The organism is Caballeronia novacaledonica, from assembly GCF_900258035.1.
Classification (GTDB): domain Bacteria; phylum Pseudomonadota; class Gammaproteobacteria; order Burkholderiales; family Burkholderiaceae; genus Caballeronia; species Caballeronia novacaledonica.
Genome location: NZ_OGTP01000019.1, coordinates 1 through 54462, shown reverse-complemented (window position 1 = coordinate 54462; position 54462 = coordinate 1). Strand labels below are relative to the sequence as shown.

The window sequence follows — 54462 nt, the reverse complement described above, 5'->3', positions numbered from 1 at the left end:
CCATATCTTCATGCTCATCATCTGTACCGTCATTTTCCTTGGCGTGTTCGGGGTGATGTTCTATTCGCTGATCGTCCATCGCAAGTCGAAGGGTTTCAAGCCGGCCAATTTCCACGAAAGCACCACCGTCGAAATCATCTGGACGATCGTGCCGTTCGTCATCGTCATTCTGATGGCGCTGCCGGCAACGAAGGCTGTCGTCGCCATGAAGGACACGTCCAACGCCGATCTCACCGTCAAGGTCACCGGCTATCAATGGAAGTGGGGCTACGACTACGTGAAGGGTCCGGGCGAGGGCATCAATTTCCTCTCGACGCTCTCCACGCCGCGCAGCGAAACGAACGGCCAGAAGCCCATCTCCACGCTCTATCTCCAGGAAGTCGACAACCCGCTCGTGGTGCCGGTCGACAAGAAGATCCGCATCATCACCACGGCGAACGACGTCGTGCACTCTTGGTACGTCCCGGCGTTCGGCGTGAAGCAGGACGCGATTCCGGGCTTCGTGCGCGACACCTGGTTCAAGGCCGAGAAGGTGGGCACGTACCGCGGCTTCTGTACCGAACTGTGCGGCAAGGAGCACGCGTACATGCCGGTGGTGGTCGAAGTGCTGTCGGCCGACGACTACGCGAAGTGGGTCGACGCGCAAAAGAAGAAGATGGCCGCGGGCCAGGACGATCCCCTCAAGACCTACACGAAGGACGAGTTGATGGCGCGCGGCCAGCAGGTGTACACGTCGAACTGCGCGGTCTGCCACCAGCCGACCGGCAAGGGCGCGGGCCAGTTCCCGGCGCTCGACGGCTCGAAGATCGCGAACGGCTCGATCGCCGACCATCTGAACATCGTGCTGCACGGCAAGGGCGCGATGCCGCCGTGGCAGGGCGTGCTGAACGACGTCGAGATCGCATCGGTCGTCACGTTCGAACGTAATAGTTGGGGCAACCACACCGGCGACCTCCTGCAGCCGAAGCAAGTCATCGACGCCAAGGCGGGCAAGATGCCCGCAGGCGGCGGCAATGCGGCGGCGGCATCGGCGCCTGAAGCGGCGAGCGCCGCGCCGGCTGCGGCGGAAGCGAGCGCGCCGGCCGCATCGTCGGGCGCGGAAGCGACGCAAGCTGCCGGGCTGCCCGCGAGCATCTACTTCGAGACGGGCAAGGACACGCTGCCCGCCGACGCAAAGAACGCGGTGGATGCCGCGGCGGCCTACGCAAAGGCGCATCCGGACGCGAAGATCGCGCTGTCCGGCTTCACCGATGCGACCGGCAGCGCCGATCTGAACGCCGATCTCGCCAAGCGCCGCGCGCAAGCCGTGCGCGACGCGCTGAAGGCGGCGGGCGTGCCGGAAGACCGTATCGTGTTGAAGAAACCGGAAACCATCACCGGCGGCGCCGATAACAAGGAAGCCCGTCGCGTGGAAATCAGTCCGGCTGCTTGACGTGCCGAGCGTGCCGCTTTCCTTCGCCTGATCGCAACGGAAAGCCACGCGTCATTGCCAAGTGCCCCGAGTATTCGCTTTAGGAGATGATTGTCATGTCTAGCATCGGACACGATGTAGGCGCAGGTCACGACCACGCGCACGACCATGCGCACGAGACGCCGCATAGCTGGCGCCGGTGGCTCTTCGCTACCAACCACAAGGACATCGGTACGCTGTACCTGTTGTTCTCCTTCATCATGTTCCTCTCGGGGGGCGTGATGGCGCTCGGCATCCGTGCCGAGCTGTTCGAGCCGGGCCTGCAGATCATGCGCCCCGAGTTCTTCAATCAGCTGACCACCATGCACGGCCTCATCATGGTGTTCGGCGCGATCATGCCGGCGTTCGTCGGTTTCGCGAACTGGATGGTGCCGCTGCAGATCGGCGCATCGGACATGGCGTTCGCGCGGATGAACAACTTCAGCTTCTGGCTGCTGCCGGCCGCCGCCGTGCTGCTCGTCGGCTCGTTCTTCGTGCCGGGCGGCGCCACCGCCGCGGGCTGGACGCTCTACGCGCCGCTTTCCACGCAGATGGGCCCGGGCATGGACTTCGCGATTTTCGCGGTCCACATCATGGGTGCGTCGTCGATCATGGGCGGCATCAACATCGTCGTGACGATTCTGAACATGCGCGCGCCCGGCATGACGCTCATGAAGATGCCGATGTTCGCGTGGACGTGGCTCATCACCGCGTACCTGCTGATCGCCGTGATGCCGGTTCTGGCGGGCGCGATCACGATGGTGCTGTTCGACCGTCACTTCGGCACGTCGTTCTTCAACGCGGCGGGCGGCGGCGATCCGGTCATGTACCAGCACATCTTCTGGTTCTTCGGTCACCCCGAGGTGTACATCATGATCTTGCCGGCGTTCGGGATCGTGTCGCAGGTGATTCCGGCGTTCTCGCGCAAGCCGCTGTTCGGCTATAGCTCGATGGTGTACGCAACGGCATCGATCGCGATTCTGTCGTTCATGGTGTGGGCGCACCACATGTTCGCGACCGGCATGCCGGTGACGGGCCAGCTCTTCTTCATGTACGCGACCATGCTGATCGCGGTTCCGACGGGCGTGAAGGTGTTTAACTGGGTGGCGACGATGTGGCGCGGCGCGCTCTCCTTCGAAACCCCGATGCTCTTCGCGATCGGCTTCCTGTTCGTGTTCACGATGGGCGGCTTCACGGGCCTGATCCTGTCGATGGCGCCGCTCGACATCCAGATGCACGGCACGTATTACGTGGTGGCGCACTTCCACTACGTGCTGGTGGCGGGTTCGCTCTTCGCGCTGTTCTCGGGCTGGTACTACTGGTCGCCGAAGTGGACCGGCTGGATGTACAACGAAATGCGCGGAAAGATCCACTTCTGGGCGTCGATGATCTTCTTCAACATCACGTTCTTCCCGATGCACTTCCTGGGTCTCGCCGGCATGCCGCGTCGCTATGCGGATTACCCGGCGCAGTTCACGGACTTCAACCAGGTCGCGACCATCGGCGCATTCGGCTTCGGCCTCGCGCAGGTGTACTTCCTGTTCGCGGTCGCGCTGCCGACGTATCGCGGCGGCGGCGAGTTGGAGAAAGCGGGCGACAAGCCGTGGGATGGCGCGGAAGGCCTCGAATGGACTGTGCCGAGCCCGGCGCCGTTCCATACGTTCGAGCATCCGCCGACGGTCGAATAAATCGTTTGTCCGGTTCGCGGGGCTTCACTGAGAGGCCCCGCGAACGGAAAGTCAGGAAAGCATGGCCCCGAATCCACAAAAAAGACGCACGCCCGAGGAAATTCGCGCGGGCAACAAGCGGCTCGGAATCATCATGATGTTGATTGCCGCCGTCTTCTTTCTGGGTATCGTCGTCAGGCAATACCTGTTGTCGCGAGGGTAGGAAAGCAACGTGTCCACTCAGCAGGAAAATTCGCATGTCGACCGTTCCTTCAACCGGTCGATGCTGGTGAAGCTCTTCGTCGTGGCCGCGCTGATGTTCGGCTTCGGCTTCGCGCTCGTGCCGATGTACCGCGCGATCTGCCAGATCACCGGCATCAACAACCTCGTGCAGAAGGACGTGGGCGCGCGCGAGGCGAAGAATACGCAGGTCGACATGACGCGCACGATCTCGATCGAGTTCGACGCGAACGCGCGCGGCCCGCTGCGGTTCAAGCCCGAGCAGAACGCGCTGGACATTCACCCCGGCGAAGTGATGACGGTAATGTACGAAGTGACCAACGAGCAGAGTCGCACGGTGAACGCGCAGGCGATCCCGAGCTACGCGCCGAAGCAGGCCACCGAGTTTTTCAAGAAGATCGAATGCTTCTGTTTCACGCAGCAGACGCTCGCGCCGAACGAGACCAAGCGCATGCCGGTCGTGTTCGTCGTCGATCCGAAGCTGCCGAAGGACGTGAAGACGATCACGCTGTCGTACACGTTCTTCGAGCTGAACGCGCCGAAGTCGGTCGCGAAAGGTTCATGACGCCATGAGCGCGGACACGCCGAACAAGGGCGGCTTCCTCAAGCTCGTAAAGGCCGTGTTCTGGTCGTTCTTCGGCGTGCGCCGCCGGGCCGATCTCGAAAGCGATGCGGCGCAGTTGAATCCGCTGCATCTGATCGCGGCGGGCGTCATCGGGGCGGTGCTGTTCATCGTCGTGCTGTTGCTGATTGTGCGCGCGGTAGTGGGATAGACGGAAACCGCCGGGCAGCCGAGCCGGCGGCAAAAGAAAATTCAAGCAACTGGATCGAAGTGGAGAATCAACAATGAGCGGTCAAAACGAGAGCCCGTACTATTTCGTGCCGCATCCGTCGCGGCATCCGGTGATGGCTGCAACTGGCCTGCTGATTATGCTGGCCTCGCTGGCGTCGTGGGTGAACGGCCATAGCTTCGGGCCGGTCGGCACGTTCATCGGCCTGCTGTTCGTGTTGTTCGTGCTGTGGCACTGGTTCGGCGACGCGATCTCCGAATCCGAAGGCGGCATGTACGGCAAGCGCGTCGATGTGTCGTACCGCTGGAGCATGAGCTGGTTCATCTTTTCCGAAGTGATGTTCTTCGCGGCGTTCTTCGGCGCGCTGTTCTATGCGCGCCAAATCGCGATGCATCAGCTCGGCAGCCTCGACTACAAGCTCATTTGGCCCGACTTCACCGCCGTGTGGCCGAACAACGGCCCCGCCGCGCTCGTGCCGCATTTCCGCGCGATGGTGCCGTGGCCGCTGCCGACCATCAACACGGCGCTGCTGCTGTCTTCCGGCGCGACGCTGACCGTGGCGCACCACGCGCTGCGCGAAGATCATCGCAAGAAGGCGATCATCTGGCTCGGCGCGACCGTGCTGCTCGGCATGATCTTCCTGTTCTGCCAGGGCTACGAGTATTTCCACGCCTACAACGAACTGAACCTGACGCTCAATTCCGGCGTGTATGGCTCGACGTTCTTCCTGCTGACCGGCTTCCACGGTTTCCACGTGTTCCTCGGCGGCACGATGCTCGCGGTGGTGACGGTCCGGCTGATTCGCGGCCACTTCACGGCGGAGCACCACTTCGCGTTCGAAGGCGCGGCGTGGTACTGGCACTTCGTCGACGTCGTGTGGCTGGGTCTGTACGTCGTCGTCTACTGGCTGTAAGTGGAATATCGAAGCGGGCGCGCGCTGTGCGCCGTCCGCGACACAAGGCCGGCGGCGACGCCGGTCCGAGAGCAAAGAAGCAGTGATCAACACGCCGCCCTCGATGTCTCAAGGGGCGGCGTTGTCGTTTCGAGGGGCGCGAAGTTATGCCGCGGCGCGACAATACGTCTCGTAGGGCCGTGCCGGCGCGGTGGGTTATCGTCCGATGGGAATGCCCGACGACTGGATCCAGCCCATCCAGTGCGCGAACAGGATGAAGAGGAAAAGCGAGATCGAGAGTCCGACGCGCGCCGCGAGCGACCAGACCATGCGCTTCGTCCTGCCGCGGTCGGTCATCATGAAGTAGAGCGCCGAGCCCAGGCTGCCGATGATAAGGATGAATGCAATAGCAACGATGATGTGCATGAAACCAGCCAGCGTTTTTGCTCAGGAACTACAGCGAGCAGTATGAATTTGGATCATCTCATTATCTCACTCGACGGATTGCGCCGTGCAGCGCCCGACCGCATGCCGGCGGTAAGGCTCGCAGCATGAAGATCCGTTTCTGGCCCACGCTGCTGATTCTGATCGTCGTTGCGGTGACCGTGCGGCTCGGTTTCTGGCAGCGCGATCGGGCGCATCAGAAAGAAGCGCTCAACGCGCAGATCGTCGCGTTCGAGAACGCGCCTGCGCGGGCAGTCGGCGTCGAGCCGATGCCGCTCAAGTCGATCGAATTTCATCGCGTGGAGGCGCGCGGCGAGTTCATGCCGGAGCGCGTGGTGTATCTGGACAATCGTCCGTATAACGACCAGCCGGGCTTTTATGTCGTGATGCCGCTTAAACTCGAGGGCGGCGGCTATGTGCTCGTCAATCGCGGATGGCTGCCGCGCAACCTGGCGGACCGCACGGGCATCGAGCCGTATGAAACGCCGAAGGGCGTGGTCGACGTGCAGGGCATCGCGCGCGCGAACGCGTCGCAGGCGTTCGAGCTGGGCAGCGGCGGATCGGCTGCGCACAAGGAAATTCGCCAGAACCTGGACATCAGGTCATACGCGGCCGAAACGGGGCTCGCGTTCCAGCCGTTCGTGATCCAGCAGACGAACGATACCGGCGACAAACTCGTGCGCGACTGGCCCGCGCCGACGCTCGGCGTCGAGCGCAATTACGGCTACATGTTCCAGTGGTGGGGCATGGCGGCTGCGGCTATCGCGTTCGGCCTGTATGCCGCGCGCCGCGCCGCGAAGAAGGGCGATCAACCCGAAGATCGCGACGACGAAGCCGAGAACCACGCCTGAAACACCCATCGAACCGACACATTCAATACCGATGCAATCACAACGCTCCACTGCCGCCGCGCAGCAACGAACCGCGAAGAAAGGCTCCTGGATCAGCGGCCGCTGGATGCTCCTGCTGCTCGCGCTGGTCTGCGCGGCGCCGGTGATCGCGTCGTATCTGATGTACTACGTTTTCAAGCCGGCGGGCGGCACGTCGAGTTACGGCGCGCTGATCGACCCGCAGCGTCCGATTCCGGCGCAACTCGTCGTCACCGACGAAAAAGGGCAAAGCGTGCCGTTCAAGTCGCTCGAAGGCAAATGGCTGATGATCACGGTCAACGGCAGCAACTGCGACGAGCAATGCGCGACGCGCCTCTATTTCATGCGCCAGGTGCGCGCGCTGCAATCGGGCGAGCGCGACCGCGTGGTGAACGTTTGGCTGCGCACCGATGACAAACCGGTCTCCGACGTCATCAAGACCGCCTATCCGCAACCGGACACGCGCATGCTCGTCGCGGACGAAAAGGCGATCGCGGCGTGGCTGCCGGTCGACGGCGGCACGAAACTCACGGATCACATTTTTCTCGTCGATCCGAATGGCAATCTGATGATGCGCTTCCCGAAGAACCCCGACCCGAAGAAGATCAACGCGGATCTGGCGAAGCTTCTCAAGTGGTCGCGTATCGGCTAAAACGCGGGCTGAAGGTAAGAAAGCATGTTTTTATTGCAACTGGGTCTGATCGGCATCTGCATTGCGCTGCTGCCGCTTTCGTATCTCTGGGTGAAGGCTGATGACAACAAGTTCAGGAAACTCGTCTGGCTGACGACGTTCCTGACGCTCGACCTCATCATGTTCGGCGGCTTCACGCGCCTCACCGATTCCGGCCTCGGTTGTCCCGACTGGCCCGGCTGTTACGGCACATCGTCGCCGTTCATCGCGCATGCGCAGATTTCCGCCGCGTATCAGGCGCTGCCGACCGGCCCCGTCAGCATGGTGAAGGCGTGGATCGAGATGCTGCACCGTTACTTCGCGATGGCGATCGGCGTGCTGATCATCGCGCAGGTGATCATCGCGTGGACGGCGCGCATCAGGAAACGTCCGTTGCACGTATCGCCGTGGTGGCCGACCGGCATTCTGCTGCTCATCCTGCTGCAAGGCGCGTTCGGCGCGTGGACGGTCACGCTCAAGCTGCAACCGGTGATCGTCACGACGCACTTGCTGCTCGGCCTCGCGCTGCTCGGCGTGCTCGGATGGCTCGCGGCGCGCATGACGCCGATTCCGTCGCTCGATTCGGCCGCCGCGCGCTGGATGCCCGCCGCGGTTTTCGGGCTGCTGCTGCTCGTCGTGCAGATCGCGCTCGGCGGCTGGGTCAGCACGAACTACGCGGTGCTGGCGTGCACGGACTTCCCGCTGTGCAACGGGCAATGGATTCCGCCGATGAACTTCGAGCATGGCTTTCATCTGTGGCGCGCGCTCGGCATGACCGGCGACGGCGACGTGATCTCGCAGGACGCGCTCGTCGCGATTCACTGGACGCATCGAACGTTCGCGGTCGTGGTCGTGCTTTATCTGCTCTGGCTTGCATCGAGACTGCGACGTTTCGAATCTCTGCGAAAGCCCGCGAACGGCGTATTGTTGATGATCCTCGTCCAGTTCCTCACGGGCATGTCGAACATCGTGCTGCAATGGCCGTTGCCGGTCGCGGTGGCGCACAATGGCGGGGCCGCGATCCTGTTGCTGCTACTCGTTATGCTAAACTTTCGAATCTCTTCCAGCCGTCCCGGCCGCGCCGCAGTTCCCGCGCGCGACGTCGTTTCAGCGTGACTCCACATCATGGATAGCACGACACTCAATTCCCCACTCGGCAGCCGCGCTTCGCAATATCTCGCGCTGACAAAGCCGCGCGTCACGCAGCTTGCCGTGTTTTGCGCCGTTATCGGCATGTTCCTGTCCACGCCCGGCATGGTGCCATGGGACAAGCTGATCGGCGGCGCTGTCGGCATCTGGTTGCTGGCCGGCGCGGCATTTGCAATCAATTGTCTCGTCGAGCAAAAAGTCGATGCGAAGATGCGCCGCACCGCGTGGCGTCCTTCGGCGCGCGGGCAGATCACGCCAACACAAATTCTCACGTTCTCCGCGTTGCTCGGCGGAATCGGCATGTGGACGCTCTACACGTTCACGAATCCGCTCACGATGTGGCTCACCATCGCCACGTTCGTCGGCTATGCGGTCATCTACACGCTGCTGCTCAAGCCTTATACGCCGCAGAACATCGTGATCGGCGGGGCGTCCGGCGCAATGCCGCCCGCGCTCGGCTGGGCCGCGGTGACGGGCACGGTGCCCGGCGACGCGTGGATTCTCGTGCTGATCATCTTCGTCTGGACGCCGCCGCATTTCTGGGCGCTCGCGCTGTATCGCCGCAAGGACTACGAGAACGCCGGCCTGCCGATGCTTCCCGTCACGCACGGCGAGAAATACACGCTGCTCAACATCTTCCTGTACACGCTCGTGCTGTTCGCAGTGACGCTGATGCCCTACATCTCCGGCATGAGCGGCGTCGTGTATCTCGCGAGCGCGATTGCGCTCGGCGCGGGTTTCATCGGCTATGCGTGGAAGATGTATCGCGATTATTCGGACATGCTCGCGCGCAAGACTTTCCGCTATTCGATCGTGTATCTGTCGCTGCTGTTCGGTGCGCTGCTCGTCGATCATTACGTGCGCACGGTGATCGGCGCATGATGATCGTTCTTCGTCGTGCATTCGCGCTGCTGATTTTCGCGGCGCTGCTCTCGGCGTGCGAGAAAGCGCCGGATTTCAAGAATCTCGATATCACCGGCAACAAGCAATTCGGCAGCGATTTCTCCCTGCCCGACACGCACGGCAAGACGCGCACGCTCGCCGATTTCAAAGGCAAGGCGGTCGTGTTGTTCTTCGGCTATACGCATTGCCCGGACGTGTGCCCGACAACGCTCGCCGAACTCTCGCAAGCGATGCAACAGCTCGGCGACAAGTCGAAAGACGTCCAGGTGCTGATGGTCACCGTCGATCCGGCGCGCGACACGCCTGATCTGCTCGGCCAATATGTGTCGGCGTTCAACGCGTCGTATGTCGGTTTGCGTCCGGCGAACGATGCGCAGCTCGCGCAGGTCGCGAAGGACTTTCGCGTGTACTACGCGAAGTCGCAAGGCAAGACGCCCGGCGACTACACCATGGATCACACCGCCGCGAGCTACGTGTTCGACAAGGACGGCAAGCTGCGTCTCTTCGCGCGCGACGGGCAAGGCGTCGAGCCGTGGGTTCACGACCTGAAGCTGTTGATCGATTGATTGCAAAGTGGCCCGCGCGGGCCACTTTTATTTTCAGCTGTCCGAAGACGGTTCGGGCAGGTTCAAGCCGGGCGCGAGCCGCGTCGCCTTGAATTCAGTGACCTCGTAATGCGCGAGTCCCTGCTGCGCGAACGGATCTTCCGCGATGATTGCATCGAGCCGATCGCGTTCGATTCCCGACGCCAGAATGATGCCGCCTTCGCGCGGCACCTTCGGCCCTGCGATCACGAAATTGCCCGCCGCGAAATGGCGTTCGAGATACGCGCGATGGGCGTCGAGGGCATCGTCGATTTCGGCGAGCGCGCCGGTGTATCGCAGATTGATGACGTACATGATGATGTTGCCTCCGGCGCGAAAGTTCGTGACGTTTCGTGGCGATTCTATCCGTACCCCGCCGAGCGTGATATTCACATGCGCATTCTGTATTTCACGTCGCACCGATGCTGTGCGAACATCCGTCACCCGGTTTGAATCGCTCGCCGGGGCGAATCACGCAACCCAGCAAGAACGCATCATCGAAACAGGAACACCATGCAGCGCAGAAATTTGCTCAAAGCCATTACCGCCGTCGCGGCGTCCGCCGCGTTGTTCACGAGCCTCGCCGCTCACGCCGATGACAAGGTCATCAAGGTTGGCACCATCGGCGGTCCAGACGCGCAGATCTGGCAAGTCGTGCAGAAGGTCGCGAAACGCGAAGGGCTCAACGTGAAGGTGATCGAGTTCAACGATTACGTTCAGCCGAACGCGGCGCTCGACGCCGGCGATCTCGACGCGAACAGCTTCCAGCATCAGCCGTATCTCGACAGCCAGATCAAGCAGCGCGGCTACAAGATCGTGAACGCGGGCCTCACGTATATCTCGCCGCTCGGCGTTTATTCGAAGAAGCTGAAGTCGCTGAAGGATTTGCCGCAAGGCGCGAAGGTCGCGGTGCCGAATGATCCGTCGAACGAGAATCGCGCGCTTTTGCTGTTGCAATCGCAAGGCGTGATCAAGCTGAAGGCGGGCGCCGGCACGAACGGCAACAACGCGACGGCGCTCGACGTGGCGGAGAATCCGAAGAAGATCAAGCTCGTGGAACTCGATGCCGCGCAACTGCCGCGCACGCTCGCCGACGTCGATGCCGCCGCGATCAACACCAACTTCGCGCTCGCGGCGGGTTTGCAGCCGACGAAGGACGCGATGACGCTCGAGGACGTGCATAGCCCGTACGCGAACCTGATTGCCGTGCGCGCGAAGGACAAGGACCAGCCCTGGGTGAAGAAGCTGGTCGCGGCCTATCAGTCCGACGACGTGCGCCAGTTCCTCAAGAGCGAGTTCAAAGGCTCGGTCGTGCCTTCGTTCTGAGAACGATTGCGCACGGCTATGCGACGGCGTCCCACGGGACGCCGTTTTCACTTGCGCGTCAAGTCAGTCGACGAAGATGGGCTGTAAATCCCGCTGCCACACGATGCCCCTGGATTCGTCACGAACGGGCGCGAAGCCAGTTCGCGTGAACAGCGCGCTAAGATCTTCGTGCGGTTCGTCCAGGCGGCAAATCAACTGATCGTAGCGCGCGCCGTGCGCGAAGTTCGTGCAGGCTGCGACAAGCTGCTCGCCCAGTCCGCGCCGCCGCGCACCCGGCTCGACGAACAGAAGTTCGATACGCGCCTGCTTTTCGGAGTCCGCAGTAAGCAACGCCGCACCGACGCGCGTGGCACGGTCCTGTTCCGCCACCCAGCAGGCGATGCGCGGCGTGCTCGTCTGCATCTCGGCGAGAAAGTGCGCCACCGTCTTCGCTGTGCGCGCTTCGCTGAAGAGCCTCGGCCGTTCGCCCGAATAAAGGTGAGCCTGACGTTCGATCATCCAGCCGAAGTCTCCGGCGCGCGGCACGCGCAGCCGTGTTTCTCCTTCGCCGGACGCCGGCGAGAGCAGCCGTTCGACGTCCGCCATCGCGGTGCATAGCTGTTCGATCTCGGCGGAAGTGAGTTGCTTCAGCAGCGTGGCGGCTTCGCCCGACACGTGCAGGTCGATCTCGTCGACCTGGGCCTTCGCCTCGTCCGTGATGCGCAGCAGGTGCGCGCGGCCATCCAGCTCGTTCTTGCGCCGCACGACGAGGCCGAGCTTCTGGAAGTTGTTGAGCAGCCTGCTCAGATATCCCGTATCCAGCCCGAGATTGCGCGACAAGTCGGCGGCAGTGGTGGCTCGCGCTTGCGCCAGCTCATGCAAGATGCGTACTTCGGTCAGGGAAAAGCTGCTCTTATGCAGCCGTTCGTGGAGCGCGCTCGTATGGCGTGCGTAGAAACGGTTGAAGCGGCGCACCGCTTCGACGGCCCTGCTCGGATCGATACTGTCCATCGCGTCAATCTCTCATTGATATTGTTGGAATTAATTGCGAATCCGAACTAAGACGCGCATTGTGCCAAAGATGAACGGTCGTGCGAATACGAAAATGCCCGAAAAGTGAGTTGTCGGGGAATTAGCGAACCGGTTCGGCCGGTGAAGCGACCATTGGGGTAAGTCCCGATGCCACGTCCGTTGTCATGAAGCATGCGAAATTCATATTAACCCATTGATTTTTAGGCAAGTTTGACGATTGCCAAGAGCCGGCGGTTTAGCGTTGACTGGTATTATGTTGGTTATATAATGGGCTCCAATTCAGCACGTCAGAGCGCTCGATGGAACATCGCTGGCAGGATTTGACGCCGGACTCGCAGGGCGACACGCCACTTTATCTACAGTTGGCTTCTCGTCTTGCCAAGGCGATCCACGCGGGCAACTGGGCGGCCGGCGAAGCGTTGCCCTCGGAGCGCACGTTGTCCGAAGGTGTCGGCGTATCGCGGATCACGGCAAGAAAGGCGATTGCGCTGCTCGTCGAGCAAGGCTTGATCCGGCGCGTGCGCGGGGCGGGCAGTTTCATCACGCCGCGCGTCGAAGACCCGCTTTCGCGACTCACCGGTTTCACCCGAAAGATGGAACAGCGCGGCTTCACGCCGGACTCGATCTGGCTGGATCGCGGACTGCGCGCAGCGAATCGCGACGAAACCGTGCGTCTGGGTTTGTCGCCGGGCGCGGCTGTTGCGAGCCTCAGGCGGCTGCGGCGCGCGGACGGCATCGTGATGGCGGTCGAGCATTCGACCTTGCCTGTCGCGGTGGTGCCGGACCCGCTCGCGATCGGCGCGTCGCTGTATCGATATCTGGAGGAGCGCGGGTTGTCGGTGGTGCGCGCGTTGCAGCATTTCCGGGCGGTGAACGCGGGCGCGGAAATCGCGCGGCTGATGGGCCTCGCGCCGCGCGCCGCTTTGCTCGTGATCACGCGCATCGGCTATTCGGCGGATCAGCGCGCGATCGAATTGACGGACACCTACTGCCGCGACGACTACTACGACTTCGTCGCTGAACTGCATCGATAAGCGTCGGCACAGACGCGCAAGACCCGAGACGCACCGAGAAAGCAAACAAGAGAACGAGAGGACCCAAGGAAGCCGTTCGCTTCTTTCATGACGAAAGCCTGCTCGCAGCATGGCGCGGACGGCACTGAACCTCATTCATGCATCGCGTACTTCCAGAGAACTTCATGCTGAAAGGAAACATACTCACGACCGACGGCTGGATCCACGGTTCGGTCCGCTTCGAAAACGGCCGCGTGACGGCGCTCGAAGGCCATATCGCCGATCCCCTCGCCAACGACGCGCCGTACATCCTGCCCGGCTTCATCGATCTGCACGTGCATGGCGGCGGCGGGCGCGACATCATGGAAGGCGGCGATGCGGCGGATACCGTCGCGCGCCAGCACGCGCAGCACGGCACGACGAGCCTGCTCGCCACCACGATGACCGCGCCGCGCGACGAACTCATGGAAGTCGTCGCCGGTCTCGGCGAACAGGCGAGACATCGCGCAGCGGGCGGCGCGCGCATGCTGGGCGTGCATCTGGAAGGCCCGTACATCAATCCGGGCAAGCTCGGCGCGCAGCCGGACGCCGCCGCGGTCGCGGTGCGCGACGAAGTGCTCAAGTATCTCGAACTCGCGCCGATCCGCGTCGTCACGATCGCGCCGGAAATCTCCGGCCATCTGGACATCATTTCCGAACTGGCCGCGCGCGGCGTGCGCGTGCAGCTCGGCCATTCGCTCGGCACGTACGACGACGCCGTCAACGCGCTCAAGCACGGCGCGCGCGGCTTCACGCATTTGTTCAACGCGATGTCGCCGCTGCATCACCGCGATCCCGGCATGGTCGGCGCGGCGCTCGCGCATGCCGAATACGCCGAGCTCATTCCCGATCTGCTGCACGTGCATCCGGGCGCCATCCGCGCCGCGATGCGCGCGATCCCGCGTCTCTATGTCGTGACCGACAGCACGTCGGCGGCCGGCATGCCCGACGGCGAATACCGTCTCGGCAGCCAGCATGTCACCAAATGCATGGGCGGCGTGCGTCTCGCGGACGGCACGCTCGCCGGCAGCACCCTGACCATGGATCAGGCGCTGCGCAATCTCGTCTCGCTGGGCATTCCGCTCGCGGACGTCTCGAATCGCCTGTCGCGTTTCCCCGCCGACTATCTCGGACTCGAAGACCGCGGCCGCATCGCGCGCGGCGCATGGGCCGATCTCGTCGTGCTCGACCGGAAACACGCGCTGACAGCCACGTACGTCGAAGGAGAATCAATTGTCGAATATGCTTAATGAGGCGCTGGAGTCCGCCGACGTCGTCGCGGCCCAGCTCGCCGATACCTCGCGTATCGAAGCGCTCGCGGAGAAGCTCAAGGAGCAGCCGCGCAATGTCGCGCTGACGGTCGCGCGCGGCAGCTCCGATCACGCCGCCAGTTACTTCGCAAGCCTGACGATGAGCCGCATCGGCATTCCGGTCGCATCGCTGCCGATGTCGGTCGCGACCTTGCAGCAGGCGCCGTTGCGCGTTTCCGGACAACTCGCCGTCGCGTTTTCGCAATCGGGCAAGAGCCCCGATCTCGTCGGCACGATGCAGGCGCTGCGCGACGCGGGCGCATTCACCGTCGCGGCGGTCAATGTCGCCGGTTCGCCGCTCGAAAGCGCGTGCGAATATTTCCTGCCGCTCCTCGCCGGGCCCGAGCTTTCGGTCGCGGCGACCAAGAGCTATATCGCGATGCTGTCGCTGTCGGCGATCGTCATCGCGCATGTTCAGCGCGACGTCGAATTGCTGAAAGCGCTCGATTCCTTGCCCGAGAAGCTGCGCGCCGCGGGCAAGCTCGACTGGACGCGCGCCGTCACCGAGCTGAAGGACGTCGATCGCATGATCGTGATCGGCCGTGGCCTCGGCCTCGCGATCGCGCAGGAAGCCGCGCTCAAGCTGAAGGAAACCTCGGGCATCCAGGCCGAAGCGTTTTCCAGCGCGGAAGTGCGCCACGGCCCGATGGAAATCATCGACAAGGACTATCCGCTGCTCGTGTTCGCGCCGCGCGGGCCGGAGCAGGCGGGTCTCATCCAGCTTGCCGCCGATATGCGCGCTCGCGGCGCGCGCGTGCTGCTCGCCGCGCCGGAAGATGTCGCGGATGCGGAGTTGCCGCTCGTCGCGACCGATCACCCGGCGCTCGACCCGATCGCCGCGATCCTTTCCTTCTATGTGATGGCCGCGGGTCTGGCCGCCGCGCGCGGGCGCAATCCCGACGCGCCGCGCCACCTGAACAAGGTCACCGAAACCCATTGAGTGAGATAGCCGATGCGCCGTGCCGAGGAGTCACTGTTGAACCATTCCATCGATAACCCGAACGACGTCGTGCTGCTCGCGCCGTTCACCGGCCCCGTCGTGCCGCTCGCCGACGTGCCGGACCCCGTGTTCGCCGAGGGCATGTTCGGCGACGGCATCGGCATCGATCCGCTCGATAACGTGCTCGTTTCGCCCTGCGACGGCACGATCACGCATCTCGCGCGCACGCATCACGCGGTGACGCTGCGCACGAAAGAGGGCGCGGAGATTCTCGTGCATATCGGCATCGACACGGTCGAGCTGGGCGGCAAGGGTTTCACGCCCAAGGTCGAGCAGGGCGCGACGGTGCGCGCGGGCGACGCGCTCATCGAGTTCGATGCGGATTTCGTCGCGCAGCACGCGCCGAGCCTCGTCTCGGTGATCGCGGTCGCGAACGGCGATGCCTTCGACGTCACCGACCGCGCCGGCCGCGGCGTGCTGACGGCGGGCTCGCGCCTGCTGGTATTGCGCGCGAAGCAAGGCGAGAAAGCCGAGACGGCGCGCACGGGCGCCAACGTGCTGGAAGAGGCGCGTCGCAGCGTGACGCTCGCGCACGCGGGCGGTCTCCACGCCCGTCCGGCGGCGCGTGCACGCGAAGCGGCGCGCGGTTTCGACGCGAAGGTCGAAGTGCGCTACGAAGGCAGAAAGGCGCCGGTGGAAAGCGTGGTCGGCCTGCTCGGTCTCGGTGCGGGCGAGGGCGCGACCATCGAACTCGTCGCTATTGGCGGGCAGGCGCAGCAGGCTGTCGAAGCGGTCGCCACCGAATTGCTGCGTGCGGCGCAAGGCGAAGTCGAAGAAACGCCCGCGCGCGTGAAGTCGCCCGTGCCGGTTGCCGCGGCGATCCGATCGGGCGAGCCGCTGCCGCCGAACACGCTCGCCGGCGTGTGCGCGGCGCCGGGCATCGCGGTCGGCAAGCTCGTGCGCTGGGACGATCAGGAAATCGTGCCGCCCGAACAAGCGAGCGGCTCGTCGGCGGCGGAAAGCCGTGCGCTCGACAAAGCCATCGCTCAGGTCGATGCCGAACTCGGCGAAACCGTGCGCACCGCGTCGCAGCGCGGCGCGGTCGGCGAAGCGGGCATTTTCGCGGTGCATCGCGTGTTGCTCGAAGATCCGACGCTCGTCGATGCCGCGCGCGATCTGATCAGCCTCGGCAAGAGCGCGGGCTTCGCGTGGCGCGAGGCGATCCGCGCGCAGATCGCGCTGCTCTCGAACGTGCAGGACGAACTGCTCGCCGAGCGCGCCGCCGATCTGCGGGATATCGAAAAGCGCGTGCTGCGCGCGCTCGGTCTGAACAGCACGGCGGCGCGCGAGCTGCCCGAAGAAACCGTGCTCGCGGCCACGGAATTCACGCCGTCCGATTTGTCTTCGATCGACCGCAGGCGCGTCAGCGCGCTCGTGATGGCGCGTGGCGGCGCGACCTCGCACGCGGCGATCATCGCGCGGCAGATCGGCATTCCGGCGCTCGTCGCCATCGGCGATGCGCTGCACGCGATTCCGGAAGGCACGCAAGTGGTCGTGGATGCATCGGCGGGACGCATCGAGCATGCGCCGACCGCGCTCGACGTCGAACGCGCCCGCAATGAGCGCGAGCGGCTCGCGGGCGTGCGCGAGGCGAATCGCAAGCTGTCGCAGCAAGCGGCATCGACGAAAGACGGCCGTCAGATCGAAGTCGCCGCGAATATCGCGACGCTCGACGACGCGAAGGCCGCCGTCGAAAACGGCGCGGATGCGGTCGGCCTGTTGCGCACCGAACTGCTGTTCATTCATCGCCAGTCGGCGCCGACGGTCGCGGAGCACGCGGAAAGCTATCAGGGCATCGTCGATGCGCTGCAGGGCCGCACCGCGATCATCCGCACGCTCGACGTCGGCGCGGACAAGGAAGTCGACTACCTGACGCTGCCGCCCGAAGAAAATCCGGCGCTCGGTCTGCGCGGCATCCGCCTCGCGCAAGTGCGCCCCGACCTGCTCGACGACCAGTTGCGCGGCCTGCTCACGGTGAAGCCGCTCGGCGCGGTGCGCATCCTTCTGCCGATGGTGACGGACGCCGGCGAGCTGCAGCGCCTGCGTGCGCGCATCGACGAACTGGCGCGCGAAGCCGGCCGCACCGAGCCGATCGAAGTGGGCGTGATGATCGAAGTGCCGTCGGCGGCGCTGCTTGCGGATCAACTCGCGAAGCACGCGGATTTCCTCTCGATCGGCACCAACGATCTCACGCAATACACGCTCGCAATGGACCGCTGCCAGCCCGATCTCGCCGCGCAATCCGACGGCCTGCATCCGGCGGTGCTGCGCCTCGTCAAGGCGGCGGTGCAGGGCGCGGAAAAGCACGGCAAATGGGTCGGCGTGTGCGGCGCGCTCGGCGGCGATCCGGTCGCGGCGCCTTTGCTCGTCGGCCTCGGCGTGACCGAGTTGTCGGTCGATCCGGTGTCCGTGCCCGGCATCAAGGCGCGCGTGCGCAATCTCGATTACCAACTGTGCCGCCAGCGCGCCGAGGACTGTCTCGCGCTCGAATCGGCGCAGGCAGTAAGAGCGGCAAGCCGCGAAATCTGGCCGCAGGACTAATCGTCCGTCCCGTGGCGAGATTCGCGGATTCATTTTCGAAATCCCCCAAGCAGTAACGACAAGACTTATATTTTTGGAGAACCCGATGGACGCCAACCCGTTTGCAAAGATGCAGCGACTAGGTCGCGCGCTGATGCTGCCGATCGCCGTGTTACCGGTGGCCGGCCTGCTTCTGCGTCTCGGCCAGCCCGATGTCTTCGACATCAAGATGATCGCCGACGCCGGCGATGCGATTTTCACCAACCTGCCGCTTCTGTTCGCGATCGGCGTGGCGGTGGGCTTCGCGAAGGACAACAACGGCACGGCGGGTCTCGCCGGCGCGATCGGCTACCTCATCGAAGTGGCCGTGATGAAGGACATCAACGAAAAGCTCAACATGGGCGTGCTGTCGGGGATCATCGCCGGTGTGGTGGCGGGCTACCTGTACAACCGGTACAAGGACATCAAGCTGCCCGAGTATCTGGCGTTCTTCGGCGGCAAGCGTTTCGTGCCGATCGTCACAGGCGTCGCGTGTCTGATACTCGGCATCGTGTTCGGCTACGTGTGGCAGCCGGTGCAGGCGGCGATCGACACCGCGGGCAACTGGCTGACGACGGCCGGCGCGCTCGGCACCTTCGTGTTCGGCGTGTTGAACCGGATCCTGCTCGTGACGGGTCTTCACCACATCATCAACTCGCTCGCGTGGTTCGTGTTCGGCTCGTACACGCCGGCCGGCGGCGGCGCGGTGGTGCACGGCGACCTGCATCGCTTCTTCGCGGGCGACCCGACCGCGGGCGGCTTCATGACCGGCTTCTTCCCGATCATGATGTTCGGCCTTCCGGCCGCGTGTCTCGCGATGTTCCATGAAGCGCCGAAGGAGCGCCGCGCGATCGTCGGCGGCCTGCTGTTCTCGATGGCCCTGACCGCGTTCCTGACGGGCGTGACCGAGCCGATCGAGTACAGCTTCATGTTCCTCGCGCCGGTTCTCTACGCGATCCACGCGGTGCTGACGGGCCTGTCGCTCGCGATCTGCTCGGCGCTCGGCATCCATCTGGGCTTCACGTTCTCGGCGGGCGCGATCGACTATGTGCTGAACTACGGCCTGTCGCAGCGCGGCTGGATGGCGCTCGTGATCGGCGTCGTCTACTTCGTCATCTATTACGGTCTGTTCCGCTTCTTCATCCGCAAGTTCAACATGGCGACGCCGGGCCGCGAGCCGGCCACGACCGATGCGCAAACCGATGTCGATACCACGGTCGCAGGCGGTCTGATTCCGCCGGTTCCGGGCGCGGCAGTGGCGGCATCGAACACGCGCGCTGCAAAGTACATCGCGGCGCTCGGCGGCGCGTCCAACCTGACGCTCGTCGATGCCTGCACGACGCGTCTGCGTCTGTCGGTGGTGGATTCGGAGAAGGTGTCGGAACCGCAGTTGAAGACCATCGGCGCGCGCGGCGTGCTCAAGCGCGGCGCGACCAACGTGCAGGTGATCATCGGACCGGAAGCGGATCTGATCGCCGATGAAATCCGCAGCGAGCTCGAACATTCATCGACGCGCGGCGCGACGCCCGCATCGTCGACGCCGGCGCAACCGGTCGCGGCGGCGAGCGCCGATCAGACGCCCGGCCCGCTCGATCCGGACCCGTTCCGCTGGCTCGCGGTGTTCGGCGGCGCGACCAACGTCGCATCGCTCGACGCGGTCGCCCAGACGCGCCTGCGCGTGGTCGTGCGCGATCCGTCGTCGGTGGATCGTCAGCGTTTGTCGTCGCTGGACGTGGCGTGGGTGTCGGCCGATACGTTCCACATCGTCGTGGGCGCGGCGGCCCCGCGTTATGCGGCGCAACTGTCCACGCGTTTGACGGGCAATGGCGGCGGCACGGCGCCGATGCCGGCATAAGCGAGCTTGAAAGCAGACGGCACCTTCGGGTGCCGTTTGTTTTTTCAGCGCAAGACCAAAGAAAAAGCCCGCCGTCTCATCGACGGCGGGCTTTGCAATTTCTGCTACGACGCGCTCAGGCGTTACGCGAATTCGTGCAGCGCCGAGCGCATCTTCTTCATCGCGCTCGCCTCGATCTGCCGAATGCGTTCCGCCGATACACCGAACTCGTCGGCCAGTTCGTGCAGCGTCTTGCCGCCCGAGCCGTCGTCCTGCACGTCGAGCCAGCGCGCCTTGATGATGCGGCGGCTGCGCTCATCCAGCGATTCGAGCGCTTCGGCGAGGCCGTCGCTTTGAAGCTTGTCGAACTGGCGCGCGGCGATGACATTCGTCGGCTCGTTGTGCGAATCCGCCAGATAGGCGATGGGCGCGAACGCTTCCTCGCCGTCTTCGACCTGGCCTTCGAGCGCGATATCGCCGCCCGACAAGCGGGTTTCCATCTCCGCGACTTCCTCGCGCTTCACGTTCAGCTCGTTCGCGAGACCGTCGATCTCGTCCGGCGTGAACGCCGAATGGCTGGTCTTGTGGCTGCGCAGGTTGAAGAACAGCTTGCGCTGCGCCTTGGTGGTGGCGACCTTCACCATGCGCCAGTTGCGCAGGATGTACTCGTGGATTTCGGCCTTGATCCAGTGCATGGCGTACGACACCAGGCGCACGTTTTGCTCTGGGTCGAAGCGCTTCACGGCCTTCATCAGACCGATGTTGCCTTCCTGAATCAGGTCCGCGTGCGGCAGGCCGTAACCGAGATAGTTACGGGCGATCGACACCACGAGGCGCAAGTGCGAAAGCACGAGCTGGCGCGCGGCGTTCAGGTTGCCCTGCTCGCGAAATTCGGTGGCGTACTGACGTTCCTCCGCCTGCGAAAGCATCGGAATACGGTTCACTGCTTGTATGTATGAATCGATGTTGCCGATCTGGCCAGTCAACATCGACGACTGTGCGTACGTCAGCGCGCCTGCCGAAGATGCCTTGGCAGGTGCCGAGTTCACGACATTCGGAAAGGTCATCGCATTGGTCACGCTCATAAGCTCCTTATCAACAATTCGCTGGCCGCTTAACCGCAGCGGCGGTCAGATACGATATTAGCACTCCGGTTCAGCGAGTGCTAAGTGTTAGAGCGAAGGGGAATGTGGGAGTTCCCACAAAAACTATCGAATTTGCGGGGTTAATAGGACAGAACGTTGCACGGAGAGCGGAAGAAACTACCGACGTTGGATTCGTCTTCGAATTGCTTACCGTTTTTGTGCGTTGCGGCGAAAGAAAATTCAACAAAAGAGGGTGTGTGGCTGCGATTCCTGCAAATTCTGAAAAACATCTCTAGAATTCGCGGACAAACGCTCTTAATGAAACACGCCCGTCATCCGAGTAAATGGGGTGCTCATGCATAAAAACAAGAGTTCGTGGCATCGTCCGCTGTCCCACGCGGCAGTCTTTGTCGCATTCGGCCTGGCGTCGGCGGCGGCTCATGCCGACCGGTTCGGCCTCCAGATCGCGGGCGGCGTCGCCGATCGCGACATCAAGAAAGCCGACCTCGGCGTGTCCTGGGATCCTGGCCTCACCTGGTGGGAGATCGGCGGATTCCACTTCACGCTCATCGGAGAAGGGCACGTGGCCTACTGGCACACGACCGAGGACAACGCCGTGCACTCGAACATCTGGGAATTCGGCATCACGCCGGTGGTGCGCTTCGTGAAGAGCGGCGGTTACTTCCGGCCGTTTATCGAGGCGGGTGTAGGCGTGCGGCTGCTTTCGCATACGCGCATCACGGAAGATTTCTCAGTGGCGACGGCGTTCCAGTTCGCGGACATGGTGGGCGTCGGCATGATCTTCGGCGACAAGCAGAACTATCAGGTCGGCTATCGTTTCCAGCATCTGTCGAACGGCGGTATCAAAGAGCCGAATCCTGGTATAAATTTCAGCCAGCTATATCTGCAATACAACTTCTGACGGGTCGCCGGCGCATCGGTTCCCCGACACAAGGGGACTCGACAGATGCCGGCAAAAACCATTGAGGCCATCCGCGGCCTGGAGCGCGACCGCTTCCGTGCGATGGTCGAGGGCGACGGCCCGGCGCTCGACGCGCTGCTGGCCGAAAACGTCAGCTACGTCCACACGAACGGCAAGCGGGAGACGAAGCGACAGTTCATCGATTCGATCACCGCAGGCCGCCGCCGTTATCGCCAGATCGAGATTCAGTCGCAGGAGGTGCTGCCCGCCGGCCGCGATACGTGTCTCGTCTCGGGCCGCGCGCTGATCGAGATGGAATCGAAGAACGGCGCGCTCCTGTTTCCGATCGCCTACACGGCCGTTCACGTGCAGACCGAGGGTCAATGGCAACTGCTCGCGCTGCAGGCGACGCGCGTGGCGCTCGAATAGCCACGCGCGCCGAACGTCAGGCTTCGACGGCTTCGTCCTGCCGCACGTTGCCGGCGACGCGCCCGGAGCGGTTCATCGCGCTCACCACCGCATCGGCGACAGCGAGCGCCGGATTCGCATGCACCGCGACGCCGAAGCGCGTCGGTCCGTCGCCGACGCGGCAGCCGACGAACGCCGCCGTCTCGCCGCTCGCCGTCACGGCGGTTTCGAACCAGTTCACGTTCGCGTCTGCGCAAAGCGCGGCGGCGACCGTCTGCGCGTAGGCGTCGCCGCTCGTCGCACCCGCCGGCGGCGCCACGGTGACGCGCTTTCCGAACACCGACAGCGTCGTGACGTCGACGCGCGAAACCGGCCCGCCCGCGTCGAAATACTCGCGCTTGAAGAGCTCGCAGATCGCGTCGCCGCTGATTTCGGCGCCGGATTCGTCGGTGATCCGCTGCACGGCGTGGCTGAATTCGATCTGCACGCGGCGCGGCGGCGTGAAGCCGAGGCCGCGTTCGAGCAGATAAGTGGAGCCGCCCTTGCCGGACTGACTGTTCACGCGGATGACGGCATCGTAGCTGCGGCCGAGATCGGCGGGGTCGATCGGCAAATAGGGCACTTCCCACGCCGTGCCAGGCACGCGCTGCGCGAAGCCCTTGCGGATCGCGTCCTGATGCGAACCGGAAAACGCGGTGAACACGAGGTCGCCCGCGTACGGATGGCGCGGATGCACAGGAATCTGGTTGCAGCGCTCGACCACGCGGCGCACGGCGTCGATGTCGGAGAAATCGAGGCCAGGGTCGATGCCTTGCGTGTAGAGATTCATCGCGAGCGTGACCAGATCGACGTTTCCGGTGCGCTCGCCATTGCCGAAGAGACAGCCTTCGATGCGGTCCGCGCCCGCGAGCACGGCCATTTCCGCCGCCGCGACCGCCGTGCCGCGATCGTTATGCGGATGCACCGAGAGCACGATGCTGTCGCGAAAGCCCATGTTGCGGTCCATCCACTCGACCTGATCGGCGAACACGTTGGGCATCGCGGCTTCGACGGTCGCGGGCAGGTTCACGATCATCTTGTGATCGGGCGTCGGACGCCACATTTGCGCGACCGCGTCGCAGACTTCCCGCGCGAACGAAAGCTCCGTCATGCTGAAGGTCTCGGGCGAGTATTGATAGATCCAGTGCGTGTCCGGCCGCGCCGCCGCGCATTCCTTGATGATGCGCGTGCCTTCGACGGCGAGCGCCTTCACTTCGTCCTTCGACTGATTGAACACGATCTTGCGGAACGACGGCGCGATCGCGTTATAAAGGTGCACGATCACCTTGCTCGCACCCGCGACCGCTTCGAACGTGCGCTCGATCAGTTCGCGGCGCGACTGCACGAGCACTTCGATGGTCACGTCCGCCGGAATGCGCTTTTCGTCGATCAGTTTGCGCACGAAGTCGAAATCGGTCTGCGATGCCGACGGGAATCCCACCTCGATTTCCTTGAACCCGATTTTCACCAGCATTTCGAAGAATTCGAGCTTCGCGGCGATGCTCATCGGCTCGATGAGCGACTGGTTGCCGTCGCGCAGATCGGTGCTCATCCAGATGGGCGCCTTCTCGATCGTGCGGTTCGGCCAGCGGCGGCCATTCAGACGGACTTGCGGAAACGGGCGGTATTTCTCGGCGGGGTTCGGCATCATGATCGTCGATCTCTCATCAGGCGGTTTGCGTAGCGTCTGCGAGAGAGACCGTGTCCGGCGGCTGGCCGGGCGTGGCGGGATGCACGTGAGACGGAGCGGCGCGCGCGTGTCCCGGAATCACCAGCGATGGTGACGCCTGTGACCAACGTGAACGTGCGCGGAGCAACGTGCATTTGACCCTCGCGTTTCCGTTTCGCGGGATGCGCGAACGAAAAGCTGACGACTACAAGTGGTAAGAAAAGGAACTACGGAGACTGCTGGCAGGACCGGGCGCCTTGCGACGCGCGGCGCTACGTCTGGCGACTTACGCTAGACGTAGCGATAGGGGCCGCGCTAGGCGGCCCGGAATAATTCGGAGGGAGGAAGGCTGGGCAAAACTCATGCGATCGACTTTAAACCAGCGTTGAATACCGTGTCAAATGGGATTTGCCTGATCGACAGCAGGTTTGCGCACCACATCGGCAATCACTTCGACCTGACGCGCGACGGCGGGCGGCACGGGCACGTCGCCGCGCAGCACGGATTCGATCCATCGCGCGGTGGTCGCGGCGTCGAGCGTTTCGGGCAGTTCGACGTGGGGCGCGTGCGGCTGCGAGTGCTCCGGCGCGATCAACGTTTCGACGTGGCCGTCGTGGAACCAGTCCACCTGCACCTGGCGGCGCGTATCCGCGACGGCTTCGCCTTCGGTGCCGCGCGCGAGCAGTGCGCCGCCCGCCGCCGCGTCCGGATGTTCCGTGAACAGTCCGGTGAGACTCTCGCGATACTCCGGATGCGTGTAGTTGACGAGCCGCAAGCCCGGATCAGCGAACGGTTGAAGGATCTTCACGAGCGTATGCGTCGAATTGCGCACGCCCATGCGGCGTCTGAGCGCCAAGAGCCGCGCGAGCTTCGGCGCGAGCACGGCGATCGGCGCGAACGCGAGTCGGCGCGACGCGAGACTGTCTTCGATTTCATCGTGCGAAGCCGCGTGCGCGATGCCCAGTTCGGTGAAAATTTCGGCGCTCGTCACGCGGCCCGGATCGTCGGTGACGCCGTGCACCAGCACCGGCACGCCTTCGCGCGCGAGTAGAAGCGACAGCAGCGGCACGAGATTCGGCGTCTTGCGCGCGCCGTTGTAGCTCGGAATCGACACGGGCCGCGCGTGCTCGCGGCCATTCTGAATATGCAGCGGCTCGAACGAGCGATGCGCGGCGGAAAGCATCGCGGCGAGCTCGGCGGCGGTTTCGCCCTTGACGCGATAGGCGAGCAGCACCGCGCCCAGTTCGAGTTCGGAGACGCGATCTTCGAGTATCGCTTCGTAGAGCGCGTAGGTGTCGTCGTGCGAAAGGGCGCGCGCGCCGTTCGGCCCACGGCCGATTTCCTTGATATAGCGCGCGCAGGCGAAAGTGGGGGCAGCGGAGTCGGTCATCAGAGAGTGGGGCGGATCGGGCGCTCAATTCCGTACTGTGAGCGATGCCGTCGCGCGTTTGAAGGTGCAGGAAGCTTATTGAGTACCGTATTTAACGAGCGCTGGCAAGCTGCAACGGGCCATCGTTTCATTCGATGCTTACGAATGACGACGCTTCCTTCGACCCGCCGACGGCTCGCCGAAAGCTCGCAAACCCGCGCCCGACAAGCTTCGCCACGATTTGCTCGCGCACGTTACACTCTTTTTTCTCGCCGGCCGTCCGCGCTGGCGCATTCGTTAGCAACAGGAGAGCGGGATGAGTTACGTGTTTCCTCCGGCGCCGGCCGCAGCGGTGCCCGTCGATGGTTCGAACGAGCAGTTTCCGGTGCGCCGCATCTATTGCGTCGGCCGCAACTACGAAGCCCACGCGCGCGAAATGGGCCACGATCCGGACCGCGAGCCGCCGTTCTTCTTCAGCAAGCCCGCGGATGCCGCGCTGTACGTCGCGCCGGGCTCGACGGGCGAGTTCCCGTATCCGTCGCAGACGAAGAATCTGCACTTCGAGATGGAACTCGTTGCCGCGATCGGCAAGCAGGGCAAGGACATTCCGGCCGATAAAGGGCTCGATTACATTTACGGCTACGCGCTCGGCCTCGACATGACGCGTCGCGATCTGCAAGCCGAAGCGAAGAAGCTCGGCCGCCCGTGGGATACGGCGAAAGGCTTCGACCGCTCGGCGCCGATCGGCCCGATTCATCCGGTGTCGAAGGTCGGACATCTGGAAAAGAGCGCGATCTGGCTGACCGTCAACGGCGAGGAAAAACAGCGCTCGGACATTTCGCAACTGATCTGGCCGGTGGGTGAAACCGTCGCTTATTTGTCGACGCTCTTTGAGCTCTTTCCCGGCGATCTCATTTTCACCGGCACGCCGGAAGGCGTCGGCGCGGTCGTGAAGGGCGATCTGCTGAAGGGCGGCGTGGAAGGCATCGGTGAATTCTCGGTGCGGGTCGTATGAAGCTCTATAGCTATTTTCGCAGTTCGGCGGCGTATCGCGTGCGCATTGCGCTGAATCTGAAGGGGCTCGATTACGATTACGTCGGCGTGCATCTGCTGCGCGACGGCGGGCAGCAACTGAAGCCCGAGTATCGCGCGGTGAATCCGGACGGCATCGTGCCTTCTCTGATCGACGGCGACGACGTGCTCACGCAGTCCCTCGCGATCATCGAATATCTCGAGGAGACGCATCCCGAGCCGGCGCTTCTGCCGAAGCGTCCGTCGGATCGCGCGTTCGTGCGCTCCGTCGCGATGCAGGTCGCATGCGAAATCCATCCGCTCGACAACCTGCGCGTGCTGAAATATCTGAAGCATCAGGTCAAGGTGCCGGACGAAACGAAGGACGCGTGGTACCGGCATTGGGTCGAGGCCGGCTTCGAGTCGCTCGAAAAACGGCTTGCTGCGGACAAGCGCGTCGGCGCGCTGACTTTCGGCGACACGCCGACCGTCGCGGATCTCTGCATCGTGCCGCAGGTGTTCAACGCGCGGCGCTTCGGCATCGACATGAGTCCGTATCCGACGATCGCGCGCATCGCGGATCACGCCTCCACGCTCGACGCCTTCGTCCGTGCCGCGCCAGGCGTTCAACCGGACGCGGAATGACGGGAAGTTTTGCGAGTTTTCTGTCGGGCGCGGGATTGGGCGCGAGCCTGATCGTCGCGATCGGCGCACAGAACGCGTTCGTTTTGCGGCAAGGATTGAAGCGCCGCCACGTGGGCATCGTCGTCTCGATCTGCGCGTTCATCGACATGCTGTTGATCGCGCTCGGCGTCGGCGGCATGGGCGCGCTGATCGCGCGTGCGCCGTTTCTGCTCGACGTGATCCGCTGGGCGGGCGCGATCTTCGTGTTTCTGTATGGCGTGCGTGCATTTCTCGCGGCGTGGCGCGGGCCAGGGCATCTGAACGCATCGGACGGCGATTCGCAGACGGCGCTCGGCGCGGCGTCCACCGTGCTCGCGCTATCGCTGCTCAATCCGCACGTCTATCTCGATACCGTGGTGCTGCTCGGCGGCATCGGCGCGCAGCGTGGCTGGCCGGGCAATGCGTGGTTCGCGGCGGGCGCGATGTGCGCGTCGGTCGTCTGGTTCACGGCGCTCGGCTACGGGGCGCGTTTGCTTAAGACGTGGTTCGAGAAGGACGTGTCGTGGCGCGTGCTCGACGTGATCGTCGGCTGCGTGATGTGGTGGATCGCGGCTTCCCTGATATTCGCGCGATGAAAAAAGGCGTCCACGCGGACGTCTTTTCCGGCTTTCGGCTCAGCCGAGCAACGCGTCCGCGAACTCTTCCGCGCTGAACGGCTGCAAATCCTCGACTTTCTCGCCCACGCCGATGAAGTACACCGGCACAGGCCGCTGACGCGCGATCGCGGCGAGAATGCCGCCTTTCGCGGTGCCGTCGAGCTTCGTCACGACGAGGCCGGTCAGGCCCAGCGCATCGTCGAACGCCTTCACCTGCGCGAGCGCGTTCTGGCCCGTGTTCGCGTCGATCACGAGCAGCACTTCGTGCGGCGCGTCGGGCATCGCCTTCGCGATCACGCGCCGCACCTTGCGCAGTTCTTCCATCAGATGCAGTTGCGTCGGCAGGCGGCCGGCGGTGTCGGCCATCATCACGTCGATCTTGCGCGCGCGCGCCGCGCCGACCGCGTCGTAGATGACGGCGGCGGCGTCGCCGCTTTCCTGGGCGATCACCGTCACGTTGTTGCGCTCGCCCCAGACCATCAGTTGCTCGCGCGCGGCGGCGCGAAACGTGTCGCCCGCGGCGAGCAGCACGGACTGGTTGAAGTGCTGCAGATGTTTCGCCAGCTTGCCGATGCTCGTCGTCTTGCCGACGCCGTTCACGCCCGCGATCATCATCACGAGCGGTTGCGCGCGTCCGAGCATCAGCGATTTTTCGAGCGGACGCAGCAGATCGACCAGCAATTCGCGCAGCGCGGCCTTCACTTGCGACGCCTCGGTCAGACGCTCCGCGCGCACTTTCTCGCGCAGCGATTCGAGCAGGAACTCGGTTGCGTCGACGCCGGCGTCCGACATCAGCAGCGCGGTTTCGAGTTCTTCGTACAGGTCTTCGTCGATCTTCGCGCTGACGAAAATTCCCGTGAGATTGGAGCTCGTCTTGGAGAGACCGTGACGCAGACGCGAGATCCACGATTTTTTCGCGACCGGATCGGCCTCGGGCGGCGGAACGATTTCCTCGCTCGCCTGATCCGTTTCCGGACCGCGCGCCCATTGCGATTGCGTGCGGCCCTGCCAGTATTCCTTCGATTCTTCCGTCCGAGGCACGATGGGCGATGCGGGAGCAAGGGGCGCTTGGGGCGCTTGCGGCGTTTGCGGCGGCGCTTCTTCCGGCGGCGGCGCTTCGGCGGCGAGCGCTTGCCGTTCGAGCTCGGCGTCGGAGATTTCTTCGTCCTCGGCCGCCTCGATCGATTCTTCCTGAGGAGCGTCGAGCGGCGCGTCAGCCGGCTTTTTGAGTTTCTTGAAGAAGCTGAACATGGATTTTGACGATGATGCGCGCGTGATCCGATGGCCTCGTGCGCGCGTTCGAGTCGCTTCGCGCGAGGCCCGCGCGATGGGATAGTAGCGGCATATTTTATCAGGCGCCGCCGTCCGCGCCCGTGCGGCTCCCGGCATGGCGCGCGCGTGTGGTAACGTTGGCTTTCATTGCCCGCGCCGGCAGGCCTTCAGGCAAAAATGCCCGGCGCGCACCACTCCAACAACGCTTTTATGCCCCGCTCGTCCGTTACCCGTTCCACCTTGCCCAGCCATACGCCGTCGCGCGGAGGCAAACCGCACACGATCCGCATCATCGGCGGAGACTGGAAGCGCACGCCGCTGCCCGTGCTCGATCTCGACGGCCTCAGGCCCACGCCGGATCGCGTGCGCGAAACGCTCTTCAACTGGCTCGGCCAGGATTTGAACGGCCAGAATTGTCTCGACATGTTCTCGGGCAGCGGTGCGCTCGGTTTCGAGGCCGCGTCGCGCGGCGCGAAGCGTGTGCTGATGATCGAACGAAGCGGGAAGGCGGCCGCGCAGATCAGGGCGAATCAGGCGAAGCTCGGCGCGCGCAACATCGAAATTGCGGAAGCGGATGCGCTGCGGCTCGTCGCGAGCCTCGCGCGCGGTTCGTTCGACGTGATCTTTCTGGATCCGCCGTTCGGCGATCATGCGTTGCTCCTGCGCGCGCTGGAACTCGCGGCGCCGCTCGTCGCGCCGGCTGGAGCGATTTACGTCGAATGCGGCGATCCGCTGGACCTGACCGGCATCGACGCGCTTGCTGGCTGGAGCATCGTGCGCGAAGGCAAGGCGGGCGCGGTCCGCTATCATTTGCTGCGCCGCGAAAATGAGGAATAATGCGCGTTCCCGATTTTGGTCCAGCCAGAATCGCGGGCGTGAGGGAGAGTTGGTCGTCGCAGCCACGCGGCCCAATGTAAATAAAAGAGGAGAAGCTCATGGTTGTCGCCGTGTATCCGGGTACGTTCGACCCGCTCACTCGTGGGCATGAAGACATCGTCCGGCGCGCATCGAGCATTTTTGATCAGCTCGTCGTGGGCGTCGCGGACAGCCAGGCCAAGAAGCCGTTTTTCTCGCTGCAGGAGCGGCTGGACATCGCGCATGACGTGCTCGGGCATTACCCGAACGTACAGGTCAGCAGTTTCACCGGGCTGCTGAAGGATTTCGTGCGCAAGAACAACGCGCGCGTGATCGTGCGCGGGCTGCGCGCCGTGTCCGATTTCGAGTACGAATTCCAGATGGCCGGGATGAATCGCTACCTGCTGCCCGACGTCGAGACCATGTTCATGACGCCGTCGGATCAGTATCAGTTCATCTCCGGCACCATCGTGCGCGAGATTGCGCAGCTCGGCGGCGACGTGAGCAAGTTCGTGTTCCCGTCGGTGGAAAAGCGGCTGATCGACAAAGTCGGTATTCTGTCGCAGAAGGATCCTGCGGCGCCTTGAGCGCCGGGCCCGCGCGTTTTGCCGTTACCGGACGTTGCGCGCGGGCGTCATGCCGGATTCGAAACTGGCGCAAGAGAGTGAAGCATGTCTTTGATCATTACCGACGAGTGCATCAACTGCGACGTTTGCGAGCCCGAGTGCCCGAACGACGCCATTTCGATGGGTCCCGACATCTACGTGATCGACCCGAACAAATGCACGGAATGCGTCGGCCATTTCGACGAGCCGCAATGCCAGCAAGTGTGTCCCGTGGAATGCATTCCGCGCGACCCGGCGCACGTCGAGACGCCTGAGCAATTGATGGCCAAATACCACGCGCTGATGGCGGCGAAGCATTCTTCCTAAGCGACGATCCTAAGCGACGATCTCGCCCAAAGCCGCGACGAGCGCGTCGCATTCATCGGGCGTGCCGATCGAGATGCGAAGATGCTGATCGATGCGCGGCAGCCTGAAGTGGCGCACGAAAATCTCTTTCGCTTTGAGCGCGGCGGCGAGCGCGGCGGCATCGTGCGCGGGATGCTTCGCGAACACGAAGTTCGCGGCGGACGGCACCACGTCGAAACCGAGCGTCTGCAATTGCGCGGTCAATTTCTCGCGGCTCGCGACGACTTTCGCGCAGCCTTCTTCGAACCACGCCCGATCCTCATACGACGCGAGCGCCGCGACCTGCGCGAGGCGATCGAGCGGATACGAGTTGAAGCTGTCCTTCACGCGCGTGAGCGCTTCGATGAGCGCCGGATCGCCGAACGCGAAGCCGACGCGCATGCCCGCCAGCGAACGCGCTTTCGAGGTCGTCTGCACGACGAGCAGGTTCGGATACGCATCGATCAGATTGACAGCCGATTCCGCGCCGAAATCGACGTACGCTTCGTCGATGATGACGGGCGCGTCCGGATTCGCCTTCAGCAGGACTTCGATTTCCGACAGCGGCAGCGCGCGGCCCGTCGGTGCGTTCGGATTCGGCAGCAGCACGCCGCCGCTCGGCGCGCGGTAGTCGTCGACATCGATCGCGAAATCCGCGTTCAGCGGCACGGTCTCGTATGCGACGCCGTAAAGCTGCGCGTAGACCGGATAGAAGCTGTACGTGATATCGGGGAAAGCGATCGGCTTGTCGTGCTTCAGCAGCGCCTGAAACGCGTGGGCGAGCACTTCGTCGGAACCGTTACCGGCGAACACCTGCTCGATGCGCAGCCCGTGATGTTTCGCGACGGCTTCGCGCAACGCGCGCGCGGTCGGATCGGGATACTTGCGCAGCGACGCGCCATCTTCGCCGAGTTCGCGACGAATCGCTTCGACGACACGCGGCGACGGCGGATACGGGTTCTCGTTCGTGTTGAGCTTGACGGGATGCGCCAGCGCGGGTTGCTCGCCCGGCACATACGGCGTCAGACGATGGACGATATCGCTCCAGAAACGGCTCAAGGTCGGCTCCAAATCAAGAGTTGCGGTGCAGGTTCATCATCGCACGCTCGGTCTCGCCGGCGACGACGACGGGCATCACGGCGAGCGCGCGCTCGATCGACTGATCGATCACGTCCTGTTCCTCGCGGCGCGGCGGCTTGAGCACGAAGTTCGCGACGTCGGGCTTCGCGCCCGCGCGCGCGCCTTCGGGAATCAGGTCGCGCGGATGCCCGATACCGATGCGCAAGCGCCAGTACTGCTGCGACGACAAATGCGCAGAAATATCCTTGAGTCCGTTGTGCCCGCCGCTGCCGCCGCCGAGTTTCATCTTCACGGTGCCGGGCGGGAGATCGAGTTCGTCGTGCGCGACGAGAATCTCGTCGGGGAGAATCTTGAAGAATTGCGCGACCGCGACCACGGATTGGCCCGAGCGGTTCATGAAGGTCTGCGGTTCGAGCAAATGCACTTCGTGACCGTGCAGGCGTCCCTTGCCGTAGAAACCGTGAAAGCGGCGCTCGTCGCGCAGCGTCGCGCCGGCGTCGCGTGCGAACTGGTCGACGAACCAGAAGCCCGCGTTATGCCGCGTCGCGGTGTATTCGGCGCCCGGATTGCCCAGGCCGACGATCAGCTTGATCATGTCGATTCATGTAGAACGAAAAAAAACCCGCCGGGGCTTGCGCGCCGGCGGGTCACGTCGACCGTTCTTGCGAACGGATCGAGAGGATAGCGGTGTTCCGCGTGCTTACTCGGCCGCCGGCTTTTCGCCTTCAGCAGCTTCGCCAGCCCCTTCCGACACGACAGCGGCCGGAATGGTCGCCGAAGCCACCACCGGGTTTTCCGCTTCGACGGAAATCGTCAGGCTCACGCCCTTCGGCAGCGGGATGTCCTTCGCGTGCATCGTCTGGCCGGCTTCGATCTTCGCCAGATCGATTTCCAGGAACTCGGGCAGGTCAGCCGGCAGGCATTCCACTTCCAGTTCCGTCACGACGTGCGAGATCACCGCGCCCGACAACTTCACGGCCGGGTTGGTTTCCTGGTTCATGAAGTGCAGCGGCACCTTGGTGTGCAGCTTCTTCTTCGCGTCGACGCGCTGGAAGTCCACGTGCAGCACGAGCTGCTTGAACGGGTGGTATTGCACGTCGCGCAGCAGAACTTGTTGCGACTTGCCAGCCACTTCCAGATCGAGAATCGACGAGTGGAAAACTTCTTTCTTCAGGGCGTGCCACAGGGCGTTGTGGTCGAGTTCGACCAGTTGAACGTCCGTTTCACCACCGTACACGATACCCGGGGTCTTGCCCGAGTTGCGCAGGCGGCGGCTCGCACCCGTACCTTGCTTGCTACGCTCGAAAGCGACGACTTTCATGTTTCACTCCTATATCTGCCCGCGACCAGGCAGGGAAACCGGGATCATCGAAATGTGTGATCCCAAAACAAGCGACGCGAACCTTCGTCCGTTCGCGCCGATCATGCAAAAACGCGAAGCATGCGCCTCGCGTTCCTTGCTCAATTCCGTTTAACCTTCGGCGAAGAGCGACATCACCGAGTCGCCGCGCCGGATTCGGGAGAACGTCTCCGCGAGCAGACCTGCGCTCGACAGCGGACGGATCTTCGCGCAGGCCAGTGATTCCGCGGAGAGCGGAATCGTGTCCGTGACGACGAGTTCATCCAGTTCCGACGCCGTGATGCGTTCCGCCGCGCCACCCGACAGCACCGGGTGCGTGGCATACGCGAAGACCTGCTTCGCGCCGCGTGCCTTCAGCACTTGCGCGGCCTTGCACAGCGTTCCGGCGGTATCGACCATGTCGTCCATGATCACGCAGGTGCGTCCTTCCACTTCACCGATGATGTTCATCACCTCGGCGACATTCGCCTTCGGGCGGCGCTTGTCGATGATCGCGAGATCGGTGTTCAACTGCTTGGCGAGCGCACGCGCGCGCACCACGCCGCCGACGTCCGGCGACACGACCAGCAGATGATCGTGGTTCTGTTTGCGCAGATCGCCGAGAAGCACGGGCGTAGCGTAAATGTTGTCGACGGGGATGTCGAAGAAGCCTTGAATCTGGTCGGCGTGAAGGTCCATGGTGATCACGCGATCGACGCCGGCAATTTCCAGCATGTTCGCGACGACCTTCGCCGAAATGGCCACTCGCGCGGAACGCGGACGGCGGTCCTGACGCGCATAGCCGAAGTAGGGGATGGCTGCGGTGATCCGGCCGGCGGATGCGCGCTTGAGCGCATCGACCATGATCATCAGTTCCATCAGGTTGTCGTTCGTGGGAGCGCAGGTGGACTGCAGAACGAATACGTCTTTGCCCCGAACGTTTTCCTGAATCTCGACCATGATCTCGCCGTCCGAGAAACGGCTGACCATCGCTTTACCGAGAGGAATTCCAAGGATTTTGACGACTTCCTGTGCAAGCGCGGGATTCGCGTTGCCAGTAAAAACCATCAGGCCGTCACTGCTCATCGTGCACCTGTCTGCGGCTGGAGGCGAGAGGAAAAACGCGAGAAAAAGAATGGCAGGGGAGGAAGGACTCGAACCCTCGCATGCCGGAATCAAAATCCGGTGCCTTGACCAACTTGGCGACTCCCCTACACTAACTTTGAGTCTTGCCGGAAAGTGTAGGACATACCCGACAAAACAAACCCTTATGACGCGAAAGCGAAGAGAGGATGAGAATCCAGACTTGCCGTTACCACGCTCTTCCAGCTTGCCGGCAGTTTGGCTTGCGCCATTTCCGCTTCGGCTCGGCTTTGAAACGCAGCGAACACGCTTGCTCCAGATCCGGTCATTCGCGCCGGTGCGAGATTGGAAAACCACTCGAGCACCTGTGCAACTTCCGCGTACTTTCCTGCAACTACAGCCTGCATGTCATTTCGACCGAAGCTGTCCGGCCAGTTTGTGTCTGACCTTTGCTCTGCAAGAAAGTCCATCATTGTGACGACTTTCGTATCCCTTGTCAAGGCCCTTTCCGAAAAAATCGCCGCGGTCGGGACGTGAACATTGGGTGTGACTACCAGGAAGAAGCGTTTCGGCAGATCGACTGCCTGGAGCGCTTCACCTACACCTTCCGCAAACGCATTTTGCCCGAAGACAAAAAACGGCACGTCCGCGCCGAGTTGCAGGCCGAGATTCTGCAGAATCTCACGCGAAAGATCAACACCCCAGAGACGATTTAACGCTAAAAGTGTTGTCGCCGCGTCGGAACTGCCTCCGCCGAGGCCCGCGCCCATCGGCAAACGCTTGTCGATCTCGATTTCCACGCCGAAGTTCGTGGCCGTGTGCCCTTGAAGCAGCCGCGCCGCGCGCACGATGAGATCGTCGGTTTCGGGCACGCCCGGCACGTCGGTCTTGCGCGTGATGACGCCGTCGTCGCGTCGCTTGAAGTGCAGGCGGTCGCCCCAGTCGAGTAACTGGAAGACGGTCTGCAAGGAGTGGTAACCATCCGGACGGCGGCCCGTGATGTGCAGGAAGAGGTTCAGCTTCGCCGGCGCGAGGCAGTCACGGAGCGATTCGTTCGATGAAGACATGCGTGATGCGACTGCCAGGTTATTGATCGAGCACGAGCTTGATGTCGAGCGGCGGTTCGTTGCGCGAGAGATTCACGCGCTTCACGCCCGTCGCGGGCGCATCGGCGTAGGCCAGATAGTCGATCGTCCATCCGTCCTGCCTGATTTCCTTCGGACGGCCGTTGTTCGATTCCGGATCGAGCGTCGTCTGCGCGCGCGAACTCGGCGCCGCCGACGGCTGCAGCCAGTAGCGCAACCCTTCGACCGGCAGCGCGAAACCGAGCGTGTTCTGCATCAACAGGGAGACGTTGTCGGCGCTCACCGGCTGCCGGTTGGGCAATTCGAGCGTCGCGAGCGATGGCGAGGACGTTACGATCGCCATCGTCTGGCCGAGCGGATTGCGCAACTGAAGCGTGACCGTATCGCCCGTTTCCTGCCAGTCGAAATTGCCGTACGCGTTGCGCTGCGTACCGTTCTGGTCGTTGTACTGCACGGCGAAGCGCCCGTGATACGCACGGCTCGTCTGCGTCGCGAGCGAGGTGGATGCGTTCGTTGTCGTGGGAACGCGCGGCTGGACCGCGCAACCCGACATCACCAGCGCGGCGGCTGCCGCGATGCCGAGCGCGCCGCGTCGAAGCGATGCGCCGGCGAGAAAATCGAATGCCATCAAAGGTCGTTTACCTGGAGTCGTTTTAGCGTTTTGACGAGCGTGTCGTTGTCAGGTTCGAGCTTTTGCGCCTGCCGCCATGTTGCACGCGCCTGATCCTGTTGCCCGGATTTCCACTGGACTTCGCCGAGATGCGCGCCGATTTCGGCATTTGGCTGCAAGTTATAGGCGTTTTTGAGAATCTTCTCCGCTTCGGCCGCATTGCCCTGACGGAAACGCGCCCAGCCGAGGCTGTCCATGATGAACGCGTCGTTCGGTGCGAGCGAAACCGCCCTCTCGATGAGCTTCACCGCTTCATCGAGCCGCTGATTGCGATCGACGAGCGAGTAGCCAAGTGCGTTATACGCCTGCGGATTGTTCGGTTGCGTGCGCATCAGCGTGCGGAGTTGCGCTTCCATGACGTCGTAATGGCCGTTCTTTTCGGCGGCCATCGCGTAGTCGTAGACGAGATCGGGATCGTCGGGGAACGCAGCGACCGCTTTCGCGAGGTTGTCCTCCGCTTCCTTGTAGCGATGTGCCTCGAAAAGAATCGCCGAATCGGTGCGCGCGAGCAGCGCGAGATCGCGCGGATCGGAGCTTTGCAGGCTGCCGAGCAGCGCACGCGCGTCGTCGACTTTGCCTTGCTTCGCGAGCAGTTGCGCGCGCGTGATCTGCGCGGGCAGATATTGCTGGCTCGTACGCGGAATCTTGTCGAGCCACTGGCTCGCGGCGGCTTCATCCCTCTGTTCGAGCGCGAGTTGCGCCAGATAGATGTACGCCTGGCCGGGGTCCGCGCCCGGCGTGCTTTCCGCCGTGCTCGCGTAGAGATTCAGGAATTCCCGCGCCTTGTCGAACTGCTTTTTTTGAATGTTGATGAGCGCGAGCGCCATGAGCGGCGTCAGGTCCTTCGGGTCGTTCTTGCGCATGATCTCGAACTGCTTCTGCGCGTCGTCGAGCCTGTCGGAGGACAGATACAACTGCGCGAGCGCGAGCCGTGCGTCATGCGATTTCGGATTCTTGTCGAGAAATTTCTCGAACGAAGCAATGCCTTCCTTGCGTTCTTCCGGACCCATGCGCGCGAGCGTCAGCGCGGCGGGCAGATAGTCCGGCTTGAGTTGCAGGGATTTTTCGAGCGATGCCTTCGCGCCGGGCAGATCGTCGGCGATCAGTTGCTGGCGCGCGAGCGCGAGTTGCGCTTCCGGCCGGTTCTGATCGTTCTGCGTCAGATCCTTGAGAACGTTCAGCCCGCCGACGCGATTCGGCCCGCGTGCGAGCAGACTCTGCAACGAAAGAATGGCGTCGCCGCGCTGTTCGGGCGAGACCTTCGCGAGTTCGCGTTCGAGCGTCGGCTTCGCGTCTTCCGGCTTGCCGCTCACGATCAGAAGCGATGCGCTCAACTGCGCCGCGCGTTCCGAATGCGGCGCGAACTGCTGCCAGAGTTGCGCCGATGTCAGCGCGTCGTTCGGGCTTTGCGCCGCGATCGCGATTTCGGTCGCGCGCTGCGCGAACCGCGGATCGTGCGTGTCGCGGGCAAGCGAGAGATAAGTCTGGAATGCGGGCGCCGGCTGGCCGCGCTGCAACGCGACTTCGGCCGCCAGAACCTGGAACACGATCTGACTGGACATTGCCACGTTGGGCAAGTCCTGCTTTTCGGCGCCGCTGACGGGCGCGGTTAGCAGATCCGCGGCGTTCTGCGCGTCGGATTGATCATCAGCGCTCGGAACAGGCGTCGCGTTCGGCTCCTGAGCATGCGCGGGAACGCACGCGAGCGCGGCCATCGCGAGCGCAACTGCGCCGGCGATTCGCGACATTGGCATGGCGAACGAATGCGCCAAGCCCTGACGCTTCGCAAACAGCTTCATGACGAACGAGTTCATGGAATTCCAGACGATGTTTCAGTCGATTGTAACGCGGTCGCTAAAATACCGGCACACTCGCCCCAGCAAGTCTCTCTCCAGAAAAATGCCCGAACTGCCGGAAGTCGAAGTCACCCGCCGGGGAATCGAACCCTATGTCGCCGGACGGCGCGTCGAGCATGTCGATGTCCGCACGCCCGCGCTGCGCTGGCCCATCCCGAAGCACCTTCCGAAGACGCTCGATCATCTGAAGATCGAGAAGGTCGAGCGGCGCGGCAAGTATCTGCTGTTCGAGACGGCCGAAGGATGGCTGATCGTCCATCTCGGCATGACGGGCACGTTGCGCGTGTTGCGTCACGTTCCGAAGCCGCCCGAAGCGGCGAAGCATGATCACGTCGATATCGTGTTCGACGATTTCATCCTCCGTTTCCGCGATCCGCGCCGCTTCGGTGCGATCCTCTGGCATCCGCGCGCGGACGGCGACGTGCTCGATCATCCGCTGCTCGCGACGCTCGGCGTCGAGCCGTTTTCGCCGGAATTTTCCGGCGCGCTGCTGTTTCGCGAGACGCGCGGACGCAAGGTGTCGGTGAAGCAGGCGCTGCTCGCGGGCGGGATCGTCGTCGGCGTGGGAAACATTTATGCGTCGGAAAGCCTGTTTCGCGCGGGCATCCGGCCGACGACCGCTGCCGGCCGCATCTCGCTCGTCCGCTACGATCTGCTGGCCGAGGCGGTGCGCGTGACGCTCGCCGCCGCGATCGAGAAGGGCGGCAGCACGCTGCGCGATTTCGTCGGCAGCAACGGCGAGTCGGGCTACTTTCAGCTCGACTATTTCGTCTATGATCGCGCGGGTCTGCCGTGCCATGTCTGCGGAACGGCGATCAGACAAATCGTCCAGGGACAGCGCTCGACCTATTTCTGCCCGCGCTGCCAACGCTAATCTTCGATGCTCGCTCTCACCGATTTTTCGTCGCGCCTCATCGCGTGGCAACGCATTCACGGCCGCCACGACCTGCCGTGGCAGAACACGCGCGACGCGTATCGCATCTGGCTGTCGGAGATCATGCTGCAGCAGACGCAGGTTTCGACCGTCATCCCGTACTACGCGCGCTTTCTCGAACGCTTTCCGACGGTGACGGCACTCGCCGACGCGCCCATCGACGACGTCATGGCGCTCTGGGCCGGGCTCGGCTACTACTCGCGCGCGCGCAATCTGCATCGCTGCGCGCAGGTCGTGGCGCACGAGCACGGCGGCGCGTTCCCGCAGACGGTCGAAGCGCTCGCGATGCTGCCGGGCATCGGCCGCTCGACGGCGGCGGCGATCGCGTCGTTTGCGTTCGCCGCGCGCGCGACGATTCTCGACGGCAACGTGAAGCGCGTGCTCGCGCGCGTCTTCGGCGTCGAGGGTTTTCCGGGCGAAAAGCGCGTCGAGAATGCGATGTGGGCGCTGGCCGAATCGCTGCTGCCGGACGCGGCGAACAAGGACGAAGTGACCGCCTACACGCAAGGCCTGATGGACCTCGGCGCGACGTTGTGCGTGCGCGGCAAGCCGGACTGCGTGCGCTGTCCGTTCGCATCGGATTGTGTCGCGAAGGTCGAAGGACGCCAGCGCGAACTGCCCGCCGCGCGCCCGAAGAAAGCCGTGCCGACGCGCAAGACATGGATGCTGATTCTGCAGGACGGCGATTCGGTTCTGTTGCAGAAGCGTCCGCCGGTCGGCATCTGGGGCGGACTGTGGAGTTTGCCCGAGGCCGCCGATGAAGCTGCGCTGGCGGAAGTCGCGCGCGATCTCGGCGCCGAACATCTTCAGCGTCTCGCGCCGCTCTCGCACACGTTCACGCACTTCAAGCTGGATATCGAGCCGCGTCTCGGCGAGGCGTGCAGCGCACCGCGCGAGTTGATGAACGCGGAAACCGTCTGGGCGCCGCTCGCGAAGATCGACGCCTACGGCGTGCCCGCGCCCGTGCGCAAGCTCATCGACGCACTGAGCGGCTCGCTCATCTAGAGCAGTTGATGGTGCTGCATGTAGTGATGCACCACGTCGATGCGCGCGCCGGCGTCCATCAGTTCCATGAGCTTCTGGCGGGCGCGCATCGGGATCGGCAGGATTTCGGCGAGGCGGTTGGAGACCCAGGTCGGATCGTCGAACAGGAAGGGCTCGACGAACGGCAGGTTCTGCGGCTCGCGCTCCCTGATCGTATCGATGATGCGCTCCAGCACTTCCGCGCACGCGCCGAACTTCGCGAGCGTTTCCACGCCCTGCAGCGGCTGGTCGTCGCCCAGCAGTTCCGCCGTGCCGACGAGCAGATTGCTCGGCTCGACACGATGATCCGTCAGCCGGAAACGCGCGGTGCCGCGGGCCTGAACGAGCAGGAGGCCGAAGGTATCGACATCGCACTCCGAAATCTCGGCAAGACAGCCGATGCTCTCCGGCACCGACGGATCGCCCGGCGACGCGACCTCGTGCCCGCTTTTCAGCAGGCACACGCCGAACGGCGTTTTCTCGCGCAGGCACTCCCGCGCCATGTCCAGATAGCGCGCCTCGAAAATCTTGAGCGGCAGCAGGCCGCCGGGAAACAGCACGGTGTGAAGCGGAAACAGCGGCAAGTCAGCCAGAACGGGATTCGAAGACATCGCGTCCCTCCAGGATGGACCGCCAGCGCGGCGATCGGGTTCGCGTGTGAGGCGCGCTGTCACCCAGCCGGGATGGGCGCGTCACGATGCCGCACGATCACGTTTGCCGTATCGCAAAAGCGCGCGGCGAGCGCCTCCGCGATGAACACCGAGCGATGCTGCCCGCCCGTGCAGCCGATCGCGACGGTGAGATAGCTGCGGTTGTCGTCGCGAAAACGCGGCAGCCATTTGCCGACGAACGCGCCGATGTCGTCGATCATCTCGCCCACCAGCGGCTGCGCGGTGAGGAAATCGATGATGGGCTTGTCGAGGCCCGTGAACGGGCGCAACTCGCGGTCGTAGTAAGGGTTGGGCAGCGTGCGCACGTCGAACACGAGATCGGCGTCGAGCGGCACGCCGCGCTTGAATCCGAACGATTCGAACATCAGCGTGAGATCGGCGGCCTCCGTCTCGACGAAGCGCTTGACCCACGCGCGCAGCACGTTCGCGCGCAGGTTGCTCGTGTCGATCTGATGGCCGTATTCCGCGAGGCCCGCGACCAGTTCGCGTTCGCGCTCGATCGCTTCGGCGAGCGAGTTCAGCACGCCGACATCGGCTTCGCGCATCGGCGGACCGGACAGCGGGTGACGCCGGCGCGTCTCGGAGAAACGCTGAATCAGCGACTGAGTGCTCGCGTTGAGGAACAGCACGCGCAGGTCGTGATCGTCGGAGAGTGTGCGGATGATGGCCGGCACCTGGTCGAGCGAGTGGCTCGACCGCGCGTCGATCGCGACGGCGAGACGCGTCTGGCCTTCTTTCGCCAGATAGCCGGCGAGTTCGGGCAGAAAGCGCGGCGGCAGGTTGTCGACGCAATAGTAGCCGCCGTCTTCAAGAGCGTTCAGCGCGACGGACTTGCCGGAACCGGAGATACCGGTGATCAGAATGATACGCATGGGTCTCGAGGGGTTCGCTTTTCCTTAGCTTAGCACCTGTGCCCGATTCGTTTCGCGCGGTCAGATCAGCTTGCCGGGAAACTGGCTGTCGGGATCCTGCATTGCGAGGCGCTGACGATCCATGAAATCGCGCAAGGTATCGATGCCGCGCAGTTGCAGGATCGTGTTGCGCACCGCGGCCTCGACCAGCACGGCAAGGTTGCGGCCTGCCGCGACCTGAATCGTCACTTTGCTGATGGGCAGGCCGAGCACATCGACGGTCTGGCTTTCGAGCGGCAGACGCTGGAATTCGCCATCCGGCCGGCGCACGAGCTGCACGATCAGTTTGAGCTTCATCTTCCGGCGCACGGCGGTTTCACCGAAGATCGTCTTGATGTCGAGCAGGCCAAGGCCGCGCACTTCGAGCAGATTTTGCAGGAGAGGCGGGCAGCGGCCTTCGACGAAATCGGGGCCGAGGCGCACGAAATCGACGGCGTCATCCGCCACGAGACCGTGGCCGCGACTGATGAGTTCCAGCCCGAGCTCGCTCTTGCCGAGACCGGAATCGCCGGTGAGCAGCACGCCCATGCCGAGGATATCGATGAACACGCCGTGCAGCGTCGCGCGCGGTGCGAGGATGCGCGACATGTACGCGCGCAGGCTGTCGATCACGGCCGCCGCCGACATGCGCGTGGTGAAGAGCGGCGTCGACGAGCGCGTGCAGCGCAGAACGAGTTCCGGCGGCGCGCCCACTTCGCCCGCGACGACCAGAAAAGGCGGCTCGAGCGCGATCAGTTCGGCCATGTGGCGCGAACGGTCTTCGTCGGACTGGCGCTGGTAGTAGTTGATCTCGGCGTCGCCGAGCACCTGGATACGGTTCGGGTGAATCAGGTTCAGGTGGCCGACCAGGTCGGCGCTCGACGTCGCGTTCGCGACCGTTTCGCTCGAGAAGCCGCGTTCCCAGCCTTCGTGCCCGGTGAGCCAACTGAGCTTCAGAGCGGCGGCGTTGTCGTCGAAAATGCTTTGGGCGTTGATGCTGGACGTATCCATGAGACCGGAACTCCGTTGGAAGCCGGGAGCAGCCTTTGCGTGACGACGAAGCGGGTCGCTTCAGTACGCCGCATGGCGCTGCGTTTGACCGATTGTGCCCCAGAAGCTTTACGTAAGCGAGGCGCGCCCGGCGTTAAAGCTGCACGGACGCGCCTCGGACGCGTATCGCTGAATTCGTGTGGCGATTACGGTTGCCATTGCGTGAGCACTTGATAAAGCGCTTCACGATTTTCTTCCTTGTGCAGACGCTCGCGCGCCTCGCTGTCGGAGAGCAGTTGTGCGATCTCCGAAAGAATTTCAAGATGCTGCTGCGTGGCCTGCTCGGGCACGAGCAGGAAGATGAGCAGCGAGACCGGCTGACCGTCGGGCGATTCGAACGCGACGGGTTCGGCGAGGCGCACGAAGGCGGCGAGCGGTTGCTTCAGCCCCTTGATGCGGCCGTGCGGGATGGCGACACCTTCGCCGAGTCCGGTCGAGCCGAGACGCTCACGCGCGAAGAGATTGTCGGTGACGGTGCTGCGGGCGATGCCGTTCTGGTTCTCGAAAATCAGGCCCGCTTGCTCGAATACGCGTTTCTTGCTGGTAACGGACAATCCGAGAACCACGTTCTCGATGGGAAGAAATTTGGCTAAACGATTCATGTTGGCAGGCTGATGCGTGGCCTGATAGCTCCTCACCGTGGCCGCTGTCAGAAAGCGCTCACGTCGATGGTGATACGGAAAGTGCGCTGGCGGCGTTTCCTGCAGCGTGCCTGTCGTGCGACCCCGAAAATAACCGGACCATTATAGAACAGGGCACAGCCCGATGGTGCGCCGCGCAATGGCACCGTTTCGCAATCCAATGTGCAGGACAAAGCCCTGAAAATCAATGGCTTGTGCCTCTCTACGGCGAAAATCCAACAAAAAAGCCGCCAGTCGGGGCGGCTTCGGTTCGGGTGCATGCCCGGATCGATCTGTTTCGGATAGTCGAAGGTTTCCTCGAATCAGTCCCGCCGTCCAGTGGCGGCGGGTTTTGCTGTCATCCGTGGATCAATGCGTGTTCAGGGCGACGGCGCTTCCAGTTCATGCGGCTCGCCGCGGTACTTCACCGATTCGTGGGCGTGGCCCTGAATCTTGTCCTTGTGCTTGATGACCTGCCTGTCCAGTTTGTCGACCATCAGATCGATGGCGGCGTACATATCAGCGTCACAACTCTCGATAAAAATGTCCTTGCCCTTCAGATGCAGGTTGATTTCCGCCTTCTGCCTCTTTTCCTTTTCCCTATGATTGTCGACCGAGAGGACAACGTTGCCGTCGATCACTTGATCGAAATGACGGAGCACCCTGTCCAGTTTCGTGATCACATACTCGCGCAACGCAGGCGTCAATTCGAGGTGGTGTCCACTGATCTTCAGATTCATAGTTGCTCTCCAAGCTAATGGCCGTGAGATCACGTCGGCTCGTCCGATACCGGTCGGCAAGGCGTCCCGTCAGCGCGTCATTCTGGCGCGACTGAAAAGCGGGCCGCATTGGCCGGCACGTCCGCGCTCCCGCGATGCGGCCGGTAAACGCCCATCACAACACGCGATGGACTACAGAGACGGGTCATAGAGACTTGCGCAGATTCACTGCCGGGATCTTGAGGGCTTCGCGATACTTGGCGACGGTGCGCCGCGCGACCACGAATCCTTGTTCCGCCAGCAGTTCGGCGATGCGGCTGTCTGAAAGAGGAGTTTTGGTGTCTTCCGCTCCTATCAGTTGCTTGATGAGTGCCCGGATCGCCGTTGACGATGCCGCGCCTCCTGTGTCGGTCGAAACGTGCGATCCAAAGAAGTACTTAAATTCAAGCGTCCCGAATGGGGTGAGCATGTACTTGCCTGTGGTCACACGAGAAACCGTCGATTCGTGTAATCCCAGCGTATCAGCAATTTCTCGCAAAACCAAGGGGCGCATGGCGATTTCGCCATGTGCAAAAAAGTTCTTCTGACGTTCAACGATCGCCTGCGCGACGCGCAGAATCGTCTCAAACCTCTGCTGAATATTCTTGATGAGCCAGCGCGCTTCCTGAAGCTGCTGGCGCAGCGAACCGCTGCCCGGATCGCCGCGATTGTTGCGCAGGATGTTCGCGTACAAATGATTGATTCGCAGCTTCGGCACGATCTCCGGATTCAGTTCCGCCGTCCATCCGCTCGTGGTCTTGCGCACGAGAATGTCCGGCACCACGTAATCCGCTTCGCTCTTGCCGTACGCCGCGCCCGGAAAAGGTTCGAGCGACTTGATGAGCACATGCGCGTCACGCAGGGCGTCGTCGCCGGCCTTCAGCTGCTTGCGCAGACGCGTGAAGTCGCGCGCGGCGAGCAGTTCCAGATGATTCGTGACGATATCGAGCGCCAGCGTGCGCGTGGGCGATCCGTCGAGCCGCAGCAACTGCAGCTTCAGGCATTCCGATGCCGAGCGTCCGCCCACGCCGGGCGGATCGAAGCTTTGCAGCAAGGCGAGCGCCGCGCTCAGTTCGTCGATCTCGACTTCGAGCTCTTCGGGAAGATCGGTCTGAACTTCATCGAGCGATGACGTCAGATAGCCGTCCTCGTCCAGCGACTCGATCAGAAACGTGACCAGCGCCCGATCGCGCTGATTCGCCGCGGTCATGCGCAACTGCGCGGTCAGATGGTCGCGCAGGGTTGTGGTCGATTCGTGGATCTGGAGCGGCGGGAGATCGTCGTCGTCGGACGCATTGTTCGCGCGGCCGTAGTCTTCGAGGTTCCACGAACTGGAATCCTGAGCGCTGTCCGAACCCATTCCGTTGTACTCGTCGACGCCTTGCGGCTCGCTGCTTTCCGAACGGTCGGAACTGGAGCTGCTCGATGACGAACCGTTGTTCATCATCGAATCGGACGGCGTGCTCGGCACCGCGGGAGCCGCGATCAGCGAGCCGTCCGCGGCGACGCGCAGCGGGCTCGAGATCCAGTCGTCGTCATTCTCGAGCAGCGGATTCTGAGCGACGGCCATCGCGACTTCCTGCTGCAGTTCGAGCGTCGACAACTGCAGCAGCCGGATCGACTGCTGAAGTTGCGGGGTCAGCGCAAGATGCTGCGAGAGGCGGAGTTGGAGGCTGGCTTTCATGGCAAAGTTTTATTCATTGTAGAGAGTTTGCCACGCGCGCGAAACCTCGCGGGGATTCCAAAAAAGCGCATGCCGCCCCGGAGGGCGGCACGTAAGTTTTGCTGCATTCGCATGATGCGGCGCACGATGCGCGCCGCCTTCGCGATGGTGCGTCACATGCGGAAGTGCTCGCCGAGATAGACGCGGCGCACGTTTTCGTTCTCGATGATCTCGCTCGGCGCGCCCGCCGCGAGCACGCTGCCGTCGCTGATGATGTACGCGTGATCGCAGATGCCGAGCGTTTCGCGCACATTGTGGTCGGTGATCAAGACGCCGATGTTGCGCTGCTTCAGAAACTTCACGATCTTCTGAATTTCCAGCACGGCGATCGGATCGACGCCCGCGAACGGTTCGTCGAGCAGAATGAAGCTCGGATTGGTCGCGAGCGCGCGCGCGATCTCGACGCGGCGGCGCTCGCCGCCCGACAGCGAAAGAGCCGGATTCTCGCGCAGATGCGCGATCTGCAACTCGTCGAGCAAGGCTTCCGCGCGCTGGGTTATGGCGTCTTTGGACAGGCGTTTGCCCGATTCATCGGTCTGCAGTTCAAGCACCGCGCGAATGTTCTGCTCGACGGTGAGCTTGCGAAACACCGAGGCTTCCTGCGGCAGATAAGACAGGCCGAGGTGCGCGCGCTGGTGAATCGGCAAGAGGCTGATGGAGTTGCCGTCGAGGTCGATCTCGCCGGCGTCGAGCGGCACGAGGCCGACGATCATATAGAACGACGTGGTCTTGCCCGCGCCGTTCGGACCGAGCAGGCCGACGACTTCGCCGCTCTTCACGTCGAGCGACACGTCCTTTACCACGGTGCGCGACCCGTAACGCTTCTTCAGATTGCGCACGACGAGCGAACTCGACTGGCCTTCCGGTTTGCGGTGGGGCATGGAGGTCGAGTTCACTGCTGCGGCTCTCCCTGAATGCTGTTCGACGGAGCAAGCGTGGCCGGCGATCCGTTCAGCGGCGCGGCGCCACCCGCGCGCGGCGCGAGCATCGCGCGCACGCGGCCGCTCGGATTGCCGGGACCGGCCTGGTCCTTGCCCGCGCTCGCCGTGTAGAAGTCCTTCTGGCCGTCGTAAGTGATCACGCTGCCGTGCACTTCGTCCTGAACCTTCGTCTGGCCTTGCAGGCGGCGCACGACGGCGCGCGTCGTGAGCTTCGTGAAGTCGTTCTTGCCGTCGTAATCGATGCGCACCGCGTTGCCGTCGATGTACTCGTCGAGGCCGTCGCGCTTCTGGCGGAAGTACGAGAGATTGTTGCCCGTCGACGTGCCGGTCGCGTACTGATAGCCCTGCGGATCCTGCGTGACTTCCACGCGATCGGCCTTGATGATGATCGTGCCTTTGGTCGCGACGACGTGACCGGTGAAGATGTTCTTCTGGTTGAGGTCGTCGTAGGACATGTTGTCCGCTTCGATGTTGAGCGGCTTGTCGCGGTCGGCCTTTTCGGCGTGCGCGGGCAGCGATGCCAGCGCAACGGCGATGGTCAGCGCGGCGGCGAGCCCGGCCCGCGCGGCGTGCGCGGCACCGCGCGCGAGCGTTGCGCGCGCATGGCCGCCATCGGGACGAGGGAACCTTTCGTTCATGCAGTCACAGTTTGGATGGGAGTGCCGGGATTACTTGGACGAGCCGCCGTTGATATCCGTGGCGGCGATCGCGCCGCGCACGTTACCGAAGAGCTTCATTACCCGGGTCACGTTGTTGTAGTTCATGCCAGAGGCCGTCATCACGGACGGGCCGCGCTGAAGTCTAACCGGTTTTTCCGTTTCGATGACATCGTCGTTCACCAGCACGCGAAAATGCTGCGAATCGGCCTGCATCTGCGGATCTCCGTAGCCGGCGGCCCGCACGATGCGCGCGTCGTCGTAGAGATCGACGATCGAGACGTCGCCGTTCACCGTGCCGCGCTGGGCCGTCGCCGTGACGGTCGGCTTCATCGGCTGGAACATGCGCATTGCGGGGAGCGTCAGGTCGCTGTTCTCGTCGTCTTCGTAATGCACCATCGATTTCGCCGTCAGACGATATTGCGTCGTGCCGGTGGCGTCGAGTTCGGAAACGGAAAAGTCGTTGGCGAAGTAGTCGGGCGTGTGGCGCTTCTCCTGCGCGGGCGCCTGTTGAGCGGGCGGCAGCGTGGCCTGAAGCAGCCAGTAAGTGATGCCGGCCAGCGCCGCCATCGCGACGAGCGGCAGGAGCGAGGCGAGCTTTCCGGGGCGCGTCATGGGCCTTAGCCTCCGAGCGCCGCGGCGAGCAGTTCGTCGTAGCGATGCTGCGCGCGCAGGATCGCGTCGCAGACTTCGCGCACCGCGCCGTGGCCGCCGCGCGCTTCCGCGACCCAGTGCACGCGCTGGATCACCTCGGGATGCGCGTTCGCGGGCGCGGCCGCGAAGCCGCAGCGGCGCATGACCGCGAGGTCGGGCCAGTCGTCGCCCATGTAGCCGCATTCGTCCGCTGCGATGCCGGTCGCGTCGAGCAGCTCGGCGAGCGCGACGGTTTTATCGCCGACGCCCTGATAGAGATGCGTGATGCCCAGTTCGCGCGCGCGCGCCGCGACGATACCCGATTGCCGGCCCGTGATGATCGCCGTCTGCACGCCGACGGATTGCAGCATCTTCACGCCGTGGCCGTCGAGCGAATTGAACGACTTCATTGCGTCGCCTTCGGCGGTGAAGTAGAGGCTGCCGTCGGTGAAGACGCCGTCGACGTCGAACGCCATCAGCTTGAGGCGGCTCGCGCGTTCGGCGGCGGTGGGAGGCTTCTGCGCCATCAGATTACCTTCTTGGAGAAGAGGTCGTGCATGTTCAGTGCGCCGATCAAAGTGGCATCGGCGTCCACGACCAGCATCTGATTGATGCGATAGCGCTCCATCAGTTCCACGGCTTCGACCGCGAGATGATCCGGCGCGATCGTGCGCGGATTGCGGGTCATGACATCGGCGAGCTTGAGCGCGCGGAAATCGCCGTCGCGCTGCAGGATGCGGCGCAGGTCGCCGTCGGTGAAAATGCCGTGGACGTGACGATTTTCGTCGATGACAGCCGTCATGCCCATGCGCTTGTCGGTGATCTGGAAGAGCGCGTCCGAAACGGTCGCGTCGAGCGAGACGACCGGCACTTCGTCGCCGACGCGCATCACGTCGCGCACATAGGTGAGCAGGCGCCGCCCGAGCGCGCCGCCCGGATGCGAGCGCGCGAAGTCGTCGGGACCGAAGCCGCGCGCATCGAGCACGGCGACGGCGAGCGCGTCGCCGAGCGCCATCGCGGCGGTCGTGCTGGCCGTGGGCGCGAGATTCATCGGGCACGCTTCCTTTTCGACGCGCGCGTTGAGGTGCATGTCCGCCAGTTGCGCGAGACTCGATTCGGGCCGGCCGGTGATCGCGATCAGCTTCGCCCCGAGGCGCTTGATGAGCGGCAAAATGGCGACGAGTTCCTCGGTTTCGCCCGAGTTCGACAGCGCGATGAAGATGTCGTCGGCGGTGACCATGCCGAGGTCGCCGTGGCTCGCTTCGGCCGGATGCACGAAGAACGCGGGCGTGCCGGTGCTCGCGAGCGTCGCGGCGAATTTGCGCGCGACATGGCCCGACTTGCCGATGCCCGACACGACCACGCGGCCGCGACAGCCGAGCAGCGTTTCGACCGCGTTCGTGAAGTTTTCGTCGAGCAGTTCGGAAAGCCCGCGAACGGCGTCGGCTTCAATCTGGATTACGTTGCGAGCCAGCGCCAGTGCCCGGTCGCCATTGATTTTCGCTATCATTCGCGGAGTATAGCAAAGGCGATTCTGAGCCGCCCCGCCGGGCGCTTGGCGCGCCGCCGCCTATCCGCCCCCGCAAGCCCTGTCGTCAGGGGCCCTTTTTAAGATGCCGGAGCGCCGGACACGCGCGCCTCGGAACGCTGACGAACGAGGACGCCAGACGGATGACCTCTCCGCTCGAAATGACGCTGTTGCTGCTGCTTTGCTCCGTGGCGGGCGTCGTTGTATTTCGCTATTTCAATCTGCCGCCGATGCTCGGTTATCTGGCGGTCGGCATCATCGTGGGGCCGCACGCAGCGGGTATCGCGCCGGATACGGACCGCGCGCAGCATCTTGCCGAATTCGGCGTCGTTTTCCTGATGTTCTCCATCGGGCTCGAATTTTCGCTGTCTAAGCTTCGCTCGATGCGGCGCATCGTGTTCGGGCTCGGCGCGAGTCAGGTCGCGGCGACCATCGCGCTCGCGCTGATCTTCGGCTGGATCGCCAGTTTCTGGACGCAGATGTCGTGGCAGGCGAGCTTCGCGCTCGGCGGCGCGATGTCCATGTCGTCCACGGCCATCGTCAGCAAGCTGCTCGCGGAGCGGCTGGAACTCGAAGCGGAACACGGCCGCAACATCTTCGGCGTGCTGCTGTTTCAGGATCTCGCGGTCGTGCCGCTGCTCATCATCATCGCGGCGTTCGGCAACGGCAATTCGTCGCAGCTTGCGATGTGGCTCGGCATCGCGGCGGTGAAGATCGTCGTCGCATTGACGGTGCTGCTCTTCCTCGGCCAGAAGTTCATGACGCGCTGGTTCGATATCGTCGCGCGGCGGCGTTCGCAAGAACTCTTCATGCTGAACCTGCTGCTGGTGACGCTGGGCGCGGCGTTCATCACCGATAAATTCGGGTTGTCGCTCGCGCTCGGCGCGTTCATCGCGGGCATGTTGATCGCCGAGACGCCGTATCGGCATCAGGTGGAAGAGGACATCAAGCCGTTTCGCGACGTGCTGCTCGGCGTCTTCTTCGTGACCACCGGCATGCTGCTGAATCCGCGCGTGATCTGGGAGCATCCGTTTCTCGTGCTCGGATTTTTCGTCGTACCGATTCTGCTCAAGGCCGTGATGATCACCGCGCTCGCGCGTGCCTTCGGCGCGAGGCCGGGCGTCGCGATGCGCACGGGCCTCGGCCTCGCGCAGGCGGGCGAATTCGGGTTCGTGCTGCTGAACCTGATTCTGGATTCGCATCTGGTCGATTCGACCCTCCTGCAGGCAATCCTTTCCGCGATGCTGCTCTCGATGCTCGCCGCGCCGTTCATCATTCAGAACGCGGACCGGATCGTGCTGCGGCTGTCGTCGACGGAATGGATGCTGCAATCGCTGCAAATGACGAAGATCGCGACGCAGAGCCTCAAGCAGAGCGGCCACGTGATCATCTGCGGCTACGGTCGCGCCGGGCAAAACCTCGCGCGCATGCTGGAGCAGGAAGGCATTTCCTACGTCGCGCTCGATCTGGACCCGGACCGCGTCGCGGCGGCTGCGTCGGCGGGCGAATCGGTCGTGTTCGGCGATGCCGGGCGGCGCGAGTCGCTGCTCGCGGCGGGGCTGCATCGCGCGGCGACGGTCGCGATCACGTACGCGAACACGCCTTCCGCGATGCGCGTGCTGCACAACATCCACGAACTCGCGCCGACCTTGCCCGTGATCGTGCGCACGGTCGACGACGCCGATCTCGAAAAGCTCACCGCCGCCGGCGCGACGGAAGTGATTCCGGAGATCGTCGAAGGCAGTCTGATGCTCGCTTCGCATACGCTCGTGCTGATGGGCGTGCCGATGCGGCGCGTCGTGCGGCGTGTCGAGGAAATGCGCGACGCGCGCTACAGCCTCTTGCGCGGCTACTTCCACGGCGCCGACGATGTCGACGACGACGATGGCCACGAGCAGGTGCGGCTACAATCCGTACCGATCGACGCTAATTCCGAAGCCGTCGGGCATTCGCTCGACGATCTCGGGCTCGTCGGCAATGGAGTCGAGGTGACCGCGATCCGGCGCCACGGCATCCGGGGCGTCGCACCCGACCCCGAAACCAAGCTGCGCGCGAACGATATCGTCGTGCTGCGCGGCCTGCCCGAAGTGCTCGCGCTTGCCGAAGAACGGCTTTCGCGCAACCGCCGGGCGGCGTAACCATCCTCTTTGTCACCAAGGCGAACGCGCGGCCTCACTGCGCGGACTCCGGAGAAGTCATGTCCATTACCCCATCGAACGCACCGCTCGACGCCGCGCGTTTCATCAAGGAGCGCGTGCGCACCGTCGACAACTGGCCGCAGGCCGGCGTGCAGTTCCGCGACATCACGACCATCCTGCAAGACCGCAAGGCGCTGCGCATGTTGATCGATCTGTTCGTGCAGCGCTACATCGACGCGAACGTCGATGTGATCGCCGGCATGGATGCGCGCGGCTTCATCATCGGGCCGATTCTCGCGTACGAGCTGAGTCTCGGTTTCGTGCCGATCCGCAAGAAGGGCAAGCTGCCGTACAAGACGCTCTCGCAGTCGTACGACCTGGAATACGGCAGCGCGACCGTCGAGATTCACGAGGATGCCTGCAAGCCGGGCGATCGCGTGGTGATCGTCGACGATCTGGTCGCGACCGGCGGCACGATGATGGCCGGCAAGATTCTGCTCGAACGGCTCGGCGCGGAAGTGGTGGAAGCGGCGGCGATCATCGACCTGCCGGATCTCGGCGGCTCGAAGTTGCTGCGCGAGAACGGCGTGCCGCTTTATACCGTCTGCGAATTCGGCGGGCATTGAAATGCCCAACTTCCTGCTCTTTCTTGCCGCGTCGATCGCGATCACGGTCGCGCCCGGCCCCGACAATCTGCAAGTGCTCGCGCGCGGCATTTCGCAAGGGCGGCTCGCGGGCGTCGTCGCCGCGCTCGGCTTCGCGTTCGGCGTGATCTTTCACACGACGCTCGCCGCGCTCGGCATCGCGGCGCTGCTGCGATCGTCGCCCGTCGCGTTTCAGGCCGTGAAGCTCGCGGGCGCGGCGTATCTTGTGTGGATCGGCATCAAGGCGTTGCGCAGTCACGGTCTCGCGACCGCGCACGCGCGCCCGAGCCAGCCGCTTTCGACCGTGTTCCGTCAGAGCGTGATCGGCAACATGCTGAACCCGAAGGTCACGCTGTTCTTCATCGTGTTCCTGCCGCAATTCGTCGATCCGCACGGCGCGCAAAGCGTGATGCTGCAGATGTTCGAGCTCGGCGGACTGTTCATGTTGCAGACGATCGTGGTGTTTTCGCTCTTCGGCGTCGCCGCAGGGATGATCGGCGCGTGGCTGAAGCGCCGTCCGCGCGTCGGCGTGTGGCTCGACCGGCTCGCGGGCGTGACGTTCATCCTGCTCGGAATTCGCGTCGCCTTGCGCTGATCGAGGTTTATCGATGACGCTGCCTGCCATCATTTCCGCGCGCCGTTTCGATGCTGCCGCGCACGCGCCTTTTTTCATCGGCGACGCGCGCGTCGGCTGGATTCGCCGCACCGATGTCGACGCGCTGCGGCGCTGGCCCGACGTTTTCGGGATCGACGAAGCATCGGTCCGATTGAACCCATCCCTCGCCGATGTGAATTCGCGCAGCGCCGCGCTCGGCGCGGTCATCGGCGCGTTGTACGCGGAAGGCCGGATTCCCGGCTGGCGCGACGAAACCTACGCGATCCGCAACGACTTCGACGCGCCGCCGCTCGCGTTCATCGAGCGCGCGGCGTCGCGCTTCTTCGGCACGATGACCTACGCGGTGCATCTGAACGGCATCGTAAAATATCCGGATGACGCGCCGCAGTTGTGGATCGCGCGCCGCAGCGAAACCAAGGCGACCGATCCCGGCATGCTCGACAACATCGTGGCGGGCGGCATCGGCTGGGGCTTCGAGCTGATGCCGACGCTCGTGAAGGAATGCTGGGAAGAGGCGGGCATGAGCGCCGGGCTCGCGCAAACCGCCGAGCGCGGCCGCACGTTCCATGTGCTGCAATCCTTGCCCGAAGGCACGCAGGCCGAGCAGATCTTCGTGTACGACGTGTCCCTGCCGCCCGATTTCGCGCCGCGCAACCAGGATGGCGAAGTCGGCGAGCATCGCCTGGCGCGTATCGAAGACGTCGCGCGCTGGATCGAAGAGGGCGAGCTCACCGTCGACGCCAGTCTCGCGACGCTCGACTGCATGCTGCGCCATCAGTGGATCGACGAAGACGCGTGCGTAGGCATCGACGCGCTGTTCGCGCCGCCACAAGTTTAAAAAGAACCGAACGAGGAAAGGTCATGTCGACCGAACATAGTTTCTACCTGAAGTTGTCGTGCCCGGACCGGCCGGGAATCGTGCATGCCGTGTCGGGTTTCCTGTTCAACCTCGGCGCCAATATCCTCGATTCCGCGCAGTTCGGCGACAGCCGCACCGGCGAATTTTTCATGCGCGTGCATTTTCAGCAGGTCGGCGGCGATCCGGGCCTCGACGCGCTGCGCAAGTCGTTCACCGACCTCGCCGACGAATTCGGCATGCGCTGGGAACTGCATGACGCGTCGGTGAAGCCGCGCGTCGTCATCATGGTGTCGAAGATCGGGCATTGCCTGAACGATCTGCTGTTCCGCTATCGCACCGGCCAGTTGCAGATCGAGATTCCGGCGATCATTTCGAATCACAAGGATTTTTATCAGCTCGCCGCGAGCTACGACATTCCGTTTCATCATCTGCCGCTGCTCAAGTCGACGCCCGAAGCGAAGGCCGCGCAGGAAGCGCGCGTGCTCGAAATCGTCGATCAGCACGACACGGATCTCGTCGTGCTCGCGCGTTACATGCAGATTTTGTCGGCGAACATGTGCGAGAAGCTCGCGGGCCGCGCGATCAACATTCATCACTCGTTCCTGCCGAGCTTCAAGGGCGCGAAGCCGTACTATCAGGCGTTCGATCGCGGCGTGAAGCTGATCGGCGCGACCGCGCACTACGTGACGTCCGATCTCGACGAAGGCCCGATCATCGAGCAGGAAGTGGCGCGGGTCGATCACAACATGACGCCGGATCAACTGACGGCGATCGGCCGCGACGTCGAATGCGTGACGCTCGCGCGCGCGGTGAAATGGCACGCGGAACATCGCATTCTGCTGAACGGGCACAAGACGGTCGTGTTTCGTTAATCGCCGTTCGAAACGAAAAAGCCCGCCGCTTCAGGCTAATGCCGTTCAGTTAAGGTCTTTTCTTAGATAGCGAACGGTGTACCGTTTGGGGCGGGATTTGACGACCCGGTCGCATGCACGTCCGGGTCGTTTTTCGTTGGGCAGAGACTTGAGCCTTTCGCGCAGACGCTGAAGGCAGGCGG

The 54462-nt window shown here is 63.5% G+C and carries 57 protein-coding genes, 1 tRNA gene and 1 pseudogene (1 of these 59 only partly in view); 32 read left to right on the top strand and 27 right to left on the bottom strand.

What is annotated here, in order from left to right; translation table 11 throughout:
• The 6 genes from coxB to NOV72_RS23325 form a co-directional block, all read left to right on the top strand.
• Positions 1-1432: the 3' portion of a cytochrome c oxidase subunit II gene (gene coxB / locus NOV72_RS23345; protein ID WP_106856928.1), read on the top strand. 185 nt of this gene lie to the left of the window's left edge; the window shows 1432 of its 1617 coding nt (coding positions 186-1617); its start codon lies off the left edge, out of view; its stop codon occupies positions 1430-1432.
• 95 nt (positions 1433-1527) lie between these two features.
• Complete coding sequence (ctaD, locus tag NOV72_RS23340) at positions 1528-3138, top strand: cytochrome c oxidase subunit I (RefSeq protein WP_106856994.1); 1611 nt, start codon at positions 1528-1530, stop codon at positions 3136-3138.
• A gap of 61 nt (positions 3139-3199) precedes the next feature.
• A complete protein-coding gene (locus NOV72_RS32565) occupies positions 3200-3340 on the top strand; it encodes a cytochrome oxidase small assembly protein (RefSeq protein ID WP_086972134.1) in 141 nt (46 codons plus the stop codon).
• 9 nt (positions 3341-3349) lie between these two features.
• On the top strand, positions 3350-3922 hold the full coding sequence (locus tag NOV72_RS23335) for a cytochrome c oxidase assembly protein (protein WP_106856927.1): 573 nt from the start codon (positions 3350-3352) through the stop codon (positions 3920-3922).
• Between the two features lie 4 nt (positions 3923-3926).
• Complete coding sequence (locus tag NOV72_RS23330) at positions 3927-4130, top strand: DUF2970 domain-containing protein (RefSeq protein WP_086972136.1); 204 nt, start codon at positions 3927-3929, stop codon at positions 4128-4130.
• 73 nt (positions 4131-4203) lie between these two features.
• Positions 4204-5061 (top strand): cytochrome c oxidase subunit 3, encoded by an 858-nt coding sequence (locus tag NOV72_RS23325; protein WP_106856926.1) that lies wholly within the window; start codon positions 4204-4206, stop codon positions 5059-5061.
• Between the two features lie 195 nt (positions 5062-5256).
• On the opposite strand, the gene NOV72_RS23320 is transcribed toward NOV72_RS23325, so the two are convergent.
• The gene (locus tag NOV72_RS23320) at positions 5257-5466 is read right to left on the bottom strand and encodes a twin transmembrane helix small protein (protein WP_061116867.1); all 210 of its coding nucleotides are present in this window, start codon (positions 5464-5466) and stop codon (positions 5257-5259) included.
• 125 nt (positions 5467-5591) lie between these two features.
• Between NOV72_RS23320 and NOV72_RS23315 the strand changes: the two genes are divergently transcribed.
• Genes NOV72_RS23315 through NOV72_RS23295 form a run of 5 tightly spaced genes read left to right on the top strand, consistent with a single transcriptional unit; the run spans position 5592 to position 9641 of the window.
• Positions 5592-6335 (top strand): SURF1 family protein, encoded by a 744-nt coding sequence (locus tag NOV72_RS23315; protein ID WP_106856925.1) that lies wholly within the window; start codon positions 5592-5594, stop codon positions 6333-6335.
• A gap of 31 nt (positions 6336-6366) precedes the next feature.
• Complete coding sequence (locus tag NOV72_RS23310; protein WP_106856924.1) at positions 6367-7005, top strand: SCO family protein; 639 nt, start codon at positions 6367-6369, stop codon at positions 7003-7005.
• Positions 7006-7029: 24 nt separating this feature from the next.
• Positions 7030-8139, top strand: a complete 1110-nt coding sequence (locus tag NOV72_RS23305) for a COX15/CtaA family protein (RefSeq protein WP_106856923.1) — start codon at positions 7030-7032, stop codon at positions 8137-8139.
• A 9-nt stretch (positions 8140-8148) separates the two neighbouring features.
• Positions 8149-9054, top strand: coding sequence for a heme o synthase (gene cyoE, locus NOV72_RS23300; protein ID WP_106856922.1), 906 nt, complete (start codon positions 8149-8151; stop codon positions 9052-9054).
• The gene (locus tag NOV72_RS23295) at positions 9051-9641 is read left to right on the top strand and encodes an SCO family protein (RefSeq protein ID WP_106856921.1); all 591 of its coding nucleotides are present in this window, start codon (positions 9051-9053) and stop codon (positions 9639-9641) included. The genes cyoE and NOV72_RS23295 overlap by 4 nt, the downstream gene beginning before the upstream one ends.
• 33 nt (positions 9642-9674) lie before the next feature.
• Here the strand turns inward: NOV72_RS23295 and NOV72_RS23290 are convergent, their stop codons facing one another.
• Complete coding sequence (locus NOV72_RS23290) at positions 9675-9974, bottom strand: YciI family protein (protein WP_106856920.1); 300 nt, start codon at positions 9972-9974, stop codon at positions 9675-9677.
• A gap of 198 nt (positions 9975-10172) precedes the next feature.
• Between NOV72_RS23290 and NOV72_RS23285 the strand changes: the two genes are divergently transcribed.
• Positions 10173-10985: a MetQ/NlpA family ABC transporter substrate-binding protein gene (locus NOV72_RS23285; protein ID WP_106856919.1), complete on the top strand. Its 813-nt coding sequence runs from the start codon at positions 10173-10175 to the stop codon at positions 10983-10985.
• A 63-nt stretch (positions 10986-11048) separates the two neighbouring features.
• Here the strand turns inward: NOV72_RS23285 and NOV72_RS23280 are convergent, their stop codons facing one another.
• Positions 11049-11975, bottom strand: coding sequence for a bifunctional helix-turn-helix transcriptional regulator/GNAT family N-acetyltransferase (locus tag NOV72_RS23280; RefSeq protein ID WP_106856918.1), 927 nt, complete (start codon positions 11973-11975; stop codon positions 11049-11051).
• A gap of 320 nt (positions 11976-12295) precedes the next feature.
• Here NOV72_RS23280 and NOV72_RS23275 point away from each other — a divergent pair, with 320 nt between their 5' ends.
• From NOV72_RS23275 to nagE, 5 genes are all read left to right on the top strand, one after another.
• Positions 12296-13030, top strand: a complete 735-nt coding sequence (locus NOV72_RS23275; protein ID WP_106856917.1) for a GntR family transcriptional regulator — start codon at positions 12296-12298, stop codon at positions 13028-13030.
• A 164-nt stretch (positions 13031-13194) separates the two neighbouring features.
• The gene (nagA, locus tag NOV72_RS23270) at positions 13195-14298 is read left to right on the top strand and encodes an N-acetylglucosamine-6-phosphate deacetylase (RefSeq protein ID WP_106856916.1); all 1104 of its coding nucleotides are present in this window, start codon (positions 13195-13197) and stop codon (positions 14296-14298) included.
• Positions 14291-15298 carry an SIS domain-containing protein gene (locus tag NOV72_RS23265; RefSeq protein WP_106856915.1) on the top strand — a complete coding sequence of 336 codons (1008 nt, stop codon included), beginning with the start codon at positions 14291-14293 and terminating at the stop codon, positions 15296-15298. The genes nagA and NOV72_RS23265 overlap by 8 nt, the downstream gene beginning before the upstream one ends.
• Positions 15299-15310: 12 nt before the next feature.
• Positions 15311-17899: a phosphoenolpyruvate--protein phosphotransferase gene (ptsP, locus tag NOV72_RS23260; RefSeq protein ID WP_106856914.1), complete on the top strand. Its 2589-nt coding sequence runs from the start codon at positions 15311-15313 to the stop codon at positions 17897-17899.
• Between the two features lie 85 nt (positions 17900-17984).
• Positions 17985-19772 (top strand): N-acetylglucosamine-specific PTS transporter subunit IIBC, encoded by a 1788-nt coding sequence (nagE, locus tag NOV72_RS23255; RefSeq protein ID WP_106856993.1) that lies wholly within the window; start codon positions 17985-17987, stop codon positions 19770-19772.
• Positions 19773-19894: 122 nt separating this feature from the next.
• Here the strand turns inward: nagE and rpoH are convergent, their stop codons facing one another.
• Positions 19895-20830, bottom strand: coding sequence for an RNA polymerase sigma factor RpoH (rpoH, locus tag NOV72_RS23250; protein WP_106856992.1), 936 nt, complete (start codon positions 20828-20830; stop codon positions 19895-19897).
• 361 nt (positions 20831-21191) lie between these two features.
• On the opposite strand from rpoH, the gene NOV72_RS23245 reads away from it, so the two are divergent.
• Together NOV72_RS23245 and NOV72_RS23240 are read left to right on the top strand one after the other, a co-directional pair.
• On the top strand, positions 21192-21758 hold the full coding sequence (locus NOV72_RS23245) for an acyloxyacyl hydrolase (RefSeq protein WP_181291145.1): 567 nt from the start codon (positions 21192-21194) through the stop codon (positions 21756-21758).
• Between the two features lie 45 nt (positions 21759-21803).
• Positions 21804-22187, top strand: coding sequence for a nuclear transport factor 2 family protein (locus NOV72_RS23240; RefSeq protein WP_106856913.1), 384 nt, complete (start codon positions 21804-21806; stop codon positions 22185-22187).
• A gap of 16 nt (positions 22188-22203) precedes the next feature.
• On the opposite strand, the gene leuA is transcribed toward NOV72_RS23240, so the two are convergent.
• Together leuA and ybiB are read right to left on the bottom strand one after the other, a co-directional pair.
• Positions 22204-23856: a 2-isopropylmalate synthase gene (gene leuA, locus NOV72_RS23235; protein WP_106856912.1), complete on the bottom strand. Its 1653-nt coding sequence runs from the start codon at positions 23854-23856 to the stop codon at positions 22204-22206.
• 415 nt (positions 23857-24271) lie between these two features.
• Positions 24272-25264: a DNA-binding protein YbiB gene (gene ybiB, locus NOV72_RS23230; RefSeq protein ID WP_106856911.1), complete on the bottom strand. Its 993-nt coding sequence runs from the start codon at positions 25262-25264 to the stop codon at positions 24272-24274.
• A gap of 295 nt (positions 25265-25559) precedes the next feature.
• On the opposite strand from ybiB, the gene NOV72_RS23225 reads away from it, so the two are divergent.
• Genes NOV72_RS23225 through NOV72_RS23215 form a run of 3 tightly spaced genes read left to right on the top strand, consistent with a single transcriptional unit; the run spans position 25560 to position 27513 of the window.
• Complete coding sequence (locus NOV72_RS23225) at positions 25560-26258, top strand: fumarylacetoacetate hydrolase family protein (protein ID WP_106856910.1); 699 nt, start codon at positions 25560-25562, stop codon at positions 26256-26258.
• On the top strand, positions 26255-26899 hold the full coding sequence (gene maiA / locus NOV72_RS23220) for a maleylacetoacetate isomerase (protein WP_106856909.1): 645 nt from the start codon (positions 26255-26257) through the stop codon (positions 26897-26899). The genes NOV72_RS23225 and maiA overlap by 4 nt, the downstream gene beginning before the upstream one ends.
• Positions 26896-27513, top strand: a complete 618-nt coding sequence (locus NOV72_RS23215; protein ID WP_106856908.1) for a LysE/ArgO family amino acid transporter — start codon at positions 26896-26898, stop codon at positions 27511-27513. Before maiA ends, NOV72_RS23215 begins: the two co-directional genes overlap by 4 nt.
• A gap of 39 nt (positions 27514-27552) precedes the next feature.
• Here NOV72_RS23215 and ftsY read toward each other — a convergent pair whose 3' ends face one another.
• Positions 27553-28785 carry a signal recognition particle-docking protein FtsY gene (gene ftsY / locus NOV72_RS23210; RefSeq protein ID WP_106856907.1) on the bottom strand — a complete coding sequence of 411 codons (1233 nt, stop codon included), beginning with the start codon at positions 28783-28785 and terminating at the stop codon, positions 27553-27555.
• A 231-nt stretch (positions 28786-29016) separates the two neighbouring features.
• Between ftsY and rsmD the strand changes: the two genes are divergently transcribed.
• The 3 genes from rsmD to NOV72_RS23195 all read left to right on the top strand — a co-directional run bounded on the left by rsmD (position 29017) and on the right by NOV72_RS23195 (position 30593).
• Positions 29017-29643: a 16S rRNA (guanine(966)-N(2))-methyltransferase RsmD gene (rsmD, locus tag NOV72_RS23205; RefSeq protein ID WP_181291144.1), complete on the top strand. Its 627-nt coding sequence runs from the start codon at positions 29017-29019 to the stop codon at positions 29641-29643.
• Positions 29644-29741: 98 nt separating this feature from the next.
• Positions 29742-30248 (top strand): pantetheine-phosphate adenylyltransferase, encoded by a 507-nt coding sequence (gene coaD / locus NOV72_RS23200; protein ID WP_106856905.1) that lies wholly within the window; start codon positions 29742-29744, stop codon positions 30246-30248.
• Between the two features lie 84 nt (positions 30249-30332).
• Positions 30333-30593 carry a YfhL family 4Fe-4S dicluster ferredoxin gene (locus NOV72_RS23195; protein WP_106856904.1) on the top strand — a complete coding sequence of 87 codons (261 nt, stop codon included), beginning with the start codon at positions 30333-30335 and terminating at the stop codon, positions 30591-30593.
• Positions 30594-30602: 9 nt separating this feature from the next.
• Here the strand turns inward: NOV72_RS23195 and hisC are convergent, their stop codons facing one another.
• The 8 genes from hisC to NOV72_RS23155 all read right to left on the bottom strand — a co-directional run bounded on the left by hisC (position 30603) and on the right by NOV72_RS23155 (position 37682).
• Positions 30603-31670, bottom strand: a complete 1068-nt coding sequence (gene hisC / locus NOV72_RS23190) for a histidinol-phosphate transaminase (RefSeq protein ID WP_106856990.1) — start codon at positions 31668-31670, stop codon at positions 30603-30605.
• A gap of 13 nt (positions 31671-31683) precedes the next feature.
• The gene (pth, locus tag NOV72_RS23185) at positions 31684-32286 is read right to left on the bottom strand and encodes an aminoacyl-tRNA hydrolase (RefSeq protein WP_106856903.1); all 603 of its coding nucleotides are present in this window, start codon (positions 32284-32286) and stop codon (positions 31684-31686) included.
• A 105-nt stretch (positions 32287-32391) separates the two neighbouring features.
• A complete protein-coding gene (locus NOV72_RS23180) occupies positions 32392-33012 on the bottom strand; it encodes a 50S ribosomal protein L25/general stress protein Ctc (RefSeq protein ID WP_106856902.1) in 621 nt (206 codons plus the stop codon).
• A 150-nt stretch (positions 33013-33162) separates the two neighbouring features.
• On the bottom strand, positions 33163-34116 hold the full coding sequence (locus NOV72_RS23175) for a ribose-phosphate pyrophosphokinase (RefSeq protein WP_106856901.1): 954 nt from the start codon (positions 34114-34116) through the stop codon (positions 33163-33165).
• Between the two features lie 50 nt (positions 34117-34166).
• Positions 34167-34243, bottom strand: a tRNA-Gln gene (locus NOV72_RS23170).
• A gap of 55 nt (positions 34244-34298) precedes the next feature.
• Positions 34299-35180, bottom strand: a complete 882-nt coding sequence (ispE, locus tag NOV72_RS23165) for a 4-(cytidine 5'-diphospho)-2-C-methyl-D-erythritol kinase (RefSeq protein ID WP_106856900.1) — start codon at positions 35178-35180, stop codon at positions 34299-34301.
• Positions 35181-35199: 19 nt separating this feature from the next.
• Positions 35200-35826: a lipoprotein insertase outer membrane protein LolB gene (gene lolB, locus NOV72_RS23160; RefSeq protein ID WP_106856899.1), complete on the bottom strand. Its 627-nt coding sequence runs from the start codon at positions 35824-35826 to the stop codon at positions 35200-35202.
• Entirely contained in the window at positions 35826-37682 is a 1857-nt protein-coding gene (locus NOV72_RS23155) for a tetratricopeptide repeat protein (RefSeq protein WP_106856898.1), read from the bottom strand. The genes lolB and NOV72_RS23155 overlap by 1 nt, the downstream gene beginning before the upstream one ends.
• An 85-nt stretch (positions 37683-37767) precedes the next feature.
• Between NOV72_RS23155 and mutM the strand changes: the two genes are divergently transcribed.
• Positions 37768-38598 (top strand): bifunctional DNA-formamidopyrimidine glycosylase/DNA-(apurinic or apyrimidinic site) lyase, encoded by an 831-nt coding sequence (gene mutM / locus NOV72_RS23150; protein WP_106856897.1) that lies wholly within the window; start codon positions 37768-37770, stop codon positions 38596-38598.
• 6 nt (positions 38599-38604) lie between these two features.
• A complete protein-coding gene (gene mutY / locus NOV72_RS23145) occupies positions 38605-39663 on the top strand; it encodes an A/G-specific adenine glycosylase (RefSeq protein WP_106856896.1) in 1059 nt (352 codons plus the stop codon).
• On the opposite strand, the gene NOV72_RS23140 is transcribed toward mutY, so the two are convergent.
• The 11 genes from NOV72_RS23140 to kdsD all read right to left on the bottom strand — a co-directional run bounded on the left by NOV72_RS23140 (position 39660) and on the right by kdsD (position 49133).
• Positions 39660-40292, bottom strand: coding sequence for an LON peptidase substrate-binding domain-containing protein (locus tag NOV72_RS23140; RefSeq protein WP_106856895.1), 633 nt, complete (start codon positions 40290-40292; stop codon positions 39660-39662). The two genes, mutY and NOV72_RS23140, sit on opposite strands and share 4 nt — an antisense overlap.
• Before the next feature lie 59 nt (positions 40293-40351).
• Positions 40352-41224 carry an RNase adapter RapZ gene (gene rapZ, locus NOV72_RS23135; protein WP_106856894.1) on the bottom strand — a complete coding sequence of 291 codons (873 nt, stop codon included), beginning with the start codon at positions 41222-41224 and terminating at the stop codon, positions 40352-40354.
• Between the two features lie 60 nt (positions 41225-41284).
• The gene (gene hprK, locus NOV72_RS23130) at positions 41285-42253 is read right to left on the bottom strand and encodes an HPr(Ser) kinase/phosphatase (RefSeq protein ID WP_008351692.1); all 969 of its coding nucleotides are present in this window, start codon (positions 42251-42253) and stop codon (positions 41285-41287) included.
• A gap of 185 nt (positions 42254-42438) precedes the next feature.
• Complete coding sequence (ptsN, locus tag NOV72_RS23125) at positions 42439-42894, bottom strand: PTS IIA-like nitrogen regulatory protein PtsN (protein WP_035497938.1); 456 nt, start codon at positions 42892-42894, stop codon at positions 42439-42441.
• A 398-nt stretch (positions 42895-43292) separates the two neighbouring features.
• Positions 43293-43652 (bottom strand): ribosome hibernation-promoting factor, HPF/YfiA family, encoded by a 360-nt coding sequence (gene hpf, locus NOV72_RS23120; protein WP_106856893.1) that lies wholly within the window; start codon positions 43650-43652, stop codon positions 43293-43295.
• A gap of 184 nt (positions 43653-43836) precedes the next feature.
• A complete protein-coding gene (locus NOV72_RS23115) occupies positions 43837-45354 on the bottom strand; it encodes an RNA polymerase factor sigma-54 (RefSeq protein ID WP_106856892.1) in 1518 nt (505 codons plus the stop codon).
• Positions 45355-45506: 152 nt separating this feature from the next.
• A complete protein-coding gene (gene lptB, locus NOV72_RS23110) occupies positions 45507-46274 on the bottom strand; it encodes an LPS export ABC transporter ATP-binding protein (protein WP_106856891.1) in 768 nt (255 codons plus the stop codon).
• Between the two features lie 11 nt (positions 46275-46285).
• A complete protein-coding gene (lptA, locus tag NOV72_RS23105) occupies positions 46286-46972 on the bottom strand; it encodes a lipopolysaccharide transport periplasmic protein LptA (protein WP_106856890.1) in 687 nt (228 codons plus the stop codon).
• Between the two features lie 30 nt (positions 46973-47002).
• Complete coding sequence (gene lptC / locus NOV72_RS23100; RefSeq protein ID WP_106856889.1) at positions 47003-47605, bottom strand: LPS export ABC transporter periplasmic protein LptC; 603 nt, start codon at positions 47603-47605, stop codon at positions 47003-47005.
• 5 nt (positions 47606-47610) lie between these two features.
• A complete protein-coding gene (locus tag NOV72_RS23095) occupies positions 47611-48150 on the bottom strand; it encodes a KdsC family phosphatase (RefSeq protein ID WP_106856888.1) in 540 nt (179 codons plus the stop codon).
• Entirely contained in the window at positions 48150-49133 is a 984-nt protein-coding gene (kdsD, locus tag NOV72_RS23090; protein ID WP_106856887.1) for an arabinose 5-phosphate isomerase KdsD, read from the bottom strand. The genes NOV72_RS23095 and kdsD overlap by 1 nt, the downstream gene beginning before the upstream one ends.
• Before the next feature lie 161 nt (positions 49134-49294).
• Between kdsD and NOV72_RS23085 the strand changes: the two genes are divergently transcribed.
• Genes NOV72_RS23085 through purU form a run of 5 tightly spaced genes read left to right on the top strand, consistent with a single transcriptional unit; the run spans position 49295 to position 54280 of the window.
• Positions 49295-51289, top strand: a complete 1995-nt coding sequence (locus NOV72_RS23085) for a monovalent cation:proton antiporter family protein (protein ID WP_106856886.1) — start codon at positions 49295-49297, stop codon at positions 51287-51289.
• A 59-nt stretch (positions 51290-51348) separates the two neighbouring features.
• Entirely contained in the window at positions 51349-51915 is a 567-nt protein-coding gene (locus tag NOV72_RS23080) for an adenine phosphoribosyltransferase (protein WP_106856885.1), read from the top strand.
• 1 nt (position 51916) lies between these two features.
• A complete protein-coding gene (locus NOV72_RS23075; protein ID WP_106856884.1) occupies positions 51917-52528 on the top strand; it encodes a LysE family translocator in 612 nt (203 codons plus the stop codon).
• A gap of 13 nt (positions 52529-52541) precedes the next feature.
• Positions 52542-53387: an NUDIX hydrolase gene (locus NOV72_RS23070; protein ID WP_106856883.1), complete on the top strand. Its 846-nt coding sequence runs from the start codon at positions 52542-52544 to the stop codon at positions 53385-53387.
• A 23-nt stretch (positions 53388-53410) separates the two neighbouring features.
• The gene (gene purU, locus NOV72_RS23065) at positions 53411-54280 is read left to right on the top strand and encodes a formyltetrahydrofolate deformylase (protein WP_106856882.1); all 870 of its coding nucleotides are present in this window, start codon (positions 53411-53413) and stop codon (positions 54278-54280) included.
• 45 nt (positions 54281-54325) lie between these two features.
• On the opposite strand, the pseudogene NOV72_RS32835 reads toward purU, so the two are convergent.
• Positions 54326-54462: pseudogene (locus tag NOV72_RS32835) on the bottom strand (IS4 family transposase); the annotation flags it as partial.

What these genes read in the sequence shown, in the direction of transcription:
- nagE (WP_106856993.1), top strand. Translation starts at nt 17,985, where the DNA reads ATGGACGCCAACCCGTTTGCAAAGATGCAGCGACTAGGTCGCGCGCTG.
- mutM (WP_106856897.1), top strand. Translation starts at nt 37,768, where the DNA reads ATGCCCGAACTGCCGGAAGTCGAAGTCACCCGCCGGGGAATCGAACCC.
- maiA (WP_106856909.1), top strand. Translation starts at nt 26,255, where the DNA reads ATGAAGCTCTATAGCTATTTTCGCAGTTCGGCGGCGTATCGCGTGCGC.
- ispE (WP_106856900.1), bottom strand. Translation starts at nt 35,180, where the DNA reads ATGTCTTCATCGAACGAATCGCTCCGTGACTGCCTCGCGCCGGCGAAG.
- purU (WP_106856882.1), top strand. Translation starts at nt 53,411, where the DNA reads ATGTCGACCGAACATAGTTTCTACCTGAAGTTGTCGTGCCCGGACCGG.
- NOV72_RS23310 (WP_106856924.1), top strand. Translation starts at nt 6,367, where the DNA reads ATGCAATCACAACGCTCCACTGCCGCCGCGCAGCAACGAACCGCGAAG.
- NOV72_RS23240 (WP_106856913.1), top strand. Translation starts at nt 21,804, where the DNA reads ATGCCGGCAAAAACCATTGAGGCCATCCGCGGCCTGGAGCGCGACCGC.
- NOV72_RS23155 (WP_106856898.1), bottom strand. Translation starts at nt 37,682, where the DNA reads ATGAACTCGTTCGTCATGAAGCTGTTTGCGAAGCGTCAGGGCTTGGCG.
- NOV72_RS23085 (WP_106856886.1), top strand. Translation starts at nt 49,295, where the DNA reads ATGACCTCTCCGCTCGAAATGACGCTGTTGCTGCTGCTTTGCTCCGTG.
- leuA (WP_106856912.1), bottom strand. Translation starts at nt 23,856, where the DNA reads ATGATGCCGAACCCCGCCGAGAAATACCGCCCGTTTCCGCAAGTCCGT.
- NOV72_RS23195 (WP_106856904.1), top strand. Translation starts at nt 30,333, where the DNA reads ATGTCTTTGATCATTACCGACGAGTGCATCAACTGCGACGTTTGCGAG.
- NOV72_RS23070 (WP_106856883.1), top strand. Translation starts at nt 52,542, where the DNA reads ATGACGCTGCCTGCCATCATTTCCGCGCGCCGTTTCGATGCTGCCGCG.
- hpf (WP_106856893.1), bottom strand. Translation starts at nt 43,652, where the DNA reads ATGAATCTGAAGATCAGTGGACACCACCTCGAATTGACGCCTGCGTTG.
- ptsN (WP_035497938.1), bottom strand. Translation starts at nt 42,894, where the DNA reads ATGAATCGTTTAGCCAAATTTCTTCCCATCGAGAACGTGGTTCTCGGA.
- NOV72_RS32565 (WP_086972134.1), top strand. Translation starts at nt 3,200, where the DNA reads ATGGCCCCGAATCCACAAAAAAGACGCACGCCCGAGGAAATTCGCGCG.
- NOV72_RS23115 (WP_106856892.1), bottom strand. Translation starts at nt 45,354, where the DNA reads ATGAAAGCCAGCCTCCAACTCCGCCTCTCGCAGCATCTTGCGCTGACC.
- NOV72_RS23245 (WP_181291145.1), top strand. Translation starts at nt 21,192, where the DNA reads ATGCATAAAAACAAGAGTTCGTGGCATCGTCCGCTGTCCCACGCGGCA.
- ybiB (WP_106856911.1), bottom strand. Translation starts at nt 25,264, where the DNA reads ATGACCGACTCCGCTGCCCCCACTTTCGCCTGCGCGCGCTATATCAAG.
- ctaD (WP_106856994.1), top strand. Translation starts at nt 1,528, where the DNA reads ATGTCTAGCATCGGACACGATGTAGGCGCAGGTCACGACCACGCGCAC.
- NOV72_RS23320 (WP_061116867.1), bottom strand. Translation starts at nt 5,466, where the DNA reads ATGCACATCATCGTTGCTATTGCATTCATCCTTATCATCGGCAGCCTG.
- NOV72_RS23140 (WP_106856895.1), bottom strand. Translation starts at nt 40,292, where the DNA reads ATGTCTTCGAATCCCGTTCTGGCTGACTTGCCGCTGTTTCCGCTTCAC.
- lolB (WP_106856899.1), bottom strand. Translation starts at nt 35,826, where the DNA reads ATGGCATTCGATTTTCTCGCCGGCGCATCGCTTCGACGCGGCGCGCTC.
- NOV72_RS23075 (WP_106856884.1), top strand. Translation starts at nt 51,917, where the DNA reads ATGCCCAACTTCCTGCTCTTTCTTGCCGCGTCGATCGCGATCACGGTC.
- lptC (WP_106856889.1), bottom strand. Translation starts at nt 47,605, where the DNA reads ATGACGCGCCCCGGAAAGCTCGCCTCGCTCCTGCCGCTCGTCGCGATG.
- NOV72_RS23265 (WP_106856915.1), top strand. Translation starts at nt 14,291, where the DNA reads ATGCTTAATGAGGCGCTGGAGTCCGCCGACGTCGTCGCGGCCCAGCTC.
- NOV72_RS23285 (WP_106856919.1), top strand. Translation starts at nt 10,173, where the DNA reads ATGCAGCGCAGAAATTTGCTCAAAGCCATTACCGCCGTCGCGGCGTCC.
- NOV72_RS23175 (WP_106856901.1), bottom strand. Translation starts at nt 34,116, where the DNA reads ATGAGCAGTGACGGCCTGATGGTTTTTACTGGCAACGCGAATCCCGCG.
- rsmD (WP_181291144.1), top strand. Translation starts at nt 29,017, where the DNA reads ATGCCCCGCTCGTCCGTTACCCGTTCCACCTTGCCCAGCCATACGCCG.
- coaD (WP_106856905.1), top strand. Translation starts at nt 29,742, where the DNA reads ATGGTTGTCGCCGTGTATCCGGGTACGTTCGACCCGCTCACTCGTGGG.
- NOV72_RS23325 (WP_106856926.1), top strand. Translation starts at nt 4,204, where the DNA reads ATGAGCGGTCAAAACGAGAGCCCGTACTATTTCGTGCCGCATCCGTCG.
- ftsY (WP_106856907.1), bottom strand. Translation starts at nt 28,785, where the DNA reads ATGTTCAGCTTCTTCAAGAAACTCAAAAAGCCGGCTGACGCGCCGCTC.
- NOV72_RS23305 (WP_106856923.1), top strand. Translation starts at nt 7,030, where the DNA reads ATGTTTTTATTGCAACTGGGTCTGATCGGCATCTGCATTGCGCTGCTG.
- NOV72_RS23280 (WP_106856918.1), bottom strand. Translation starts at nt 11,975, where the DNA reads ATGGACAGTATCGATCCGAGCAGGGCCGTCGAAGCGGTGCGCCGCTTC.
- kdsD (WP_106856887.1), bottom strand. Translation starts at nt 49,133, where the DNA reads ATGATAGCGAAAATCAATGGCGACCGGGCACTGGCGCTGGCTCGCAAC.
- NOV72_RS23275 (WP_106856917.1), top strand. Translation starts at nt 12,296, where the DNA reads ATGGAACATCGCTGGCAGGATTTGACGCCGGACTCGCAGGGCGACACG.
- nagA (WP_106856916.1), top strand. Translation starts at nt 13,195, where the DNA reads ATGCTGAAAGGAAACATACTCACGACCGACGGCTGGATCCACGGTTCG.
- NOV72_RS23290 (WP_106856920.1), bottom strand. Translation starts at nt 9,974, where the DNA reads ATGTACGTCATCAATCTGCGATACACCGGCGCGCTCGCCGAAATCGAC.
- NOV72_RS23095 (WP_106856888.1), bottom strand. Translation starts at nt 48,150, where the DNA reads ATGGCGCAGAAGCCTCCCACCGCCGCCGAACGCGCGAGCCGCCTCAAG.
- NOV72_RS23315 (WP_106856925.1), top strand. Translation starts at nt 5,592, where the DNA reads ATGAAGATCCGTTTCTGGCCCACGCTGCTGATTCTGATCGTCGTTGCG.
- NOV72_RS23330 (WP_086972136.1), top strand. Translation starts at nt 3,927, where the DNA reads ATGAGCGCGGACACGCCGAACAAGGGCGGCTTCCTCAAGCTCGTAAAG.
- lptA (WP_106856890.1), bottom strand. Translation starts at nt 46,972, where the DNA reads ATGAACGAAAGGTTCCCTCGTCCCGATGGCGGCCATGCGCGCGCAACG.
- NOV72_RS23295 (WP_106856921.1), top strand. Translation starts at nt 9,051, where the DNA reads ATGATGATCGTTCTTCGTCGTGCATTCGCGCTGCTGATTTTCGCGGCG.
- ptsP (WP_106856914.1), top strand. Translation starts at nt 15,311, where the DNA reads ATGCGCCGTGCCGAGGAGTCACTGTTGAACCATTCCATCGATAACCCG.
- NOV72_RS23080 (WP_106856885.1), top strand. Translation starts at nt 51,349, where the DNA reads ATGTCCATTACCCCATCGAACGCACCGCTCGACGCCGCGCGTTTCATC.
- NOV72_RS23180 (WP_106856902.1), bottom strand. Translation starts at nt 33,012, where the DNA reads ATGAAAGTCGTCGCTTTCGAGCGTAGCAAGCAAGGTACGGGTGCGAGC.
- NOV72_RS23225 (WP_106856910.1), top strand. Translation starts at nt 25,560, where the DNA reads ATGAGTTACGTGTTTCCTCCGGCGCCGGCCGCAGCGGTGCCCGTCGAT.
- pth (WP_106856903.1), bottom strand. Translation starts at nt 32,286, where the DNA reads ATGATCAAGCTGATCGTCGGCCTGGGCAATCCGGGCGCCGAATACACC.
- NOV72_RS23215 (WP_106856908.1), top strand. Translation starts at nt 26,896, where the DNA reads ATGACGGGAAGTTTTGCGAGTTTTCTGTCGGGCGCGGGATTGGGCGCG.
- cyoE (WP_106856922.1), top strand. Translation starts at nt 8,149, where the DNA reads ATGGATAGCACGACACTCAATTCCCCACTCGGCAGCCGCGCTTCGCAA.
- mutY (WP_106856896.1), top strand. Translation starts at nt 38,605, where the DNA reads ATGCTCGCTCTCACCGATTTTTCGTCGCGCCTCATCGCGTGGCAACGC.
- rapZ (WP_106856894.1), bottom strand. Translation starts at nt 41,224, where the DNA reads ATGCGTATCATTCTGATCACCGGTATCTCCGGTTCCGGCAAGTCCGTC.
- lptB (WP_106856891.1), bottom strand. Translation starts at nt 46,274, where the DNA reads ATGCCCCACCGCAAACCGGAAGGCCAGTCGAGTTCGCTCGTCGTGCGC.
- hprK (WP_008351692.1), bottom strand. Translation starts at nt 42,253, where the DNA reads ATGGATACGTCCAGCATCAACGCCCAAAGCATTTTCGACGACAACGCC.